Genomic DNA, 56,429 nt, shown 5'->3' on the forward strand with positions numbered 1-56,429 from the left:
GCAAGACGTGTGATGAGCAGTCCAGTTGTTGGCGGATCAGACTTCCCCATGAGGAGGCGGCGAAGTTCGACGCGGCGCTGGCGTCGCATCGTGAGGCGCTGGTGGCCCAGTGGAAGCAGGATCACGGCGATGGGGAGCGCGCCTCAGAGCAGCGCCCGCCGTTGCCGGGCACTGTGGAGGCGTTTTTGCGCTTGGTGGAGGCGGGCTGGGATGCCGAGGTGGCTCGTCGGCCGCACGGGGCTCAGACCACGGTGGTGGTGCATGTCGATGTGGAGCGGCGCGCTGCGGCGTTGCATCTGGGTCCGCTGCTCAGCGAGGCCGCACGCCAATACCTGACGTGTGATGCCACGTGTGAGGTCTGGTTTGAACGCGACGGCGAGGTGATCGGTGCTGGGCGCGCGACGCGGGTGATCAACCGGCGGCTGCGGCGCGCGCTCGAGCATCGCCATCGCACGTGCGCGGTGCCCGGTTGTGGTGCCAGCCGTGGTCTGCACGCCCACCACATCCGGCATTGGGAAGACGGCGGCCCCACGGAGTTGTTCAACCTGGTGTTGGTGTGTCCGTATCACCATCGGTTGCACCACCGGGGCCTCATCACCATCGCCGGATGCGGCGACGATCTGATTGTCACCGACAGCGCCGGTCGACGGCTGGGCGCGGGATCGCTCGCGCGTCCGCCCAACCTTGCCCCGCCGGCTGTTCCCCCGTGGCCCGGGCCCACCGGCGAGCGCGCCGACTGGTGGTGGTATGAACCGTTCCAGCCGCAGCCACCACCGACAAACAACTAGGTCGGTTATCCAGCCAAACGGGTTGAGGCATAGAGAAATTCGTGATATCCCCGCTGACCTACGCACTAATTTGAGCCAGTCGGGCTACACGAGGACTTCTGCAGCACTTGGGGTCTTAGTTTTCAAACGCAGTGCGTCGCAGATCGGTGCTTTCAAACGTGATTGGGGAGGAGGCGCCGGATAAAGTGACCGAACTCCTCTTTCGTGGCTCGTAGAACGCAACGCCGGACTTCTGCAGGGCAGCGGTTGGCGACAGTCGGCCAAGGTCGAATTCGATGGGCAAGGTCTTGGCCCCGCCCAGTCTGACGAACGGCTTCCATGTGGCCACGAGCCGGCAGTGCGCGGGTTCGCCACCCGATGGCGAGGACGCTGAGCGCTTCGGCGATCTTGCGCCTGGCGACGTTGACGCCCGAGCGGTAATGCAAGCCGCCAACGGTCATGGCCGACGCCCCTCGAGGGTGATTTCGACGCGGTCCCGGCGGGCTGCGGCGCTGCGACGATTTTCGTCCGCTACATGGTAGCGCTGCCGGAGCGTCGACGATATCGACTGTGCACCATAAACGTTGCGGCCCGTTCATTTCTGCGCGCGCAGCCGCACCATCCGCGTCGTCGAAGTCTCGTCCAGCTCAACGACATCGGAGCGCGAACGCAGGAAATCGCTGAAAGACCGGAAACCCAAAGACTTCTCGCTGAACGACGGATCCATCCGCTTCATCTGCGCCTTGACCGCGGAGTTGTGCAGCCAGTCGACGTCGTCTTTCTCCAGGCCGATCTGCAGCGCGCGGGTCAGCAGCGCGGTGGCGGCGGCCTGCGGGTCTGGTGTCTCCGGCTCCTCGGGTTCGGCGGCCTTGGTGCGGCCCGTCCGTCGCTTCGGCGGGGCCGACTCCGCGCCGGCCGGCGCCGGTTCGGGCTCGAACACCGGAACACCCGGCAGCGCGTCGTAGATGACGAACTCGTCGCAGGCGGCCGCCAGCGCCCGGCTCGACGCACCGGCCACCCCGATGCCGACCACATACCGGCCCAGCCGCTTGCAGCGCTGCGCCAACGGAATGTAGTCGGAATCGCCCGCCACGATCACCACGTGGGTCAGGTCGGGTAGCCGGAACATGTCCTCGACCGTGTCGACGGCCAGCCGGATGTCGGCGCCGTTCTTGCCATAGGCCGCCGCCGGGAACAGCTGCACCAGATCCACCGCGCGGGCCACCAGCTGGCCACGGTAGCCGGCGTTGACGTCCGCCGACCAGTCCGCATAGGCGCGGGTAAGCACCAGCGTTCCGAAGGACGACGCGAAGTCGAGGACCGCGCCGACGTCGACGATGGCTCGGGCCTGCCGGTCCGGATACTTGTCCAGCCCCTTGGCCTTGTCGCGCTGGAACGAGTTCCGCCCGTTCATCTGGTCGTACCGCGAGATCACGATGTTGTCGAAGTCGAGGTAGACCGCCACGCGCGGCGCAATTGGTTCGGTCATGCGCTCAATCTTCTCTGATGCCAATCCGGATCGTCACCGGGCTCGCATCGCGCGTCGTCCCATCCCAGCGGCGGCGACCACCATGCCGAACGGAATCCTGCGTCCTTACCCGCGAAAACCTTTGCCTTGCAGTAGGGCTGGCGCGGGCGCCGGTTCTGGCTGGCGCCTGAACGACGTTCGAGTAGGATCCATAACATCGGCGGTCTGTCGCGCGCGACCATCTCGAGATTGCGTCATCGTCGACTCGAATGATTTGGCCGGTTCGCGGCCAAAGGACGGGAGCGTCGCATGACGCTACAACGAGGCGCCGGCTGGAAACAAACACCGCCTGAGAACACGCCGCGCCTGCGCCTGAAGCCCAAAGCGCCCGACACCAGCGGGTATGTGGACGGGGCCTGGTGGCCGCACGGCAACGACCTCGTCATGGAGCTCCCGGATCTGCTGGCGGTGCTGTCCGTGCGACTCGGCGCGATTGACCGGGTGATCTACAACCTCAACGAATGGGCGACGGCCCCGAAGAAACTGCGGATCGACCGACACGTGGTGCGACTCGCCGGCTATTACCGGCAGCCGGTCAACACGGTCGAACTCCGCGGCGCGAGCGGCAAACAAGTCGTCCTGCTGGTGATACCACCGGGGACCGAGCCGGACCGCGCGCACGAAGCGCTGATGGCAGCGTCGAAGCGAGACGATGCCACGACGACCGACGGCCTGCTTGCGCCGGAGACGCCCGTCTAGGAGCCCGCAGCGGAGCGGCGGTCGTCGATGAGCGCAAGAATTTCGCAAGGATTTGGCGAAAATCCGGCAAGCGGTTTGCGGCAATCTGCAAACCATGACGCCACACGGAATTGGGTGCGCACCAAGGATACTCATCGTGGTAGCGACGGCCGGGCTGATGGCCGGCGCCCTCCTGACGGCTAGCCCCGCACACGCCGAGGTGACGGCACAGCCGGCGGTGACCCACGTCTACCCGCTGCGGCCGCCGCCCGCCCTGCAGTCCGACCCCAAGTCGGAAGTCCAAGAGCTGCTGCGGCAGATCTCCGAACTGGACGACCAGTGGGACGGGCTCACCCCGGCGCAGCGCAATCAGCGCATTGCCGGGCTGCAGCAGCAGGTCACCATCGTGCAGAACGACGTCAACAATCTGCCACCGGATCAGCGGCCCGAGGTGCAGGGGATGCTGGGGGTGGCGATTATCAGGCTGACTGACATCCTGCGAAAGGAGCGGTGGCCCGCCGGTTAGCTTCAGCTCGCGGCCGGGCTGGGCACCTTCAGGCCGTCGCGCGCGCCAAGGTTGGTGGCCGCGGTGACGATCGCCCGTTCGATCTGGCGCAGCGCGTGCACCGCGGTGAGGAATCGCCGGGTGTCGGGTCGCGGTTCGCCGTCGCGGTCTCGATGTCGCGCCTGGCACTCGGCGGCGTCGAGCTCGTCGGTTGCGGAGTTGATCGTCACCCCGGCGTCACCGTCGATGATGGCGAGCAACGCGTCGATGTTGCGTCGGGTCTGCGCGGCGGCCGCCATGAAGGCGCTGGCCAGCTCTTCCGCCCCCGCCGGGTCCTGGTACTGCTCGCTGCTGCGAGCCAAGCTGCGGCCGTAACGATCGCAGGCGCTGAAGATCCGCAAGCCCCGTCGAATGCTTCGCCGGCTGGCCAGGCCGGCGACCCCCGCCAACAGCGGCTTGGCGCTGACGCGGAACTGCTGCAGCGCCCGGTCCAGTTGCCGCGCCTGCTCGGTCGGGCTGCCGGTCTCGTCACCGCCGAACATGGTGGCGGTCGAGATCTCGATCAGCTCGGACAGGGTGGTCAAGAAGGTGCGGGTGTCGCGCTGGATGGTCGTTCGGGTGTTGGTCGGCAGCACGAGGATGGCCACGGCCACGCCGATGACGGCACCGATCGCGGTCTCTTCGATCCGCAGCATCAGCACCCCGAACGAGAACTGGCCGAGCAGGCCGTACAGCAACGCCAGCGTCGTGGTGATCCAGAAGGTCATCAGGCTGTAGGTGACCGTCATGAAATAGAAGGCGCAGAACAGGCATACGAAGATCGCGACGAGCGAGGCCGTCTTGTTGCCGGTGAACAGGGTCGCCACGAGCACCCCGCACGGCACTCCGAGCAGGGTGCCGAGCAGGCGCTGCCACCCCTTGGTCAAGGTCTCGCCCCACGAGTTGGTGCCGGCGAAGATCACGAATGCCGCGATCACCGCCCAATACCACCGCGCCGGGGACACCAGCTCGCCGGTCACGATGGCCAACGATGCGGCGACCGACACCTGGATGGCTTGCCGGGTCGTCGGCCGCAGGCCTTCGCCCTGTTGCTCGCCCCCGGCGTCCGACCCGTCGGATGCCGCCGGTGGGGTGTCGGCCACCGGCACCGCGACGGGTGTTCCGGCGGCGGCGCCCTCGACGATCGCGCGGACCTCCGCGGTCGCCGCCGCGGCGTCGATGATCGCCAGGGCGAGCCGGCGCACCGCCGTTTGGCCCTCCTCGGTGGTGGCGGTCGACGGCCGGTCGAGAATCCGTTGCGCCTGGCTGGCGGCCAGCCGCAGCCCGCCGGCGTCCGGAAGGCGGATCGCCCGCGCCAGCTGTGTCAGCGCCCCGACGAGTTCGGCGCGCGTGGCGGGCACGATGGCACCCGGTGTTTCCGCGGCGATGGCCGCCGCCCGCCGGCCCGCGGTGGCGACCCATTCGATGGCGAGCTCGGCGTCGAACAGCCATGGGGACAGTTGTCCGCTGGTCACCCCCGGCCAGAGGATGGCGGGGTCGGCCTTGTCTTCGATCTGGCTTTGCACCATCAGCGCGGTCTCGTTGAGCCGGATGGCGCGGGCCCGCATGTGGCGGCGTCGCCGCTCGTCGAGGCGGCCCGTGCGCACGGCGTCGGCGGCGGTGTCGACGACGATGGCCATGCGTGCCCGCAGCGCGCGAACGGTGGCGCCCAGCACGCGTTCGGGATGGTCGGGCAGCACGTAGGCGGACATGACGAACGTGCACACCGTGCCGACCAGCAACGCCGCCAGCATCCACGGCAACTCCGAAACGCTGGCCCGCAGGTACAGGGTGAAGAAATAGGACATGAACGCGACCATGCCCAGCGCCCTTCCGCGCGGCCCGAAGCGGCGGGCGTACACCGCGGCGAACACGATCACCACGAAGATGGCGTCGCTGGCGATCGCGTGCGGTGCCAGCAGCGAGGCGAGGGTGATGGACACCGCGCCGGGCAGGGGCAGCAGCGCCATCGTGGTCCGCTGCCGGCGCGGATCCGGCTCGTTGACCGATCGGGCCGCGACCATGGTGATCACGACGCCCAAAAGCGCCACGGTCAGCGGCTGGTGCGCCAGCCTGGTCACGACGAACATGATCAGCAGGGAACAGCCCAGCGCGGTCGTCGTCCGAGTGGCCATCCGCAGCCGCAGCAGCCCGGGATCCGAGCCGATCCACCAGTTTCGGGCGCGTTCGTACAGCGCCATCATCGACGCCTTGAGCACCTCGGCGGCCGCCACCCGTGACCCCCTCTTCCGCTGGACGATCTTCCCATCGTGCCCTTCTCGCCTAGGCTCGGCGCACCGGCCAAGCTAGTGTTCGACGTCGTGACAGCGCCGACGCGGGCAACGCTGGCCGATGGCCGCGAGATTCTGTTCTTCGCGTTGCCCGGCCAGTGTCCGGCGCCGGTCCCGGACCGCAGGCCGCTGCCCGGGCGTGACCCCGACCAGTCGCAGCTGCGGTATGACCGGTCGACGGGGCAGTGGGTGATCGTTGCGGCGCTGCGCCAGGACCGCACCTACAAGCCGCCCGCCGACCAGTGCCCGCTCTGTCCCGGCCCGACCGGGCTGACCAGCGAGGTGCCCGCCGTCGATTACGACGTGGTGGTCTTCGAGAATCGATTTCCGAGCCTGTACGGCGCGGGTGAACTGCCACCCGTGGGTTCCGGTGCCGACTTTGTGTCCGCCCCGGGCTTCGGCCGCTGCGAGGTGATCTGCTTTTCCAGCGACCACTCCGGGTCGTTCGCGGATTTGAAGCCGGCGCACGCCCGCCTGGTCGTCGAGGCGTGGCGGCATCGCACCGCGGACCTGATGGCCGCGTCCGGTGTCGAGCAGGTGTTCTGCTTCGAAAACCGCGGCGAGGAAATTGGGGTGACGCTGACGCATCCGCACGGCCAGATCTACGGCTACCCTTATCTGACGCCGCGCACGGCAGCGATGCTGGGCCAGGCGCGCGAGCATCGAAGTCGCCACGGCGGCAACCTCTTTGCCGACCTGCTGGCGCGCGAGGTCGCCGACGGCGCCCGCGTGATCGCGCGGACCGAGCTGTTCACGGCCTTCGTGCCGTTCGCGGCGCGGTGGCCGGTGGAGGTGCACATCTACCCGAACAGGTTCGTGCACAATCTGATCGAACTTCGCGACGACGAACTGGACGGGTTCGCGGAGATCTATCTCGACGTGCTTGGACGGTTCGACCGGATGTATTCGGCTCCGTTACCGTACATTTCGGCGCTGCACCAGTTCGCCCCCACCGGCGCCCAGGCCGACGGCTACTTCCACGTCGAGTTGATGTCGATCCGGCGCAGCGCAACCAAGCTCAAGTATTTGGCGGCGTCGGAATCGGCGATGGACGCGTTTATCAGCGACGTCACGCCCGAAAGCGTGGCCCGGCGATTGCGAGAACTCTCATGACCGTCCGGTACTCAGCTCCGGGGCGAATCAACCTGATCGGCGAACACACCGACTACAACCTGGGTTTCGCGCTGCCGATCGCGCTGCCGCAGCGCACCGTGGTCGCCTTTACCCCCGACGGCGGCGACGCGATCACCGTGTACAGCACGCGCGCGCACGACGCGGTGCGGTTTCCGCTCGGCACCGTTCCCGGCCAGGTGACCGGCTGGGCCGCCTATGTGGCCGGGGTGGTGTGGGCGCTGGGCCAAACCGGCCAGCCGGTGCCCGGCGGCACCATGTCGATCACCAGCGACGTGGAGATGGGGTCGGGGCTGTCCTCCTCGGCCGCGCTGGAATGCGCGGTACTGGGCGCGATCGCGGCGGCCTCCGGAATGCGCATCGACGCAAAAGAGCAGGCGCGGCTGGCCCAGCGGGCCGAAAACGAGTATGTCGGCGCCCCAACGGGATTGCTCGACCAGCTGGCAGCGCTGTTCGGGGAACGGTCGACGGCTCTGCTGATCGACTTCCGCGAGCTCAGCGTCGTGCCGGTGGCGTTCGACCCCGAAGCTAGCGGCATCGTGCTGCTGCTGATCGACTCCCGGGCCCGCCATCAGCACGCCGGCGGCGAGTACGCAGCGCGCCGCAAATCGTGTGAGCGCGCGGCCGCCGATTTGCAGGCGTCATCGTTGCGTGACGTCTGGGATCGCGGTCGCGCGGAGATGGACGCGGTCGCCAGCACCATCGATGCCCGCCGCGCCCGCCATGTTCTCACCGAAAACGGCAGGGTACTGGATTTCGTTGCCGCATTGCGCGATTCGGACTTTGTTGAAGCCGGTCACATCTTGACCGCGTCACACGTTTCCATGCGCGACGATTTCGAAATCACCACCGAGCACCTCGACCTGATCGTCGATACCGCGGTGCGTGCCGGCGCCCTGGGCGCACGGATGACAGGCGGCGGCTTCGGCGGCTGTGTGATCGCGTTGGTTCCGGACAGTCGGGCGGACGCCGTCGTGGAAACGGTACGACGCACGGTGCTCGCCGCGGGTCATCCCCGGCCGATCATCACCCCCACCCGCGCGGGCGCGGGCGCGGGACCGGTGGGGTGAACGAGCCCGCCGGCTACGTCGAAGTTCGGGCATACGCCGAACTCAACGACTTCCTGCCGGCCGAGTCACGGGGTGTGACGGTGCGCCGTCCGTTCCGGGGTCACCAGACGGTCAAGGACGTGCTGGAGGCGATGGGCATTCCGCATACCGAGGTCGACCTCATCCTGGTAAACGGGGATTCGCGGGGATTCGGCCACCGCCCGAGCGCCGGCGACCGCATCGCCGCCTACCCGATGTTCGAGGCGCTGGACGTCGGGTCGACGGCCGGGCTGCGGCCGGTTCCTCTCCGCGACCCGCGGTTCGTCGTGGACGTGAACCTGGGCCGGCTCGCCCGGCTACTTCGATTGCTCGGCTTTGACGTGTGGTGGTCAAGTGGCGCGGAGGACGTGACCCTGGCCGGCATCAGCCTGGACCAGCAGCGGATCCTGTTGACCCGCGACCGGGGCCTGTTGAAGCGCCGCGCCATCACCCACGGCCTGTTCGTGCACTCACAAAACCCCGAGGAGCAGACCGTCGAGGTGATCAAACGCCTGGACCTGCGTGAGCGGTTGGCGCCGTTCACGCGGTGCGTGCGGTGCAACGGCGCGTTGGCGGCGGTCGACAAACGGCAGGTGCTGAACCAGCTGGAGCCGTTGACCCGCCAGCACTACGAGGAGTTCAGCCGCTGCACCGAGTGCGGGCGGATCTATTGGGCGGGGTCACACCACGCCAGGCTGGTCGGTCTCGTCGAGAGACTCCGCAATCAACTGTGATCGAATGGGGCACAACCAATTTCGCGCAGCGTCCTACTGCGCCGGGGTCAACCGGACGGCCCCGAGGTGCAACCGGTCGACGGCCTCGGCGAACTCGTCGCGGGTGGGTATCCGCTGGTCGCGGAACTTCAACCCGATCATGCGCTGCGCGCGCTGCGCGCCGTAGGATTCCACGCAGCGGTGGTACAGCTCGGACACGACGGCGCGGTCGCGGATGAGCTCGCCGCGCATAGCGGTGGTCTTGCCGTCGTAGACCACCTGCGCGGGCGCGCCGCCGCGAAAGTTCTGCTTCCAGGGCGCCCCGGTGAGCGCATAAAGCTCATTGTCGACGACGTGCGCGCTCACCGGAATTGTGAACGGTCGCCCCGTCTTTCGCCCGGTGAAGCTCACCACCATCAGCTGCTTGCGCGCCGGGCCGGCGAGCGGGGTGCGCAGCAGGAACCCCAACACCGGGTTGACGATGCGTAGGAGGGCCGAGGGCGGGTGCCCGACGTCGATTGCGTGCGACTGTTCTGCCATCACAACACCGTAAGGCCAAGCGGGCGCCGCGGCCTAGCGTTTTCCCGCCGCGGCGCCCGAAGGACACGGGGAGTTAAGGGGTGATCGTTGTCTGGTCGTCGATGATGTTGGCGGCGTCCATCAGCGGACCCTCGTCGCTCTGCAGCGAGTCGGCGTTGAGCTGGAGCACGAAGACCGCGCCCTGGCTGGGGATCACGACCGTCTTCTGCGCCACGGTCCGCGTGTTGCCGTCCCTCTGGTACGTGCCCTTGATCTGCCAGGCCTGGAATCCGCCGAGCGTGGAAGCGCGGCCGTTACCCGAACCCTGGTAGCCGGGCAGGCCGAGGATCTCGTTGGGGGCGTACTGGATGAGCTTCGCCTGGTCGACGTCACCGGTGAGCTTCGAGTACAGCGCCGAGATGGTCGGCGGATCCGCCGGATTCGAGGGCTGGGAGAAGACGATGCCGCCATACGACGTCTTGGAGTTCTGGTTGAGCTGCCAACCCGCGGGCACCGGCAGATCGACGTTCGGACCGGGATCCCCGTGGCGGATGGGAGTTTCGGTGATGTGGCTGTCGCGGATGTAGTCGGCGATCGTGGGCCCGGCCTGCGCGCCGGGTGTCGCACTGGTGGTCGACACCGTCGTCGAGGTGGACGTCGATGTGGAGGTGGATGTCGAGGTCGAAGGCGATGTCTTGTTGTCGGAGCCGCAACCCGCCAGCGCCAAACCGAGCGCCACGGTAATGGTTGCTGCCGTAAAGTGTTTCATCAATCAAATCTCCCGAAGATGGGGCCGGTGCCAGCGCCAGCGACGCCGGATTGAGACTAGCCCACGCCGATGCCAAATGTTGCTAGCAGAACCCCGGAAGCCGTCGGATCGTCCGAAACGCCGCGCGGAGTTACGGTCATGCAGTAAGAGACAGCTATGCGGTCGCGAAGGGTCCCCATCGCGGTGCCCGCGGAGTACTACCTGGTGTCCTTGACCACCGCTATCGGCGAAAGCGTCCGGCGGTCAGTGGTTTTGGTCGTCGTCGCGCCCCGCCCCACGAGTCCTGACCCGTCAGATCATCTCGTTCTCCGTCAGCCACCGCATCACCGGCCAGCCGGCGAACACGGGCAGCCAGCAGGTCAGCACCCGATACAGCAGGACCGACGGCACCCCGACGGCCGCGGGCACACCGAAGGCCGCCAGACCACCGATCAGCGCGGCCTCGACGGCGCCCACACCACCGGGTGTCGGCGCGGCCGAGGCCAACGTGCCGCCGACCATCGTTACCACCGTGCACGTGACGAAGGTCGCGCCGCCGCCGAAGGCTTCCACGCTGGACCACAGCGCCAAGGCGGCGCCGAGAGTCGTTCCGGCGCAGCCGAGTACGATCAGCCCCAATCGTTTCGGTTCGCGGGCGACCTGCAGGAGGTCGCCGGATACCTCTTTTAGCCTCGGGCGCAGGTCCGTCGCCAGCCAGCGCCGCAGCCTGGGCACGAACAGAAATGCGCCGACGATGCCCAGCGCCACACCCGCGATCAGGTACAGGACGGTGGCATCCGGGACGAAGTGCTTGAGGTCCATCGAGGCGCCCGCGACGGTACTGAACAAGATCAGCAGCACAAGGTGCATGATCACTTGTACGGATTGCTGCAGCGCCACCGCAGTGGTGGCTCGCACCGCGGACAGCCCTCCCCCCTTCTGCAAGTATCGAGTGCTGAGCGCGAGCCCGCCCACCCCGGCCGGCGTGGTCGTAGCGGCAAAAGTGTTGGCGGCCTGGGCGATTGATAGCCTCCAGAAGCTCACCGATTCGTCGGCGCTCGCCCACAACGCCGCCGCCGCGCCCACATATGTGAGCGCCGATATCACTAGGCCCAGCAGTGCCCACCACCAGTTCGCCCTGCTCAATTGAGCAAAGAAGGTAGGCACGGTGCTGATGAACGGATACGCGACGTAGACCAGCGCGACGAGCAGCACCAGTTGGATGAGCTGCCTGCGGGTGAACCGGGTGATCGTTTCCGTCTTGATCTGATCGGCACCGGTTTGCCGCTTCACCTCCGCGCGAGTGCCGGAGATGACGGCACCGGCATCGGTGATGGACTTCCGAACCGATTTGCGCACCGCCGATTTCGTGAGGCGGCGGGAGGCGGTCAGGACGGTGTCTTTGCCGAACGCCTCGATCGCGGCGGTCACCGCGGACTCCGCGTCATACAGCGCCGACGTGGTCACCAGGAGCTGGGCGATGTCGGATTGGAGTTGGGTGTCGGTGGCGCCGTACTCGGCGCTGCCGAAGCCGCCGAACAGCACCCTGCCGTCGTCGACCGTGATGGCGTGGACGCGCAGGTCGCCGTGGGAGATCTGGTGGTCGTTGAGGATTCGCAGCGATTCCCACGCGCAGCCGACCGGCGTCGTCGCCGCGCATTGATCGAGAGGAGTCCCCCGAATAGGCTTGTGCGAGTACAACATCCATCCCCGCTCCAGGGGCGCGACGGCGATCGTCGACGTATTGGCCAGGCCCAGGTCACCGACGGCGATGGCCATCAGCGCGCGATGCTCGACGACGCGGCGCATCGACGCCACCAGGGGCGCGGTCTCCCTGGCCCGCAGCCGAAGCTTCCGCCACACCTGAAGCAATGCGCCGCCGCTGCGCTGATGCGGGCCGTACAACTCGATCAGGGCCTCGTCGGGGGCCGAATCGGAATCCGCGCACGCGGCCGACAGAACGAGCGGCCCGGGCCCGGCGGGCCGGACCACCTGCAACCGGGAAACCAGGCATCCGCGCTTGCCCAGCGCGCGCACCGCGCCATCCAGCGGCACCTCGAGCGCGGGAGTGCCGACGACCAGGACCACGAGCGCGCCGACGAACCAGCCCACCGCGAGGCCGAGCAAGGAGCGCGCCGGGACTATCGCGCTGATGAACAGGTGGATCGGCACGAAGGCCAGCAGCAGCGCCCACCACCAGTGCCGCCAGCGCGCGGGCAGCCATGGGCCCGACACGGTCAGCACCGCCGCGAGCATCGCGATCCACCGCGGGTCGTCCAGGATCTGAGCCAACAGAGTTTGCGGCCGATCCGTCAGGTCGAAATGCCATCGGGGCGCCGCGAAACCGTTGCCGCCGATCGAGAGCGGAAACACCGCCAAGACCCCGGCGGCCGCGTAGGCGCCGAGCAGCTTCCATTGCCGGGCGACGATCAGACCGATGAGGATCGCGAACGGCAGCGCCAGTATCAAGATGCCGTACACCAGGTACACGAGATCGGACTGGGTGGGGGTCAGCACCCCGACGATCTCCGATATCGACCGCTCCAGCGCGACCCACTGGGGGCGGGTGATCAGCGAACCGGCGATCACGATCGCGAAGAACACCACGGACGCGGCGAGCCGCAGGATGTCGTTGGTCCGCCGGGTCAGCGGTTGCAGCAAGTTGCCCGAAACGCTGATTTCGCGCCCGTCGACTCGCATGGCGATCCTTTTTCAGATCCTTCCGATCGGGCCGCGCCGTCGGCGGGCCCGCCGACAACTTAACCGGATACCTCCGGGACAGTGTGGGAGAACCTGTCGGACAGCTAGTTCACATGCGGCGCGCGTAGGGTCGGCGAGATAGTGGTAGGTAGTCGTGCTAGCGAATTGGAGGACATGGGCGTGGCGAGGACGGACAACGACACCTGGGACATCACCGAGAGCGTGGGGGCGACGGCGCTGGGCGTCGCGGCGGCCCGCGCCGCGGAGACCGAGAGCGAAAACCCGCTGATCAGCGATCCGTTCGCGCGGGTCTTCCTCGACGCCGCCGGCGACGGCATGTGGAACTGGTTCGCGGCCCCCGACCTGCCCGCCGAGATCGCCGAGGCCGAACCCGACCTGCAGCCGCGGATGCGCGGAATGGTCGACTACATGGCCGCGCGGACGTCGTTTTTCGACCAGTTCTTTTTGGACGCCACCCGGGCGGGCGTGACCCAGGTGGTCATCCTGGCGGCCGGCTTGGACTCGCGGGCGTGGCGGCTGCCCTGGCCCGACGGCACGACGGTGTACGAGCTCGACCAGCCCCGGGTGCTGGAATTCAAGTCCGCGACGTTGCGCGAAGCCGGCGCCGAGCCCACCTGCAACCTGGTGCACGTCCCGGTCGACCTGCGCCACGACTGGCCGGCCGCCTTGCGGGAGGCGGGTTTTGACGCGTCGGCGCCGAGCGCCTGGTCGGCCGAGGGGCTGTTGCCGTTTCTGCCGGCGGCCGCTCAGGAGCTGCTCTTCGAGCGTGTTCATGCGCTCGGGACGGCCGGCAGCCGAATCGCCGTCGAGGCCCCGGGCCCGGGCTTCATGGACCCGGCCGCCCAGGACAGGCAGCGCCAGACCATGCAGCGGGTGCGCGACCTGATGGCCAGGCTGGAGCCCGAACGCGACATCCCCGACGTCCAGGACCTGTGGTACTTCGAGGAACGCGAGGACGTCGGTGACTGGCTGCGTCGCCACGGCTGGGCGGTGACGGTAACGCCGGCCGAGGAGCTGATGGCCCGCTACGACCGCAGGCCCCCGGAAGGCATCGAGGACGCCGCCCCGCGGTCCTTGTTCGTGGCGGCGGAGCGGACCGAGAGGAACTGAGCCCGGAATGAGCAACGCCAGAACCGATGACGACACCTGGGAGATCACCGAGAGCGTGGGCGCGACCGCGCTGGGCGTGGCGTCGGCTCGCGCCGTGGAAACCGAGAGCGAGAACCCGCTGATCCGCGACCCGTTCGCGCGGGTTTTCCTCGACGCCGCCGGCGACGGCCTGTGGAATTGGTACTCCGCGTCGCAGCTGCCCGCCGAGGTCCTCGACGCCGAACCGAGCCTGCAATTGCAGATGAAGGCGATGGTCGGCTATATGGCTTGCCGCACAGCCTTTTTCGACCAGTTCTTCCTGGATGCGACGGATGCGGGCATCCGCCAGGCGGTGATCCTGGCGTCGGGTCTGGACTCGCGGGCGTGGCGGCTGGCCTGGCCGGATGGCGTCACCGTGTACGAGCTCGACCAGCCACGGGTGTTGGAATTCAAATCGTCGACGTTGGCCGAGCACGGGGCTGAGCCCGCCTGCAACCGGATCGCCGTCCCGATCGACCTGCGTCAGGATTGGCCGACGGCGTTGCGGCAGGCGGGTTTTGACGCAAAAGCGCCCAGCGCCTGGTCGGCGGAGGGCCTGATGCCGTATCTGCCGGCCGCGGCCCAAGACCTGCTGTTCGAACGTATTCACGGGCTGACCGTGTCGGGTAGCCGGGTGGCCGTGGAGGCCCTGGGGCAAAGTTTTGTCGACCCCGAGTTTCGCGCCAAGCGGCGCGAGCGGATGGCGAGGATCCGCGCGGTGGTGGCCAAACTGGACCCGCAACGGGAGATCCCCAATAACGAGGAATTGTTTTACTTCGAGGAGCGCGAAGATGTCGGTGACTGGTTCGGCCGCCACGGCTGGGACGTGTCGGTCACGCCGTCCGACGAGCTGATGGCCGGCTACGGTCGCAAAGCGCCCCAAGAGATCCAGGACCAGGTCCCGGGGAACCTGTTCGTCGCCGCCCAGCGGTCCTAGCTCCGTTCCTCGCCGCGGCCGGCGTGCGCACGCCACTTTCGATATCCACGTCGCGCGCCAAACGCGCCGATGATCGCGCTCACGCACCACACCGCTATCGCCGAGTAGGCCAGCGTCGACGACCGATTCGCGATCGAGGCGCCCAGCGCGGTGTAGGCGAATGCTCGCGGGGCCGAACCGATGAACGAACCGATCGCCATCTGCAACAGCGGAACTCCGAAAGCACCGAACGCATAGGAGGCGAGGGCGTCCGACAGCCCGGGAACGAAACGCTGCCCGACGACCGCCCACAGTCCGCCGCGCTCGATCAGCGCATCGATGCGGTCCGCGCGTTCCGCCCCGAGCAGGGCCCGCGCGCTGTCCCGGCCGGCCCGACGGCCGATGCGGCTCGCGACGATGGCGGTACCCACCGCCGCGCCCAGCGTCACGAAGATGCCGAGTACCGGGCCGAACAGCAGGCCGCTGCCCGCGGCCAGGAGCGAGCCCGGCACGAACAACGCGCCGAGGGCGGCCGACACCACGACGTAGGCCAGCGGCGCCGCCGGACCGGTGGCCGAGATCGCGTGTCGGACCGCCCCGAGATCGATGACCCTCGCGATGGCGACGAGGTAGAACACCACGAGCAGCAGGGCGGCGAACACGACGAGCCGCGCGATGTGGCGTCGTCGCGAAGGCGGTGGCTCCGGTGACGCCGGTGAGGCCGGTGAGGAATTGTCGACCATGCTCACATGAGTCCCGCGTGGGAGCCACCACTCGATCCGCGAAGGCGATAGCGCATGCGATAGCGCAATTGAAAGTCGCCTATCCCGTGCGAGCGGGGACGGTAATCGAGCCCGGCACGAACGGCGATTCCCACCTAGCGCTTCATCATTCGCGCCACGACCGGCAAGGCCAGCGGCGTCGGCACGAACCGGGTCGACCCCAGCGCGAGCCGCACATGCGGTCCCCCCGGCACGACGGACCCGCGGCCATGGTCGGCGGCCTTGAGCGCGTCGGCGACCACCCGTTCGGCGGATACCCGGGCGAACGCCGGTAGCCGGGTCACCATGTAATCGGCGTCGTTGGTGGCCTGGAATTCCGTCGGCACCGGACCCGGGCAAACGGCGGTGACCGTCACACCCGTTCCGGCGACCTCGGCGTTCACCGCCTCCGACAACCACAGCACGTACGCCTTGGCCGCGGCGTAGCCGGCGTTGTACGGCGCCGGCTGGAATCCCGACACCGACGACAAGTTGATGATCGCGCCGCGACCGCGATCGGCCATGCCGGGCAAGTAGCGCAGCATCAGGTCCGCCACCGCCTCGACGTCGACGCGCAGCATCTGCAGTTCCTTGTCGCGACCCTCGGCGCCGAACTTCGTGTAGATGCCCAGCCCCGCGTTGTTCACCAGCAGATCGACGTGCGCGCCCAGCTCCTCGATCCGTGCGGCCAGCCGGTCGCGGTCCTCGGCAATCGCGAGATCGGTGCCGACCGCGACGGCATGCTCGTCCCCGCCCAGTTCGGCGCACAACTCGTGTAGTCGGTCCTCCCGGCGGGCGGTCACGACGATGCGGTAACCGCGGGCGACGAGTTGGCGCGCGAATTGTTCGCCGATGCCCGACGAGGCGCCGGTGACCAGGGCGACCGAACCCGCAGATGGTGGGGGAAGTGTCATGTGTTGAGCCTAGTCGCCCCACGTCCCGGTGCCTGGCGACGATGCCTGCAACCGCAGCCGCAGCCCGCTCGCCCGCGCCGCTCGCCGCCCGATCGCGGCCCGCACCGAGGCCTCGGAACCGACGACCCGGACCTTGCCCTTCGCCCGCGTCACCGCCGTGTAGAACAGCTCCCGGGTCAGCAACCGCGAATCCTGCGGCGGCACAAGCACGGTGACCTCGTCGGCCTGGCTGCCCTGGCTCTTGTGAATCGTCATGGCGTGCATGGTCTCGATGTCGGCCAGGCGGCTGGTCGCGAAGTCAAGCGGTCCGGCGGCGCCGCCGATGAACGCCCGCAAACCCTCGGCGTCGGCGACCGCGACGCCGGTGTCGCCGTTGTAGACGCGCAGGCCGTAGTCGTTGGCCGTCACCAGCAGCGGGCGCCCGGCGTACCACGGTGACCACGCCGGCTGGCCCGTCTCTTCGGCCAGCCACCGCTGCACCTGCTGGTTCCAGTACTGCACCCCGAACGGGCCGCGCCGGTGCGCGCACAGCAGCCGGTGTTCGTCGAGTGTGGCCAGCGCGGTCTCCACGGCGCCGGCGATCGCCGCCTCCCGCAGCCGCAACGCGTGCGGCAGCAGGATCGCGCGCAGCGGCGCCGAGCCGTCGGCACCGTCCCCGAGCTCGACAAACTCGACGTCCTCATCACCCGAGCGGAGCTGCGCCACAACGTGATCCGCGTCGCCGGCCCGGATCGCCTCGGCCAGGGCCCCGATCGTCTGGCCGAACCGGTGCGATGTTCGCAGCGCCGCGACCCGCACATCGTCGCGGGCGGACAGGCCGTCGACGAGATCCGCCAGCACCGCGCCGGCTTCCACCGAAGCCAACTGGTCGGCATCCCCGACCAGGATCAGCCGGGCATCCGGACGCACCGCCTCCAGCAGCCGGGCCATCATCGTCAGCGACACCATGGACGTTTCGTCGACGACGATCACGTCGTGCGGGAGGCGGTTGCCCCGGTGGTGGCGAAACCGCACTGAACTGTCCGGACGGCTGCCGAGCAGCCGGTGCAGCGTAACCGCTTGCAGGCCCGAAAGTCGTTCGCGGTCAACAACTTCGAGCTTGCCTACTTCGGCCGCCACGGCCTCGGTCAACCGGGCCGCGGCCTTGCCGGTGGGCGCGGCCATCGCGATCCGCAGGCGGGTCGCGCCGGAACGGTCCGCGTGTTCGGCGAGTAGTGCCAGCAGCCGTGCCACCGTGGTGGTCTTGCCGGTACCCGGGCCCCCCGTCAGCACGGTGACCGCTTGTGACACCGCGATTTCGGCGGCCGCCCGCTGCTCCTCGTAGTGTGGCGGCGGGAAAAGCCGCGCCAACCCGGACACGTTAGGCAGCGCCGCGGGAACCGACAGGGTGAGTAGGTCGGCGCAGACTTGCTCTTCCTCTCGCCAGTACCGGTCGAGGTACAGCAGCCGGTCGTCGTACAGGTGCAAGACGGGTGGATCGCCCAGTAACCGGCTGGCGCGCAACGCCGCCAGCCAGCCACCCGGGTCGGGCCAGGGCAGCTCCGGGACGCCGGCGTCGTCGGCCACCGTCGTCAGGTCGACACACACCGACCCGCCGCGCAATGCCCTGGCCGCGAGCGCCACCGCCAGCGCGACGCTGTGATCGGTTTCCTCGGCCAGCGCTGTAACGCGTTGCGCGACATGCACGTCGGAGGATTCCAGCACGCCGGCTTCGTTGAAGCGTCGTAAGGCATCACCTGCGCGGTAGGCGATCCGCCAGTCCAGGGGGTCTTCTATGTCGCCGATGCTCATGCCCGGCCCTCGTCCAGCAGGTCGGACACCGCGGTCACCATCGAGACCGGCGGCAGCCAGCTGAACACTCCGCAGGGATGCCCGTCGACCGTCGGGGTTTGCGGCCCGCACATGCCTCGCACGAACAGGTACAACACACCGCCCAGGTGCTGCGAGGGCTGGTAGCCGGGTTGCCGCCACCGCAGGAAACGATGCAGCACAACGGTATACAGCAACGCCTGCAACGGATAGTCGGAGTGCAGCATCGCTTCGGTCAGCCGGTGCAAACCGTAGTCGGCCGCGGTGGCGCCGAGCATGTTGGTCTTGTAGTCGACCACCGCGTAGCGCTGCCGGGGCAGGCGCAGCACCACGTCGACCGAGCCGGACAGGTAACCGCGCAGCGACTGGCCGCCGAGCGAATCCGACATCAACCGGTCGCTGTAGCCGGCCAATGGGTCGTCGACGGACAGGTGCTCACGAACAAGCGCCCCGACATCCGCGAGCCGAAGTTGCGGGACCGAACCCCGGATGTCGCCTCCCGCCAAGGGAATTTCGAAGTCCAACTCCCGCAACCGATCCCGCAGACCGATCCGGCGTAAGGTCAGCCCCTCCGCCAGCGGGCCCAGCGACGTGTCGTGCATGGGCAGCAACGCCGAGGCCACGGTGGTGGGCTCGGCGTCCACGGGCCACCAGGCCGAGTGCCTGCGCACGTGGGCTTCCAGTTCGGCCGCGAGATCGGCGGCGAAGGGATCCGCGGTTTCGAGCACCGCGTGCACGAGCGATCCGAACGTCGCGCCGGCGGGCAAGCCCGACATGGGAGAAACGACGTCGGCGCCCGCGGGGGGCGCGTCCGGTGTGACGGCCACCGCGGCGCCGTCGATCTCGTCGTCGCGGGCCGACATCTCCGGTTCACTGCTGACACCGGAGTCATAGGACTCCTCCGCGCTGCGCACCAACGCCGAATACGATGTTCGCCGCCACGCGGTGTCGATCGACCGGTGGAAGTGCCGCACCGCAAGCTCGGTGGACGGGGCCGGGCGGTGCACCGCCGGGGCGTCCACCACCGACGCTTCTTCGATCGCCGGGCCGCCGGCGGCCTCCCACGCGCGAAGGCAGGCCAATGCGTCCTCGTCCGAGATCGTCCGCGGCACACAGCTATCCGGGACCTCGGCCTGTCCCAGACGCCGGCCCCGCAGCAGCCGGGACAGCCCTCCGTTCGGCTCGTCCTTGGCGGGTGCCCACCACGCCACCACCTGCGACTGCGCCCGGGTCAGGGCGACGTACGTGAGCCGGATGTCGTTGCGCGCCGCCTCGGCGCGGCTGAACGCCTCGATGGTCCTGCGGTCGGCGCCCCCCGGGCCGCCGACGTCCAGGCAGCGAACGCCGTCCTCGTCGTGGTAGAGCGGAATGTCGTCGATGAAGACGTGCCGATTGAAGGCGAACGGCAAGTAGACGATCGGGAACTGTAACCCCTTGGCGCCCCACACCGTCAGGATCTGCACGGCCGCGGCGTCACTGTCGATGCGGCGGCTGCGTTCGGGTGCCCCGGCGCGCTCCTCGCATTGCCGACGCAACCAGTCGCGCAGGGCGGGCAGCGTCAACCGTTCCCGATGGGCCACGGCGTGCAGCAGCTGAGCGATGTGGGCCAGGTCGGTCATGGTGCGTTCACCAGCCTGCTCGGCAAGCACCCGCCTCCCCACGCCGGCCAGTTGCGCGGCCTCGAACACCGCGGCGGGTCCGCGGTTTCGCAACTCATCGGACCACTCCCGCAGCGTGGCAGCGACCTCGTCGGTGAGGTCGTCTCCGCCCGCGGCCAGGTCGCCGGCCGTCTTGCCGAAGAACACCGTGGCGGCGGCGGCGCGCACCAGCCCGGCGCGGTGGGTCTGGTCGAACGCGTCCAGCAGGAACAGCCAATCCTTGGCCGCTTCGGCCGCGAATACGTCGCCGTCGCCGGTGTAGACCGCGGGAATCCCGGCTTGCGTCAACGCGGTTTGACACGCCCGCGCGTCCTTGCCGGATTCGACGATGACCGCGATATCACCGGCGCGCACCCGGTTGCCGTCGAAGGTGGCGTCGCTGGCCAGCAGGGCGCCGACGTCGGCGGCGAGGTCGGCCGGGATGTGGCGACGCAGCTGGTCGATCGAAATGGTCCGGTCCTGCTGGCAACCGAAGGCGGCGCGGCCGACCACCCGGAGCCGAAACGGCTGATTGTGCGGCGCATTGCGCAGCCGGTGGCCCGCCACGTGCGCCTCGATGTCGCGCACCACGATGTCGGGGTCGCCCAGCGCGGCCCCGCGCAACAGCGTTTGCAGGCTGTCGACGAGCACCTTGTCGCTGCGCCAATTCACGCTCAGCGTGCGGCGCTCGCCGGCCGTTTGGGCCGCCCGCAGATAGGTGTAGATGTCGCCGCCGCGAAAACCGTAGATCGCCTGCTTGGGGTCGCCGATCAACACCAGCCTGGAATGGCCGTTGAAGGCGCGATCGATGACCTCCCATTGAATGGGATCGGTGTCCTGGAATTCGTCGATCATCACGATCGACCAGCGGCGGCGCATCCGGTCGGCGGCAGCCGAATCCGCGGAACCCGGACGGCTTTTCAAAGCGCCGGCCAGGCGATTGAGCAGGTCGTTGTAGCTGAAGATGCCGAGCCGGCGCTTGCGCAGCTCGAGTTGGTCCAGCACGTCGGTGGCGAAACGCAGTCGCACCCCGGCAATGGCCTGCGGGTCCGGGTCGCGCAGTCGCAGCTGCGCGCAGGGGTCCTCGACGATCGCACGGGCCAGCGCCAGCGCATCGCGGTGGCTGAGGGCCACCTCGTCGCGCTGCGATCCGAAGTGCGCAAGATACAGGTCGTCGACGATCTGGCCGACCAGATCGTCGAGGCTTTCCACCAGCGTGGCGTCGGTGTCCGTATCACCGGCAACCCCAAGCGATTTGAGCACCAGGTGACAGAACTGGTGCGTGGTGCAGATGGTGGCGGCGTCGAAGTCCGAGAGCGCGTCGCGCAGCCGCGCGCATCGCTCGCCGCGCTCGGCGTCGGTGCCGGCCGTCAGGTGGGTGAGCAGATCGGTAGCCCTGTCGGACAGCGAACCTTCCAGTGCGGCAACGGCTTCCACGATCTGGCAGCGGACCCTTTCCCGCAGTTCCCGGCTGGCCGCCTTGCTGAAGGTGATCAGCAGCATTTCGTCGAGCTTGCCGACGCCGTCGGAGATGAAGCGGGTCACGAGGCCGGCCAGTGCGAACGTCTTGCCGGTGCCCGCGCTGGCCTCCAGCACCGTCGTGGACCCCGGCGCGGGCAACGGGCCGAGCAGGTCGAAGCGCTCCATCAGACCAGCTCCCGGGCCGAGCGTTCGGAGCGCAGCAGCGGCCCCCACAGCCGGGCCGCCAACGCGCCGAGGCGCGTGCCTTCACCGGCAACCTCTTCGCCCGCGCGCGGCGGTCCCAGCAGGACGTCGAGCCGAGCCCTTGTGCCCCAGACCCTTTCGTTTGCCGGCTCGGCATTCTCACCGCGGAAGTTGTTCTGCGAGTTCCACCGATATCCCGCGGCCCTGAGCGGGTCCCTGTCCGAATTGCGGGCGTCCGCCCAGGCGAACGATGTCCGCAGCGGCAGTGGTAGCGGCTCCCGGCGACCGGCGTCGTACAGCCGCACCAGCTCACGCAGCGTCTCGAGGGAGTCCGGTGGCGGACCGAGCAGGCGGCGCTCGATCCGATCGTTTCGCCGGGCGCGCCCGATGCACAATGCGCTCCAGTCACGACGCGAATCGCTTGCCTTCAACGCCAGCAGCGGGATCCACGATTCCAGCAGGTGCTTGCCGCCGAGCTTGGAGTAGGTGACCGACACGGTGCGGGCGCCGAAGACGGGTGTCACCGTGCCGGTGAGCCGCCGCGCGCCGTCCAGCGGCAGGTCGACGTCGTAAGCGGAGGGCGCACCGCGGCGGTGCCGCAGCGCCTCGGCGGCCAGTTCGGCGGCCTGGCCGCGGATTTCCCTGGCTTTGCGCCAGCCCAGCTGCCCCGGGGGCAAGGTCCCTCGGCGCCATTCGGCTTCGGCCGCCTTGCCAGGATCCAAGCCGCGCAACATGTCTCGCAGCATCCGGTCGCCGACCGACCACTCTTCGAGGTTGTCGATCTCGACGGGCATCTCGTCTTTGATCTCGTCGATCTCCCAGGGCAACGTGTAGTCCAGCGCGCGGAAGAACCCCTTGACCGGGTCACGCAGGAAGGCCAGCAAGTCGGCGAGCACGACGTCGTCGGGTGCCGGTCGGGGGAGCGGATCGGTGAAGAAGCGCGGCCGCGGGTGCCGGTCACCGGCGGCGGCCCGGGCCGCGACCAGGGCGGTCGGATCGAAGGTGAACGGCTGGCCCGGCAGCAGCTCGCCCGGCGTGACATTGCGAATGTCGAACGGCTGCAACGGGTGCTCGATCAGCACCCGGTCTCGCACCGGCGCCGGTGTGGTCTGATCGAGCGCGTCGAGCAGTTCGGCCAGCGGCACCGACGGCGGCCGCGGGTGTCCGGTGTGCTCGTCGGCGCCGGTATAGGTGATGACCAACGTCTCGGTGGCCGCGCATACCGCGTCGAGCAGCAATTGCCGGTCCTCGGAACGGATGTCGCGCTCGCCGGTCATCGGCCCGCGGGAAAGGGCGTCGTCGCCGTCCGGCAGCGCGGACCGCGGAAACACGCCGTCGTCGAGCCCGACCAGGCACACCACCCGGTGCGGGACCGAGCGCATCGGCACCATCGTGCACACGGTCAAGGTTCCGGTCCGGAAGTTGGCCCGGGTCGGACGCCCGGCGAGGCGCTCGGCCAGCAATGCCCGTACGTCGGACAGCCGCAGCCGGGCGGCGGCGCGAAATTCGGCCTGCGCCAGTATGGTTGCGAACTCGCGGCGCAATTGTCCCGATTGCCACGCGTCGGCGGCGTCCACCTGGGTCAATGCCGCGACACCGTCGGTGAGCGCATCGATCCACTCGGCCAGCGGGCGGATTCCGTCGAGCGAGTCGACCGCCGACTGCAGCCGGTCGACGTACTCGGCCAGCCGCCCCGCCAGCTCCACCCGGTTGCTGCCGACGTCGTCCAGGGGAAGCGCGGTCGCCAGCCACGCCTGCGAGTCGTCGGACATCGCGACCCCGGTCAGGATCCGGTCCAGGCCGAAACGCCAGGTGTTTCCCACGATGTGGTCGAGTCCGTATGGCTTGCGGTGCCGGGTGTCGAAGCTCCAGCGGATACCGGAGTCGCGCACCCACGCGGCGATCGTGTCGAGGTCGTCGTCGGTGAATTTGAAGCGGGTCCGCACCGGCGCGGCCTGGGCCAGGTTGAGGACCTGGGTTGCGGTCGCGCGGCTGCCGGCGATGCCGAGCAGCTCCCCGGCCACCCCGAGGAGGGGGTTGGTCTGGGTGAGGGCTCGGTCGGCCAGCCGCACTCGCAGCCGGTGCGCGGGGTGGTTGGGGCCGGGGAGTTCGCCCAGGCCGAAGTCGGCGACGATCAGCGGCGCGCAGCTCTCGATGTCGGGGCACATCACCACGATGTCGCGCGGTTCAAGCGTGGGATCGTCCGCCAACAGCCCGAGCAGTACTTCACGCAGCACGTCGATCTGCCGGGCAGTGCCGTGGCAGGCGTGCACCCGAACCGATCGGTCGTCGGCGGCCAGGGCCCGGTCGTCGGGCCGCACCGCGTTGGCGGCGATATCGGATTGCAGCCAGCCCAGTAATGTCTCGGGTTGCGTTTCCGCGCCGAGGTATTCGTCTGTGGCGCGGGCCGAGGGCAACACGGTTTGCAGCTCGCGAAGGTCGCGGCCCAGTGTCTGCAGCAGCGGGTGGCGGACTCGGCGCCGGCTGGTGTCGTCGGTTCGCCGCACCGGGCCGCGCAGATCGGCGAGCCGCCGCCACAGTTCGTCGCTGGGGTGCGGCAGCCACAGGTGCAGGTCGTGGTGCGCGGCCAGCGCGTCGAGCAGCTCGATGTCGGTGGCAGGCAGCCGCGTGTGGCCGAACAGCGACAGCCGCGCCGGCAGGTCGACCGGCCCCTCCCGCAACCGCGCGACGGTCTTCTGGTGGCGGACGTGCGGGGGATCGGCCTCGACCCGCGCAGCCAGCGCGCGCCACAGTTCCGGCTGCCAGGCCAGGTCGGTGTCGAGGCCCTTCGCGTTGCCGTCCAGCCAGTCGATGAGCAGTTGCGGACGCTGCCGGGCGTAAGAGGCGAACAGCCCGGCCAGCCGGCGCGCCACGGCATACCGGCGCCCTTTGCGCAGCTCCGCCTCCTCGCCGGTGTGGAAGTGGCCCAGATGGGTTGCCAGCGTTCGGCACCACGGCTGGTCGAGGCCGGCATCGATCACCTCGAGCAGCGGCCAGGTCATCGCCTCGGGCGACCACGGGTCCTCGTCGACCGTCCCGGTGATCGCAGAAATCTCGGCGATCAACGATCCCGGGCTGCGGAAAGCCACCCCCGCGCAGACCCCGTCGCCCATGCCGGGCCGCGGACCCAGCACGTGCGAAAGCCGCTGACTGAGCCAGCGTTCCACGCCGCGCGCCGGCACCAGCACCAGCTCCTCGACGAACGGGTCGGGCAGCGGGGCGGCCAGCAGGGCGCCGAGACCGTCGGCGAGCAGGTCGGTGCGTTCGGCACGGTGAAGATGAAGCGCCATCGAGCGCCACCCTAGAGCTTGGCACCGACGACGTGGCCGGTTGACGCGGACAAAATGCTCAGCGGCCCGACGCCAGCCGTTGGTGGCGATGTAACGGCTGGTTACCGCTGGGTGCCGGATGCTGTGGGCGTACCGAGAGGGCGGGAGGCGGCCATGACCATCGCGACGATCGCACCCGGTGCCATCACCGAGCGACGCGACACCGGGGCGATCGAGGTGACGTTCTCGGGGCGGTTCGGTCTTGGCATCTACCGGTGGGCTTACCTGCCGTTCGAGGTGCCGCCGGGCGTGCGGCGAATCCGGGTCGCCGCGGTCCACGAGGACTTCGCCGCGGGATTTGCCCGAAACGTGTTGGATCTGGGCGTCTTTGGCCCCGCCGGCCACGACCCGGGCAACGCCGCGGGCTTCCGAGGCTGGTCGGGCGGCGCCCGAGACGGCTTCGTCATCTCCAGCAGCCATGCCACCCCGGGCTATCTGGCGGGCCCCATCGACCCGGGTTCCTGGGCCGTGGCCCTCGGCCCGGTGGTTCTGAGCCCGTGGGGGATGGCCTGGCGGGTGCGCGTCACCCTGGAACGCGGCGAGCCCGACCCCGAACCGGATCTGCCCGCCGCGCAGGCCGGCCCGGTGATCGCGCCGCCGGCCGCACCGATCGGGAGCCCGCGCTGGTTCCGCGGGGATCTGCATCTGCACACCGTGCACTCCGACGGCGAGCGCGATCCCGCCGAGCTGGTGTCGGCCGCGCGGGCCGCGGGGCTGGACTTCATCGTCTCCACCGAGCACAACACCAACTCCGCGAACCGGGTGTGGGCGGCCTGTCGCACCGGATCGCTGTTGGTGATTCCCGGCGAGGAGGTCACCACCCGGCACGGACACTGGCTCGCCGTCGGCCTGCCCCCGCACGCCTGGGTCGACTGGCGATACGGGCCGCGTGACGGGCTGTTCCCGCGCTTCGCCGCCGAGGTCCGCGAAGCCGGTGGCCTGGTGGTCGCCGCCCATCCCGCCGTGCCGCTGCCGGGATCGGCGTGGGAGTTCGGTTTCGCCCACGTCGAGGCGCTCGAGGTGTGGAATGGCCGGTGGAACGTCGACGACGAAGTCTCCCTTCGCATTTGGCAACGCATGCTGCGGCGCGGCAGGCGCATCGTGGCGGTCGGCGGCAGCGACTCGCACGGCGAACATCAGCCGGTCGGCGCGCCGCAGACGGCCGTGCACGCGCGTGAACTGTCCATGCCGGCGATCGTCGACGGGCTGCGCCGCGGTCGCTCCTACATCGTCCGATCACGCGAGGTCGCGTGCGAGCTGACCGCTACCTGCCCGGGCGGAAGCGGCGGTCCCGGGGAGGCATTGCCGGTGCGGCCCGGGGCGCCGGTGACGGTCACCGCCGTGATCGCCGGGGCCGCCGGCACAACCGCCGCCCTGATCACGGCGACGGGCTGCGCCGGGCGGACGGCGGTGAGTGCGGCGCGGGCCCGGTTGCGCTGGGAGCTCGACGCCGCGTCGGCGCGCTTTGTGCGGCTGGAGGTACGCGAGCGGGGAAGGCTCGGCGCGATGGTCGCGTTGACAAATCCCGTATGGCTAGCCTGAACCGGACCGGAGGGGAACGACATGCAAGCTTGGGACGCGATCTGTGCGCGGCGCAACGTCCGGCAATACACGGACGAGCCGGTGTCCGACGACGACCTGAACCGCATCGCCGAGGCGGGCTGGCGGGCCCCGTCGGCCAAGAACCGGCAGCCGTGGGACTTTGTCGTCGTCACCGACCGGACCCAGCTGCAGGAGTTGTCCACCGTCTGGCAGGGGGCGGGTCACATCGCGTCGGCCCCCGCCGCGATCGCGCTGGTTGTGCCGGTGCCACCCGACCAGCGCAGGCTGGTCACCGACACCTACGACATCGGCCAGGCCACGATGGCGATGATGATCGCGGCCGCCGACCGCGGGATCGGAACCGGCCATTCGTCGGTGGGAGACCAGGAGAAGGCACGCGCCATCCTGGGCGTGCCCGACGACCACCAGGTGGCGTTCCTGCTCGGCATCGGCTATCCCGCCGATCGCCCGCTCACCCCGGTCCGCAAGCCCGATCGGCGGCCCTTTCCCGAGGTCGTGCATCACGGGCGTTGGTGATCCACACCGCGAAAACCGTTCGGCGCCTGGCGCAGCCGTAAGCTCGTTGTCGTGCATGATCACCGGGGCGACTACGGCATCGACGGATCCTTCAAGACCGTCTCGGCGCGCGGACAGGCCATAGGCGTCGTCGCCCAAGCCGCCGCCCTGGCCGTGTGGGCGGCGATCAGCTGGGCGCGCGGCAGGCGGATGGCCGCCGCGCTGGGCGGCGCATCGGCCGCCGGGATGATCTCGATGATGACGTGGTACATCTACGCGACGCGCTCGGGCAAGTTCGTCGTGTGGGACCGGGTTCTCGATGACCTCCGCCTGCGGGGCGACGAAACGGTGCTGGATCTCGGGTGCGGACGCGGCGCGGTGTTGACGGCAGTGGCCAAGCGGCTGCCGCGCGGCCGGGCGATCGGCGTCGATCTGTGGCATGCCGACCAGACCGACAACTCGCAGGAGGCCACGCTGGCCAACGCGGCTCTGGAAAACGTCGCCGACCGCATCGAGGTCCGCACCGCCGACATGACCGCCCTGCCGCTGCCCGACGAGAGCGTGGACGTGGTCGTCAGCAGCCTGGCCATCCACAACATTCCGGCCCGCGCCGGCCGCCGCCAGGCCCTCGACGAAGCGGCTCGCGTGCTGCGCCCGGGCGGCCGGCTGGCCATCGCCGATCTCTGGGAGACCCGTCAGCACGCCGAGCGCCTGCGCGAACTCGGTTGGCGAAACGTCAAGCGCCGCAACCTCGGATGGCGCATGTGGTACGGCGGGCCGTGGATCTCCACGCGCCTGGTCACCGCCACGAAACCGGGGTGAGCGGCGCCGACGCTCGTGTATGCAATCTACCGGCTACAGGGCATGCTTGACCCATGAACAGAAACGAACTCACCGAGCAGATCGTGGTGTCGCGCCTGACCAAGAGGCTGACCTGGCAGGAGCTGGCCGACGCGATCGACAGGCCGGTGCTGTGGACCACGTCGGCACTGCTGGGCCAGCACCCGATACCCGCCGAACTAGGCAAGAGCCTGGTCGAAATGCTCGACCTCGACGAGTCAGCGGTGGCCGTGCTGGCAGCACCTCCCATGCGCGGCGGCCTGCCCACCGCCGTGCCGACCGACCCGACCATCTACCGCTTCTACGAAGCCCTGCAGGTGTACGGCGGCGCGATCAAGGAAATGATCCACGAGCAGTTCGGCGACGGCATCATGAGCGCGATCAACTTCAGCGTCGACCTGCACAAGAAACCGCACCCGTCCGGCGACCGCGTGGTGGTCACGTTCGACGGGAAATTCCTTCCCTACCAATGGGTTTCGGCTGACGATTGACCCATGCCGGTACGACCCAACAATCCACTCCGCCACCCCTTCCGGGTAGCCCGGGCCCCGAAGCCGCGATCCGAGGGACGCTTCTACCTGCCCAACGGCCGACGGCTGGGCTTCGCCGAATACGGCGATCCGGCCGGCGAGGTGGTGCTGTGGTTCCACGGCACCCCCGGCGGCCGGCGGCAGTTCCCGCTGCTCGGCCGGCGTGCCGCCGATAACCTCGGCCTGCGCGTCGTCGCGGTGGAGCGGCCCGGGACGCACCTGTCCGACCCGCACCGGTACGAGACGGTGGCGCAGTGGGCCACCGACATGGCCTGGGTGGCCGATGCGCTGGGCGCCGAACGGCTCGCGGTCATCGGCCTCTCGGGCGGCGGCCCTTACGCGCTGGCGTGCGGCGCGATGCCGCCGCTCGCCGGCCGGGTCGCCGCGGTGGGCGTACTGGGTGGGGTCGTCCCGACGGTGGGGCCCGAATCCTGCGCGATCGGCATCATCGACCTGGCCCGGCGCTTCGCCCCGGTGTGGTCGCGCCTGCGCTGGCCGTTGTCGGCGCTGGTGTCTTCTCTGGTACTGCCGATTCTGCCCTTTGGGCACTACGCCTATCTGGCCTACGCCGCTACCACGAAGGAGGGCGATCGGCGAGTCTTCGCCGACCCCGAGATGGAGCCGATGTTCCTCGACGACATCGTCCTCGTTTCCGGGGGGCGCTTTTGGGCCGTCGTCGACGACATCCGGCTGTTCGGGCGCGACTGGGGGTTCCGGTTGGCCGACGTGCAGGTGCCGGTGCGCTGGTGGCACGGCGACGCCGATCCCATCGTGCCCCTGGAAGCCGCCCAGTGCGCGGCGTCGCACCTGGCCAACGCCGAGCTGATCCTGCGGCCCCAAGAAAGCCATCTGGGCGGCTTCGCGGCCGCCGACGAGGTCCTCGGCTACGTCCGCCGGTTTCTCTGAGACGCCACCGCCGGGCGCGCCCGCCAGGGTGGAGTGACTGCACCCCGCGTACATGTCACACTTGCGACGAGGAGGCGAGCAACGCGGTGGCCAGGTCTTTTACCGGCCACCGCGTTCGTCGTTTCAGTTCATCAGCCCGCAGGCGGCCAGGTGACCTCAGAGCCCGAACTCGGCTTCGATCCCGTCGATTCCGGCGCGGATGGCCTTCAGCGCGTCGGCGCGGGCGCGCAGCTTGGTTGCGGCGTGGGCTTGCTGGTGCAGGCCGGCGAATTCGCGCGCGGCCTCCTCGGCGCGGCTGACCACCATCTCGGGCAACACGATCTCGTCGACAAAGCCGGCGGCGAGGGCGGTTTCACCGAAGAACGTCTTGGCCAGGCCGGCGGCTTGCTGGTACGCCGACCGGGTCAGCCGCAGCTTCATGATCTCCAGGGCCGCATACGGGATGGTCATGCCGATCGCGACCTCGTTGGCCTGAATGTTGTACGCGTGGGCCGCCACCCGGTGGTCGCCGGACGACAGCAAAAACGCGCCCATCGCGATGGCATGACCGGTGCAGGCCATCACCACCGGCTTGGGATAGGACAGCAGCCGATACGCCAGCTCGAAGCCGCCCCGGAGCATGTCGATCGCGGGCTGCGCCTCGCCCGAGGTCAGGATCTTCAGGTCGAACCCGCCGCTGAACACCCGCTCGTTGCCGGTGATCACCAGCGCTCCGACGTTGTCGCTGTCGGCCCGGTCGATCGCCTCGGTGAGGGCATGCTGCATCGTCGGGCCCAGCGCGTTGACTTTGCCGTCGTCCATCCGGATGACCGCGATGGAATCGTTGTGGCTGTAGAGGACCGGGCCACTCATGGGTTGCTCCTTCGATCTACGTCAGACGTGCTGGCCGCGGTGCTTGCCGAGATCGGCTTCGGCGTTGCCCCAGCGCACGCTGACGTCGGTGGGCGCGTCGAGCAGCCGGGTGCGCCACCGGTCCTGCGTTTCCTGGACGGCGCCGTTGATCCGTTCGATCTCCCTGCGGAACACGTCGGGGCGTGTTTCCTTGCTGGCGTAGTGGAAGTAGGTGAGCAGGCCGCGCAGTAGTTCCAGCTTCTGCTTTTCCCGCTTGGCCAGGTCGTGGGTGGTCATCAAATCGATGCGCTGGACCGGCGGCAGGGCATCCCAGTCCAGCACCACGTTGGTCTGCAGCTGAGCCCGCTCGCGCTGCCAGAACCGCCAACCGCGCGGCGTCTCGGGGCGGTCGTAGTAGATCAAGGACCCCGTGAAGCGGGACTCGATCCCGGTCCCGATTTCGGCGCGGTCGAGCGCCGAATCCCACACCATGCGCCATTCCTGACCGGGCGCAAGCACAGGCAACTCGCGAGGCAGCTGCAGTTCGACGACGTCGGCGTAGCCGTCGGCGGCATTTTCGTATTCGGCCACCGTCGGCGGATTCGGAAATGCGAACCGGACGTCATAGGCCGCGGTCTGTCCGAAATTCCTGACCACCAGCTCGATCACGTGCCAGTCGGCCGGATGCGGCTCCATGAACATCGCGACGTGGGGCCGTACCCGCTCGCCGGCCGCCCGCCGATTGAGCTTGAGCTGCCGGTTCGCGAGCAGCAGCGCCACGATACCCAGCAAAATCGCCGCCCAGGCCGCCCACGCCAACCAGGTGCTGGGCCCCACATTGGTGACTCCGTGCCAGCCGCTCTGGACCCACCCCATGGAATCCACCCTTCCGCTATATCACAGTGCTCTTTGGCCGGATATTTCGCTGGACCGATAGTAGAGGCGTTCGTCGCGCATTGCCGACCGCGTAATCGAGACGCACAAAATGGTCGCGAGTTGCGCCGGTGTCGCTTAACCGCCCATCAACATTCGCCACTGATCAAGATCGGCGGCCCGATACACGTAGTTGGAGCGCTTGACCTCCGATAGCGAGGCGCTCGGCTCGGCTGAATACCAGTGCCCCGGAAACACTGTCGGGTCCCCAGGAAGCGCGGCGAGCCGCTGCAGACTGCGGTACATCTCATCGGAATCGCCGCCGGGAAAGTCGGTGCGCCCGCAGCCGTCCAGGAACAACGTGTCGCCGGCGACCAGGCGGCCGTCGAGCAGAAAGCACTGGCTGCCCGGGGTGTGGCCCGGGGTGTGCAGCAGCTCGATCTCGATATCCCCGACGCTGACCTTGTCGTGGCTCTCGTGGGCGGTGAGGTCGCCGAGGCCGATCCCGGTGACTCGCGAAACCCAAAGGGCCTCATGGGTATTGACGTGCACCGGTACCGGTGCACGGTCCAGCAGCTCGGCCAGGCCCTTCAGCTCGAAGCCCATCATGGCCCCGCCCACGTGGTCGGGGTGGTGGTGGGTCACCAACACCCCGGACAGGCGCATGCCGTCGGCCTCGAGCGCGTCGAGCAGGTCGCCTGCGGCGTACGCGGGGTCGACCACCAGGCAGTCCCGGGTCTCACGGTCGCCGATCAGGTAGGCGAAGTTGCGCATCTGCGTCGCGATCATGTCGCCGGCGGCGAAATCGCGACCCGAGAGCAGTTGACGGAAGTACAGCCGGTCTTCTGACACGTGACCAGACTATTGACTCGTCAGGGCGACTTCGTATTCGGGCGCGCTTTGCCGGAAATGGGTCGTCATCGATCCGTTGGCGTTATCGGCAGTGGGTATTGTTGGCGCATGAAGAAGAAGGTCGAGATCGAAATCGACGACGAGTTGGTCCAAGAGGCGATACGTCGGTTCCATCTGGCTGACACGCGGGAGGCCGTCCATCTCGCGTTGCGGACCTTGCTCGGCGAGGCAGGCGCGGAGGATGCGCAGGGCGACGAGTACGACGAGTTCAGCGACCTCAGCGCGTGGCAACCCCACCGCGGTGGCGACGGCGAGTGATTGTTCGACCGCCGCAAAATCTTTCAATAGTTCATTCAAGCTCATTCAAGCTCTTGCCAGCTCTAGCCCGCTCGAGTCCCGAGTTGCTGGTTTGGTGACGTTGCGCGCCAGGCTGTACCCTTTTTTAGGCCCGCGGCACGACTGTCGCTTGGGTGAACGGCCCCCTTAGCTCAGTCGGTAGAGCGTTTCCATGGTAAGGAAAAGGTCAACGGTTCGATTCCGTTAGGGGGCTCGGCGGACGCCGAGCAGGCTGGCGGCGCGTAGCAGAGGCGATGTAGCTCAGTCGGTTAGAGCGAACGACTCATAATCGTTAGGTCGCCGGTTCGAGTCCGGCCATCGCTACAACACAACAACGTCTCGCGGCGATGAGACCGCGAGAAAGAACTGAGAGAGAAACGTCATGGCTTCCAGTACGGACGTGCGGCCAAAGATCACCTTGGCGTGCGAGGTGTGCAAGCACCGCAACTACATCACCAAGAAGAACCGGCGCAACGACCCCGACCGGCTGGAGCTGAAGAAGTTCTGCCCGAACTGCGGCAAGCACCAGGCGCACCGCGAGACCCGGTAGGCCGACCCGTCAACGTTGCTGAGATCGACCCAAGACGCGACCAGGTAGGTTCTAGACCCGTGCCGTTGACCAAAGACATCGTCGGGATGCACTATCGCTACCCCGACCATTACGAGGTGGAGCGGGAAAAGATCCGCGAGCACGCGGTGGCCGTGAAGAACGATGACGCCTCGTTCCTCGACGACGATGCGGCGGCCGAACTCGGCTACAAGGGGCTGCCGGCCCCGCTGACCTTCATCTGCGTGTTCGGGTACAAGGCGCAGTCGGCGTTCTTCAAGCACGCCAACATCGCGGTCAGCGACGCACAGATCGTCCAGGTCGACCAGGTGCTGAAATTCGTGAAGCCGATCGTGGCGGGGGACAGGCTCTACTGCGACGTCTGGGTGGACTCGATGCGCGAGGCGCACGGCACCCAGATCATCGTGACCAAGAACATCATTACCAACGAAGCTGGTGAGATTGTGCAGGAGACCTATACGACCCTGGCGGGCCGTGCCGGTGAGGATGGAGAAGAGGGATTTTCTAATGCCACTGCGTGAGTTCAGTTCGGTGAAGGTGGGTGACCAGCTTCCGGAGAAGATCTACCCCCTGACGCGCCAGGATCTGGTGAACTACGCGGGGGTTTCCGGTGACTTGAACCCGATCCACTGGGACGACGAGATCGCCAAGGTTGTCGGGCTGGACACCGCGATCGCCCACGGCATGCTGACCATGGGCATCGGGGGCGGCTACGTCACCTCGTGGGTCGGTGACCCGGGCGCGGTCACCGAGTACAACGTGCGGTTCACCGCCGTGGTGCCGGTGCCCAACGACGGCAAGGGCGCCGAGCTCGTCTTCAACGGCCGGGTGAAGTCGGTGGATCCGGAGAGCAAGTCGGTGACGATCGCGCTCACCGCCACCACCGGTGGCAAGAAGATCTTCGGCCGGGCCACCGCGTCGGCGAAATTGGCATAGTTCTATGGCCCTCAAGACCGATATCCGCGGGATGATCTGGCGGTACCCGGACTACTTCGAAGTGGGCCGTGAGCAGCTGCGTGCGTTCGCGCAGTCCATCAAGTGCGACCACCCGGCCTACTTCGACGAGGACGCTGCCGGCGAACTGGGATATGACGCGATAATCGCGCCGCTCACCTTTGCGAGCATTCTCGCGAAACTGGTCCAAATCGACTTCTTCCAGAATGTCGATGTCGGCATGGAGACCATGCAGATCGTCCAGGTCGACCAGAGGTTCCTGTTCTACAAGCCCGTGTTGGCCGGCGACAAGCTGTGGGCCCGGATGGACATCCACTCGGTGGACGAGCGCTTCGGCGCCGACATCGTCGTCACCAAGAACATTTGCCACAACGACCGCGGCGAGCTGGTGCTCGAGGCCTACACCACGCTGATGGGGCAGAAAGGCGAGGAGTCCGCCAGACTCAAGTGGGACAAGGATTCCGGACAGGTCGTCAGAACCGCGTAATTGGTATCTGGCACCTGCCCCGATGTACACTCGGACCTCGGGGTTTTCCCAGCCATCAGCGCGCTTTCCGTGAGTCGAACAATCGGGAGGCGCGCGTGTCATGTAAGCCCCGGCAGGTAAGCGCAGGTTGGCCTGCCAACCGCGAAGGGGCGTAGCTCAACTGGCAGAGCAGCGGTCTCCAAAACCGCAGGTTGCAGGTTCAAGTCCTGTCGCCCCTGCCGACGCGACGTCCGACGACGATGCAGGCCGGGACGGCCTGAGGAGGAGTCGGACAATCGTTGGACGTCCGACGACGATGCAGGCCGGGACGGCCTGAGGAGGAGTCGGACACTCGTTGTCCGTGCCATGGTGGACACTGGAAGAAAGTGCCCATCACCGTGGGGCGGCTCGCGGGACATTAGCAAACAAAGGAGCATGCGGTGAGCGACGAAGGCCCGGACATCGGTGCCGCCAACGACCCCGCACGCGACGGCGGCGACACCGAGGACGGCCGCGGCAGCGGTCGTACGGCCGTGGTGACCAAGCCTGTGACGCCGCAACGGCCCACCGGCAAGAGGTCGCGGCAACGGGTGGCCGATGCCGACGAGGTCGATGCCGAGTCGACGGACGAGGTTGAGGCCGCCGAGGAAGACAAGGCCAAGAGGCGCGCCTCGAAGGCTGACAAGGCCAAGAAAGCCAAGAAGCCGAAGAAAGCCGGGGACCGGCCGGCCAACCCGTTCGTATTCGTCTACAGCTACCTCAAGCAGGTCGTTGCGGAGATGCGGAAGGTGATCTGGCCGAACCGCAAGCAGATGCTCACCTATACCTCGGTGGTGCTGGCGTTTCTGGCCTTCATGGTGGCGCTGGTGGGCCTGGCGGACTTCGGCCTGACCAAGCTGGTGCTGCTGGTGTTCGGCTGAGCTTGAAAGTGACACCGCTTTTGAGAGTGACAGAGAGGACTCAAAACCGTGACTACCTTCGACGGTGACACGTCCGCGGGTGAAGCGGTCGACCTGAAAGAGGCTGCCGAGCCCACGGAGGCTCCAGAGACCGCAGAGGCCTCAGCGGCCCCAGCAGCCCCAGAGACCGCAGCGGCTCCAGAAACCCCGGAGAGCTCGGAGGGTACGGAGCCGGCCGAGGAGGTCGACCCTGCCGCCGCGCTGAAGGCCGACCTGCGCAGCAAGCCCGGCGACTGGTACGTCATCCACTCCTACGCCGGCTACGAGAACAAGGTCAAAGCCAACCTGGAAACCCGCGTGCAAAACCTTGACGTCGGCGACTACATCTTCCAGGTGGAGGTGCCCACCGAAGAGGTCACCGAGATCAAGAACGGCCAGCGCAAGCAGGTCAACCGCAAGGTGCTGCCCGGCTACATCCTGGTGCGCATGGATCTCACCGACGACTCGTGGGCGGCCGTGCGCAACACGCCCGGGGTGACCGGGTTCGTCGGCGCGACGTCGCGCCCGTCGGCCCTCTCGCTCGACGACGTGGTGAAGTTCCTGCTGCCGCGGGGCGCGACGAAGAAGGCCGCCAAGGGCGCGGCCAGCACCGCCGCGGTCGCCGAGGCGGGCGGGCTGGAACGCCCTGCCGTCGAGGTCGACTACGAGGTCGGCGAATCGGTGACGGTCATGGACGGGCCGTTTGCCACGTTGCCGGCCACCATCAGCGAGGTCAACGGCGAACAGCAGAAGCTCAAGGTGCTGGTGTCGATCTTCGGCCGCGAAACCCCCGTCGAACTCACCTTTAGCCAAGTCTCCAAGATTTAGCTCGGTGACGATGCGGGGCGCCTAGCGCCCCGACGAGGAACCGGCAATCCAACATCGCCCAGGAAGGAACACCGACAACATCATGGCCCCGAAGAAGAAAGTCGTTGGGCTGATCAAGCTGCAGATCCAGGCCGGGCAGGCAAACCCCGCCCCGCCGGTCGGGCCCGCGCTCGGCCAGCACGGCGTCAACATCATGGAGTTCTGCAAGGCGTACAACGCCGCCACGGAAAACCAGCGCGGTCAGGTCATCCCGGTGGAGATCACCGTCTACGAGGACCGCAGCTTCACCTTCGCGCTGAAGACCCCGCCCGCCGCCAAGCTGCTGTTGAAGGCCGCCGGCGTCGGCAAGGGCTCCCCCGAGCCGCACAAGACCAAGGTGGCCAAGGTCAGCTGGGATCAGGTTCGCGAGATCGCCGAGACCAAGAAGTCCGACCTCAACGCCAACGACATCGACGCCGCCGCCAAGATCATCGCCGGCACCGCCCGGTCGATGGGCATCACCGTCGAGTAACAATTCACTCAGCGTGGGAGGGCCAGCTTCGGCCCGACAAATACCGACAACCACGACCCAACACCAGATTGGATAGTCAATGAGCAAGAACAGCAAGGCATACCGCGCCGCCGCCGAGAAGGTGGACCGCAACAGCCTGTACAGCCCGCTGGAGGCGGCCAAGCTCGCCAAGGAAACGTCGTCGGCCAAGCAGGACGCGACCGTCGAGGTGGCGATCCGCCTCGGCGTCGACCCGCGCAAGGCGGACCAGATGGTGCGCGGCACGGTCAACCTGCCGCACGGCACCGGTAAGACGGCGCGGGTCGCGGTGTTCGCGGTCGGCGACAAGGCGGATGCCGCGGTCGCCGCGGGGGCTGATGTTGTCGGCAGCGACGACCTGATCGAGAAGATCCAGGGCGGATTTTTGGACTTCGACGCGGCGATCGCCACCCCCGACCAGATGGCCAAGGTGGGTCGCATCGCCCGCATCCTGGGTCCGCGCGGGCTGATGCCAAACCCCAAGACCGGCACCGTGACCCCCGATGTCGCCAAGGCCGTCGCCGACATCAAGGGCGGCAAGATCAACTTCCGCGTCGACAAGCAGGCCAACCTGCACTTCGTCATCGGCAAGGCGTCGTTCGACGAGAAGAGCCTGGCCGAGAACTACGGCGCCGCTATCGACGAGGTGCTGCGGGTCAAGCCGTCGTCGTCAAAGGGCCGTTACCTGAAGAAGATCACCGTGTCGACGACCACGGGTCCGGGCATTCCGGTGGACCCGGCGATCACCCGCAACTTCGCCGAGGCCTAACCTCCGGCGCGGTCCCGGCACGGTGCTGATGTGGCCGGTGTGACAGTCGCGCAGCGCTACCCGCCGCACTCCGCAATGCGCCGCCGCAAAAAGTCGCGGCCGGGCTCAGAACCGTTGGCCTCCAACGCCTTTCGGTACCAGCTGAGGGCTTCGGCGGGCCGTCCGGCGCGCCGCAGCAGATCGGCGCGGACCGTCTCGACCAAATTGGTGCGACTCAGCCGGGGATCGTGCGCCACGGCGTCCAGGGCGGCCAGGCCGGCGTCCGGCCCGTCGCGGAAACCGACCGCCAGCGCGCGGTTGGCGCGCACCACCGGGGAATCGGTCAGCCGCAGCAACCGGTCGTAGGCCGCGCAGATCGCGGACCAATCCGTCTGCTCCCAGGATGGCGCCGTCGCGTGCAACGCGGCGATCACCGCCTGCGGCAGGTACGGGCCCGGCGACCCCCGCGCCCGCCGCAACCGGTCCAGCCCGCGGGCGATGCGGCCGCGGTCCCACCGCCGGCGGTCCTGCTCCTCGAGCGGCACCAGCCCCCCGGCATCGTCCACCCGGGTCGCGCGCCGCGAATCGTGCAGCAGCATCAGCGCGGCCAGCGCGTGGGCCTCCGGCTCGTCTGGCATCAGCGCGCACAGCTCGCCGGCCAGCCGGACCCCTTCGTCGCACAGCTCGTCGCGAATCGCCGACGGGCCGGCCGTGGACCAATAGCCCTCGGTGAAGACCGAGTAGATGCAGCTGAGCACGTGCGGCGTGCGCTCGGGCAGCAGCTCGGCGGGCGGCACCCGCAGCGGGATGTTGGCGTGCCGAACCTTGTTCTTGGCGCGCGTAATTCGCTGCCCCACGGCCGCCTCGGTCTGCAGCAGCGCGCGGGCGATCTCGCCGACGGTCAACCCGGACACCAGCCGCAGGGTGAGCGCCAGCTGCGACTGCCGGTCGAGCGCCGGGTGCGCGCAGGTGAACATCATCCGCAGCTCGTCGTCGACGACCGGATGCGGGTCGGTGCGATCGGTGCGGGCTCGAATCTCGTCCACCACAGCCGCCAATTCCTTTCCCGGGCGCACCGATTCGCGGCGCAGCCGATCCCGGGCGCGGTTGCGTGCGACGGTCAGCAGCCAACCGCCGGGATGATCGGGCAGCCCGTCGCCGGGCCAGGTGCGAAGCGCCTCGGCGCAGGCCTCCTGGACGGCGTCCTCGGCGACGGTGAGGTCGCCGGACCACCGCGCGAGCGCGGCGACGGCCGGTCCCCACTCCCGCCGGAAGACGCCGTCCAGGTCGGCCATTCGCGGGGCTACAGTCCCGAGAGGCCAGCCAGCTGCCGCAGCTCCACGGCCGACGCGGGGATCATCGACGCGATCTTGACCGCCTCGTCGCGGTCGGCGGCGCCAAGCACGTAGAAGCCGTTGGCCACTTCGGCGCCTTCCGCGTACGGTCCGTCGGTGAGGAGGGCCTCGCCGTCGCGCACCCGCACCGTCGTCGCCGTGGACCGATCGTGCAGTGCGGACCCGCCGACAATGTGATTGCCTGCGGCAGCGGCGAATTCACCGTGCCGAGCCGCCACGGCCTCCCACTCCGGTGTGCCCGGCGTGTGTGCGGACGCGGGTGGTTCCAGCAGCAGCGCCAGCCAGTCGTTGCCGGTGGTCGTGCGGGACGGCTCGAGCGAGTGGACGGTCGGCCACACCTCCACGGCGCCGTGCTGGGCGACCGGGACGCCGCGGGCCAGGGCCAGCGCCTCATCGAGATTCTCGGCCTCGAACACGTAGTAGCCGCAGGCCACCTCGGCGGCCTCGGCGAACGGGCCGTCGGTGACCACCGGCGCGTCGGGGCCACCGGTGATGCGGACGGCCGTCGCCGCGGGCGACAAGGCATCGCCGGCGCGGATCGCCGACCCCGCCTTGGAGTGGAACTCTTCAAAGGCCGCCATGATGGCGCCGTATTCGTCGGGCGTGCGCTCTTGTTCCCTGCTGATCAACAAGGCGAAGTACTGCATTTGTCGTCACCTCCGATAGTGAGCGAAACCCTGTGTTCCACTCTCTACCTACTCGACGAACGACGCAGCGGCTAATCCGACAACGCGCCAAGAAAACTAAGCGGCGGCGCCCGGCTTGAGGTAGGTCACCAGCATGACGTCGAGCATCTCGTCGGTGAAGTAGTGCTCGCAGCCGCGCAGGTACTTCATGTAGCGGTCGTAGACCTCTTCCGAGGTGACCTCGATGGCCTTTTCCCGGTTGGACTCCAGCGCATCGCCCCAGATATGCAGCGTCTTGATGTAGTGCGGGCGCAGCGAAAGGGGTTCTGGCACTACGAAACCGGCCTTCTCGCCGTGCTCGACCATCATCTCGGTGGAGGGCAGCCGGCCACCCGGGAAGATCTCGGTGATGATGAACTTGATGAAGCGCGCGGTTTCGAAGCTCAGCTTCTTGCCGCGGGCGGCCATGTCGAACGGGTGATAGCCCACGCTGCTCTGAATCGTCATCCGGCCGTCGTCGGGCATGATGTCGAAACACCGCTTGAAGAAGTCGTCGTAGTTCTCGTGCCCGAAGTGCTCGAAGGCCTCGATCGACACGATCCGGTCGACGGGCTCGTTGAAGTCCTCCCAGCCGTGCAGCCGCACGTCACGTGAGCGGGTGGTGTCGAGCGCCCCCAGCACCTGCTCGCAACGGGCGTGCTGGTTCTTCGACAAGGTCAGCCCGATAACGTTGACGTCGAACCGCTCGACGGCGCGCCTCATCGTGGTGCCCCAGCCGCAGCCGATGTCCAGCAGCGTCATGCCGGGCTTGAGGCCCAGCGTGTCCAAGTGCAGGTCGATCTTGGCGTACTGCGCCCCTTCGAGCGTCAGATCCGGCGGCTCGAAGTACGCGCAGCTGTAGATTCTGCTCGGGTCCTGGAACAGGGCGAAGAAATCGTCGGAGACGTCGTAGTGCGCCTGAATGTCTTCGAAGCGCGTCCGCGTCTTCGTCGGGCTCGGTTGATCAGCCATTTTCTTCTTGTTCTCCTGGATGAATTCTGGGCGTAAGAACGATACCGAAGCTCACTTTTGCAAGGTGAATTGATTGCAGTCGATGTAACCCATCCGGAACGCCTTGGCCGAGCCGATCAGATACTTCATGTAGCGCTCGTAGACCTCTTCGGACTGGATCGCGACGGCCTCCTCCTTGCGGGCCTCCAGCGCGTCGGCCCAGAAATCCAGGGTCTTGGCGAAGTCCAGCTGCAGTGACTGGCGGCGGGTCACCGTGAAACCGACCTTTTCCGAGTGCTCCTCGACGGTTTCGATCATCGGTAGCCGGCCGCCGGGGAAGATCTCGGTCACGATGAACCGGATGAACTTGGCCATCTCCATCGTCAGGGGGATGCCCCGCTCCATGACCTGCTTGACGTGCAACCCCGTGATCGCGTGGAGCAGCATCACACCGTTGGCCGGCAGGGCTTCGTAGGTGAACTTGAAGAAATCGTCGTAGCGGTGAAAGCCGAAGTGCTCCAACGCCTCGATGACGACGATGCGGTCCACCGGTTCGCTGAACTCCGCCCAGTCGCGCAGCAGCACCCGGCGCGAGCGGTCGCTGTCCACCCCATCGAGGACCTGCTGGCAGTAGGCGTGCTGGTTCTTCGACAGCGTCAGCCCGACGACGTTGACGTCGTATTTCTCGACCGCGCGCTTCATCACCGACCCCCAGCCGCAGCCGACGTCGAGCAGGGTCATCCCCGGCTCCAGTCCCAGCTTGTCCAGGGTGAGGTCGATCTTGGCGACCTGCGCCTCGTGCAGGGTCATCCCGTCGCGCGGAAAGTACGCGCAGCTGTAGGTGCGGGTGGGGTCGACGAACAGGCCAAAGAACTCGTCCGACAGGTCGTAATGCGCCCTGACGTTGTCGGAGTTGGACCGCATACGCGTGGCGCCCACTAGATTTTCAGACATAGGTCCTCCCGACTACACAGACACCTTTAACCAGGTGAGCCGTCCCCGGCACCCTACACGCGGCGGGGCACATCCCTTGCATTTAAGATCGCACGCCCCCGGGTTTTTCCAGGGTGAACTGGTTGACGTCGATGTACCCGATCCGGAAGGCGCCGGCGCAGCCGGTCAGGTACTTCACGTAGCGCTCGTAGACCTCTTCGGACTGGATCGCGATGGCCTCGTCCTTGTGGGCCTGCAGCGCCGCCGCCCACAGGTCCAGGGTCCTGGCGTAATGCGGCTGCAACGACTGGCGACGGGTCAAGGTGAACCCCGCCCTCGCCGAGCGCTCCTGCACCATCTCGATCGACGGCAACCGCCCGCCCGGGAAGATCTCGGTGACGATGAACTTGATGAAGCGGGCCATCTCGAACGTCAGCGGTATGCCCCGCTCGACGCACTGCGGGCCCGTCAGCCCGGTGATCGTGTGCAGCAGCATCACGCCATCAGCGGGCAGGATGTTGTGGGCCATCTTGAAGAAGTCGTCGTAGCGATCGTGGCCGAAGTGCTCGAACGCGCCGATCGACACGATGCGGTCGACGGGCTCGTCGAACTGTTCCCAGCCGGCCAGCAGCACTCGCTTGCGGCGCGGGCCGCCCATCTCGTCGAACGACTTCTGCACGTGGGCGGCCTGGTTCTTCGACAGCGTCAGGCCGACGACGTCGACGTCGTATTTCTCGATGGCCCGCCGCATGGTGGCGCCCCAGCCGCAGCCGACGTCGAGCAGAGTCATACCGGGCTGCAACCCCAGCTTGCCCAGCGCCAGGTCGATCTTGGCGAGCTGCGCCTCTTCCAGCGTCATGTCGTCGCGCTCGAAGTAGGCGCAGCTGTAGGTCTGGGTGGGATCCAGAAACAGCCGGAAGAAGTCGTCGGACAGGTCGTAGTGCGCCTGCACATCGTCGAAATGCGGCGTCAGATTCTTGCCCACGGCGCTCTGTCCCTCCCTCCGGCCGTGCCGGCCCCCCGGTCAGCTCACTTGACGAGGGTGAATTGCGCGACGTTGATCAGGCCGCGCCGGAACCGGTCCGCGCACCCCGTCAGGTAGTGCATGAAGTTGTCATACACCTCTTCGGACTGGATGGCGATGGCGCGATCCCGATTCGCCGCCAAGTTGGCCGCCCAGGTGTCGAGCGTCTTCGCGTAGTGCGGCTGCAGCACCTGGGTGTCCTCGAGGGAGAACCCGGCGGCCTTGGCGTTGTCGACGATATCGGGCTCCGACGGCAGCTCGCCGCCCGGGAATATCGACTCGCGCAGGAACTTCAGGAAGCGCAGGTCGCTCATCGTCAGCGCGATGCCCTGCGCGTGCAGCCACCGTCGGTCGTAGGTGAACAGGCTGTGCAACAGCATCCGGCCGCCGCCGGGAAGCATGTCGTATGAGCGTTCGAAGAACGCGCCGTACCGCTCCTTGTGGAAGGCGTCGAACGCCTCGAAGGAGACGATCCGGTCCACCTTCTCGTCGAATTCTTCCCAGCCCTGCAGCCGCGCCTCGGCGCGCCGCTTCGTCGGGATCGCGGCCAGCCTCGCCTTGCTGCGCTCGCAATGGTTGTGGGACAGGGTGATTCCGATGACGTTGACGTCGTACTTCTCCACCGCGCGGACCAGCGCCCCGCCCCAGCCGCACCCGACGTCGAGCACGGTCATCCCCGGCTCGAGGTTCAGCTTGTCCAGCGCCAGGTCCAATTTGGCGAGTTGCGCCTCTTCGAGGGTCATGTCGTCACGCTCGAAGTAGGCGCAGGTATAGACCCAGGTCGGGTCAAGGAACAGACCGAAAAACTCGTCCGAAATGTCGTACGCCGCTTGCGAGTCTTCGTAGTAAGGTCTCAGCTCGGCCATTATTAGACACCCTCCTAACGCCAACCGTACAACCTTTGGGTTGATTCTTTCGAGCGACCTGGCCCGTACGTCAGCTGGATTCGGCGAAGTTGCTAGTCAGCACCCCGATCACCTGGTCCCAAAGCTGCTGTGGCAGATCATGACCCATTCCGTCGAATAACACCAATCGAGCGCCGTCGATTGCCCGTGCCACCGCGCGACCCCCGGAGGGCCGCATCAGCTTGTCGGCCCGGCCGTGCACAACCACGGTCGGGGCGACGATCTTTCGGTCATAGCGCACCAGGCTGCCGCTGGCCATCACGGCGCTGAAGTGCCGGGCGACGCCCCAGGGGTAATGGCTGCGTTGGTAGCTCTCGACGGCCTCGGCGCGGACCTGCTCCTCGGGCGCGCGGTACCGCGGGCTGCCGATGATCTTGGTGACGCGAACGACGTTGTCGACGATCACTTCGAGGGGCGAACCGGGCGGCGGGCCCTTGAGGACGGCCAGCAGGGCGCGCGGCGCGGGCGGCGGCAGGAACCTGCGGTTGTTGCTGGAGAAGATGACCGCCAGCGACTTCGTCCGCTCACCGAAGCGTGCGGCGAAGATCTGGGCGATCATGCCGCCCATCGATGCCCCGACGATGTGGGCACGCTCGATGCCCAGGTGATCCAGCACGGCGGCGGCGTCGTCGGCCATGTCTTCCAGCGCATAGGGGGCCTCGGCGGGCAGCCCGAACCAGAACCGAAGCAGCCGCGGAATCAGCGCCTGGCTGGACTTTGGTGGTTCGGTCTTGCTGGAGAGCCCGACGTCGCGGTTGTCGTAGCGGATGACGCGCAGGCCCCGGCCGACCAGCTTCTCGCAGAAACCGGTGCGCCACACCAGCAGCTGCGCGCCCAGCCCCATGATCAGCAGGACGGGCGGGTCGTCGACGTCACCCATGTCTTCGTAGTAGAGCTTCAGGTCGCCCGAAATTGCAGCGCCGGTGCGGATCTCCATCAGACTTCTACGTCGGTCTGGTGCTCCCGGCTGACCTCGACCATGAAGTTGGCGAAGTACCCCGTCAGCTGCGGGTCGGACATCATCTGCCACTTCGGTGCCAGCAGCTTCATGTACCGCTCGACGTAGAGGAACTGCTTGCCGATCAGCACCAGTTCGCGGGGCAGCTTGACGTCGTAGGCGTCGGCCAGCGCCGACAGCTGCCGCCCGATGTCGGCATAGGACATGTCGCCCAGCGACTTCATGGTCAGCGGGGTGGCGAAGCTTTCCAGGTCCTTGGCGGCCTGGGCCTCCGGCTTCATGGTGCCGACGGCGCCCATCAGCACGACGATCTTGCCGGCCGCGGCGTGGTCCTTCTTGACCAGCAGCGCGTACACCAGCTCGCGCAGCAGCCAGCGGGTGCGGGGATCGATGCGGCCCATGATGCCGAAGTCGAAGAACACGATGCGGCCCTCGTCGTCGACGTAGAGGTTGCCGGCGTGCAGGTCGCCGTGGAACAGCCCGTGCCGCAGCCCGCCCTCGAAGACACTGAACAGCAGCGCCTTGACCAGCTCGGTGCCGTCGAACCCGGCTTTGCGGATGGCGGCCACGTCGTCGATGCGGACGCCGTGCACCCGCTCCATCGTCAGAACCCGCTCTCCGGTGAAGTCCCAATGCACGTGCGGCACCCGGATGTTCTTGCCCAGCGGTGAGGAGTGCAGGTGGGCTACCCACGCCTCCATCGACTGCGCCTCCAGGCGAAAGTCCAACTCCTCGGCCAGGTTGTCGGAGAAGTCGGCAACCACATCCTGCGCCGAAAGCCGGCGGCCCAGCTTGGCCAGTTCGACGGCCTGGGCGAAGCGCTTGAGGATCTGCAGGTCGGCGGCGACCCGCCGCCGGATGCCCGGCCGCTGGATCTTGACGACGACCTCCTCGCCGCTGTGCAGGGTCGCGTAGTGCACCTGCGCGATGGACGCCGACGCGAACGGCGTCTCGTCCCACTTGGCGAACAGCTCGGACGGGTCGCCGCCGAGCTCCTCGACGAACAGCTCGTGGATCTCGGTCGCGTCGGCGGGGGGCACCCGGTCGAGCAGGCCGCGGAATTCGCGCGACAGCGACTCGCCGAACGCGCCGGGGCTGGACGCGATGATCTGGCCGAACTTCACGTACGTCGGCCCCAGGTCGGCGAAGGTCTGCGGGAGCTGCTTGATCACCTTCTGCTGCAACGGCCCCTTGGCCGGCAGCTTGGCGAGAACGCGAGCGGCGGTGCGCGTGACTTGCCAACCGGTGGCCGCCATCCGGGCCGCTTCGACCGGTAGCGGCACCCGGTCGAGCTTGGCCACCTCGCGGTGCTTGGTAGAAGTCATGACAGCAGTCTGCCAAATCGGCGGTGTCAAGTCCCAATTGCTGTGAGGGCGCTCACCGGGATCCCGCGACCGCGAAGTTCTCGGTGAGGGCCTCGAGCACCGGCCGCCAGACCGGTTCCGGAAGGTCGTGGCCCATCCCGTCGACCACGATGTATCGCGCGCCGGGGATGGCCGCGGCGACCGCCCGCCCGTTGCGCGGCCGCACCATCGGGTCGGCCGAACCGTGCAGCACCACGGTCGGCGCCGCGATCGCCCTGCTGTAACGGAGCAGGCTGCCGGTGCCCAGCACGGCGTCGAACTGGCGCAACATGCCCTGCGGGTAGCTGCAGCGCTCCGCGAGTCGCCGCACCCGCTCGCGCAGCTCGGCGTCGGACGGCAGGAAGTTCGGACCGTTGAATACCGCGACGTTGCGCACCTCGGAGGCCAGCTTCTCCTCGGCCGCGGCGTCTTGGGCCGGCGCATCGAGCGCGAGCTTGATGACGCGCCACGCCGGCAACGCGGAAAACGGCTTGCCGGTGGTGGACATGATGATGCCCACCGAGGCCACCCGCTGCGGCTCGATCGCCGCCAGGATCTGCGCGATCATGCCGCCCAGCGACGCGCCCACCACATGGGCCCGGTCGATGCGCAGGTGGTCGAGCAACGCCACCGCGTCGGCGGTCATGTCGATCAGGGTGTAGGGCACCGCGCTGGGCCTGCCCAACCAGTAGCGGCCGATCCGCCGATAGACGGGGCCGCGGGCGCGCAGGCCGTGCATCTTGCCCGACAGCCCGGTGTCGCGGTGGTCGAAGCGGATGACGCGGTAGCCGGCGTCGACGAGGCGCGCGCAGAAGCCGTCGGGCCACATCGGCAGCTGGGCGCCCAGGCCCATGATGAGCAGCGCGGGCGGGGCCGCCGGGTCGCCCAGGTCCTCGTAGTAGAGCTCGACGGCACCCTGCGCCGTCTCGTGGCGGGCGACGCCGTTACGCGTCAGCACGCTTCTGCTGAGGCTGCTGAGGTGCCCAGGGCGTCACCCACCCTTCGATCGTCCAGCCCTCCCGGGCGGCGATCAACTCGTACATGGTGGCGCCGTCGATCGTTTCCCGGACGATGTCGGCGTGACCGGCGTGGCGGGCCAGCTCGTTGATCACATGCAGGATCACCCAGCGCACCGACCAGGCCTCCTGGTTCTTGGGAAACCAAGGGATGTCCTGCGGGACGGGCACCGCGGCGTCGAGGTCGGCGGTTTCGGTCAGCCTCAGCGATTCGGCGTTCTGGGCTTCGAACGCCCGCAGCAGCCCATCGAGCGTCTCGTCGGTCCGCATCACGTGTTGTTCGCCGAACTGCTTGGCGATCTCCTCGAACGGCCGCGGGTCCTTCGGCGGCGCATCCGGCGCGGCGGCGACGCGCGCCATCCAGGTGCGTTGCATGGCGGTGGCGTGCTTGATCAACCCGCCGACCGACAGCGCGCTCGCCGACGGGGTGGCGCGAGCCTGTTCGTCGGTGAGGCCGTACGAGACGGCGAAATAGGCGCTTTGGTGGTAGGCCAGGTACTCGCGCAGCGCGCTGCGTTCGTCGGTCACGGGTGGGGCGAGCGCGGGCATTTCTCAATCCTCCTGGGTGAGGGTTGGGCGGTGGAGCCGGTGATGGAGGTACAGGTCTCGCAGGCAGGCGATTTCGGCACCATGGTGGATCGCTTCGCGATTGATGTGCAAGACCAGCTCGATCAGCGGGTGCTCGGCGTACTGCCCCTCGGCCGGGCCGCAGCGGCGTGTCAGGTCGGTGTCCGACAGCGACCGCACACCGCTGATCCACGCGGAGTAGGCCTCGTCGAGTTGCCGCACGGCGGTGGCGGCGTCGGTGGCGTAGGGCCAACTCTGGTAGCTGGCGGGCGGTCCGCCGAAATGGTGGTGGCTGCGCACGGCGAACACGCCGACGATGACGTGGGCCATGCGCCAGGCGATGGTGGTGAACGGCGTCGGGACGGGTGCTGGGAACGCGAAGTCCACCGACCCGTCCGGATGCACGGTCCAGCAGTTGGGCACCGGCTGCCAGAAGTATTCGTCGTCGGACAGGCCCTCCAAGCGGGGGCGCAGGTGCGCGCGCCAGTGCCAGTCGAGCTGGTCGGCCAGCTGCATGGTTAGGTTCGGCATGGCGCCGAGCTTGCCACCAAGCACTGACAGGCGTCCCTACGCGACGGCTTTGTCGCGGCCGGAGGCCGCCGTAAAGTTCGGGAATGCAAGTGCTTTCGGCGGAGTCGACCGAGCTGTTCGTCGGGCCCCCCGAAGCGCCGCTGCAGCTGGCGCGCGTCACGGTCACCGGGTGCGCCGCGCCGACCCCGATCCGCGTCGACGGCGACGGGCTGGGCGGGGAGGTCGTTGAGGTCCCGGTCGCGGCGGGCCCACAGGTCGTCGAGGTCCCGGTCGCGGTGGACCGTCCGGTGGTCGGTGAGCGGCGGGCGGCGCGGGTGCGTGCCGGTCGCGCCGACACGGCGTTCGAGTTCGCCTTCGAATTCACCGTCGCCGAGCCGGGCTGGACGATGTTCATGGTCAGTCACTTTCACTACGACCCGGTCTGGTGGAACACGCAGGGTGCCTACACCAGCGAATGGGCCGAAGACCCGCCGGGGCGGCAGGCCAACGGCTTCGCGCTGGTGCACGCGCATCTGGAAATGGCACGCCGCGAGCCCGAGTACAAGTTCGTGCTGGCCGAGGTGGACTACCTCAAGCCGTACTGGGACACGCACCCCGAGGACCGCGCCGACCTGCGCCGGTTTGTCGCCGAGGGCCGGCTGGAGGTGATGGGCGGCACCTACAACGAACCCAACACCAACCTCACCAGCCCGGAAACTACCATTCGAAACCTGGTGCACGGCATGGGATTTCAGCGTGAGGTGCTGGGAGCCGAGCCGGCCACCGCGTGGCAGCTCGACGTGTTCGGCCACGACCCGCAGTTCCCCGGGATGGCCGCCGACGCCGGCCTGACGTCGAGTTCGTGGGCCCGCGGGCCGTTTCACCAGTGGGGTCCGGCCCATAGCGAAGGGGTCGACCGCATGCAGTTCCGCAGCGAGTTCGAGTGGATCGCGCCCTCGGGCCGCGGCCTGCTGACCCACTACATGCCTGCGCACTACGGTGCGGGCTGGGGGATGGACGAGTCAGCCTCGCTCGGGGAGGCCGAGCAGGCGACCTACCGGCTGTTCCGTCAGCTCAAGAGCGTCGCCCTGACCCGTAACGTGTTGCTGCCCGTCGGCACCGATTACACGCCGCCCAACAAGTGGGTCACCGCGATCCACCGCGACTGGGCCGCGCGCTACGCATGGCCGCGATTCGTGTGCGGGCTGCCGCGGGAGTTCTTCGCCGCGGTGCGCGCCGAGCTGGCGCAACGCGGGTGCGACCCGTCGCCGCAGACCCGCGACATGAACCCGATCTACACCGGCAAGGACGTCTCCTACATCGACACCAAACAGGCCAACCGGGCCGCTGAGAACACCGTGCTCACCGCCGAGCGCTTCGCCGTGTTCGCCGCGCTGCTCACCGGCGCCGGCTATCCGCACGCCGCGCTCGCCAAGGCCTGGGTGCAGCTGGCCTATGGCGCGCACCACGACGCCATCACCGGCTCGGAGTCCGACCAGGTCTACCTCGACCTGCTCACCGGGTGGCGCGACGCGTGGGAGATGGGCCGCGCGGCCCGCGACAACTCCCTGGAATCGCTGTCCCGCGCGATCGACGGTGACGTGATCGTCTGGAACCCGCTGGCGCAGCGGCGCACCGACGTGGTCACCGCCCGCCTCGACCCGCCGCTGGGGTCGGGGGTCCGGGTGCTCGATCCCGACGGCGCTGAGCACCCCGCACACGTCGAGCACGGCGGGCGGTCGGTCACCTGGCTGGCACGCGACGTGCCGTCGCTGGGCTGGCGGGCCTACCGGCTGGTCCCCGACGCCGAAGCGCGCGGCTGGGAACCCGTGCCCGGGACGGCGATCGGCAACGAGCACTACCGGCTGGCCGTCGACCCGGACCGCGGCGGAGCGGTGGCGTCGCTGGAACACGGCGGCCGGCAGCTGATCGCGCGGGGCCGGGTGGGCAACGAGCTCGCCGTCTACGAGGAACACCCGGCGCACCCGACGCAGGGGGAGGGCCCGTGGCACCTGCTGCCCAAGGGGCCGGTGGTGTGCTCGTCGGAATTGCCGGCGCGGGTTCGGGCGTATCGCGGCCCGCTCGGTCAGCGCCTGGTCGTGCAGGGCCGGATCGGCCGGGTATTGCGCTACACCCAGACCCTGACCCTGTGGCGCGGCGTGGCGCGGGTGGACTGCCGCACCGCCATCGACGAGTTCACCGGGGAGGACCGCCTGGTGCGGCTGCGGTGGCCATGCCCGGTACCGGGCGCCATGCCGGTCAGCGAGGTGGGCGACGCCGTCGTCGGGCGCGGATTCGCGTTGCTGCACCCCACCCCCGGTGGCGACCGTTCGGTGGACACCGCGCGGCACCCGTGGACGCTGGACAACCCGGCCTATGGCTGGTTCGGTCTGTCCTCGGCGGTGCGGGTGCGCATCGGCAACCCCCCGGCCACCGGCGTGCGGGCGGTGTCGGTGGCCGAGGTGGTGTCGCCGGCCGAGGCGTTGTCCGGGCCGCTGGCGCGCGGGCTGATGGTCGGGCTGGTCCGCGCGGGTGTCACAGCCACCTGCAGCGGCGCCGACGGGCCGCGCTACGGCCACCTCGCCGTCGACTCCAACCTGCCCGATGTGCGCATCGCGCTTGGCGGGCCGTCGCGCAATTCGTTCACCAAAGACGTGTTGGCGCAAGCCGATTCGGAATACGCCGACGAGCTCGAGCGGCAGCTGGGCGAAACCGGCCGGGCCCGGGTCTGGGTGCCGGCCGCGACACCGTTGGCGGCCGCCTGGGTGCCCGGGGCCGACCTGCGCGCGCCGCTGGCGCTGCCGGTCCTGGTGATCGACGGCCGCGACGAGGACGGCCTGGCCGCGGAGATCGCGTCGGTGGTCGACGAGCTGGCGGCCGCCGAGATCGGCGTCACCCAGCGGGCGCCGTCGGGCGTCGGCCCCTTCGAAGGCCGCACCGTCGCGCTGCTCAACCGCGGGGTGCCCAGCTTCGCCGTCGAAACCGACGGCACCCTGCACACGGCCCTGATGCGGTCCTGCACCGGCTGGCCGTCGGGCATCTGGATCGACGACCCGCGCCGCACCGCGCCCGACGGCTCCAACTTCGGGCTTCAGCACTGGACGCACCCGTTCGACTACGCGCTGGTGTGCGCCGACGGCGATTGGCGGCACGCCGAGATCCCCTCCCGCAGCGCGCAATTCGCCCAGCCGCTGCTCGCCGTGCGCCCCGGGGAGCGGCGCGGCCAGCTGCCCGGGGTTGGATCGCTGCTGCGCGTCGAGCCCGCCGGCGCGGTACAGCTGGCGGCCCTCAAGGCCGCCGGCAATCCGCTGGCCGCGGGCAGCGCCCGGCCGGTCGACCCCCACGCGGTGGCCCTGCGGTTGGTGGAGACGAGCGGCGCGGGCGCCCGCGTGTCCGTCGGGTCCGAGCACGCCGACGTCGGCGGACTGCAGCTCGCCGACCTGCTGGAAAACGCGCTGGCCAAACCCATGGGCGCGACTCGATCGGTCGACCTGCACGGCTATCAGGTGGCCACCGTGCTGGCCCGCCTCGAAACACCCGGTGCGCCTATGGGTTTGGTCGATCTGGCGCCGAACGCAGAGGCCGCGCAACCGCTCTACGCCCGCTACTGGCTGCACAACCGTGGACCCGCACCGCTCGGGGGGCTGCCGGCCGTCGCCCACCTGCACCCCCAGCGGGCGACCGGCGAGCCGGGCGGCCGGGCGGTGTTGCGACTCACCGCGGCCAGCGACTGCAGCGACGCCACCCTGAGCGGCGAGGTGACCGTGGTGTGTCCCGCGGCGTGGTCCGCCACGCCGGGGAAGCTGCCCTTCACGCTGCGCAGCGGCGAGCACCGCGAGGCCGACGTGGTCGTGACGATCCCGGCTCGCACGCCGCCCGGGCTGTACCCCGTCCGCGCGCAGCTCTGTGTCACCGGCAATGACGTCCCGGCGGCCTGGCGCCAGGTGGTCGAGGACGTGTGCGTCGTCGAGGTCGGGGCCGCCGGCGGGGCGGAGCTGGTCCGCCTTGTCGACGGTCCCGGCGCCGTCGAGGTTGCCGCGGGCGAGGCGGCCCGGCTGACGCTCACGGTCGGCAGCGACGCCCACGCCGACCTGTCGCTCGAGGCGCATCTCATCAGCCCGTGGGGCACCTGGGAGTGGATCGGCCCGGCCGCACAGGGCGCCGTCCTGCCCGCCCGCGGCACGGCCGAACTCGGCTTCGACGTGACCCCGCGGGCGTGGCAGGACCCCGGCCAGTGGTGGGCCCTGGTCCGGGTCGGGTGCGCCGGCCGGTTGCTCTACTCGCCCGCGGTGAGGGTGACGGTGACATGAGCGTCGAGTTGGTGGCAACCGTCGCCGGCGAACCGGTTTGGCTCGGTGAGGTCGACGCGGCCGAGGCGCGGCTGCGCGCCGGCCCGGGCGCGGGCGGGCTGCCGGCGGCCGGCACCCGCGAGGGCCGGCAACTGCGGCGCTGGCTCACCCAACTGATCGTGACGCAGCGGGTGGTCACCGCGGAGGCGGCCGCGCGCGGCCTGACCGGACGCGACGCGCCGGGCGAGGCCGAGCTGCTGCCCGACGCGACTGCGCGGCTGGAGATCGGCAGCGTCGCCGCCGCCGCGCTGGCGGACCCGCGGTCGCGGGCGCTGTTCGTCGACGTCACCGCGACGGTTCAGCCCAGCGACGACGACGTGGCCGGCTACCACGCCCGCAACCCGCTGCGGTTCGCCGCGCCGCGCCGCGGCCGCGACGGCTGGCGCGTGCCCGCGCACGCCGGCCCGCCGCTGGAAGAGGTGCGCCCCGCGATCGCCGGCCACCTGCGCGGCGCCGCCCGCCGGCGTGCCTTCCGGGTGTGGCTGGACGCGCGCCGGGCCGCGCTCGTCGAACTCGCACCCGGCTACGAGCATCCCGGCGACCCGCGCCAGCCCGACAACACCCACCGGCACTGATCCCCATGCTCACCCTTGCCCTGGACATCGGCGGCACGAAGATCGCCGCCGCCCTGGCCGATCCCGCCGGCGCGCTGGTGCACACCGCCATCCGGCCCACCCCGCCCGGGGCCGCGGCCGAGGAGGTATGGGCCGCCGTCGCCGCGACGATCGCCGGCTGCTTGCGCGCGGCCGGCGGGCCGGTCGCCGCGGTCGGCGTCGCGTCGGCCGGCCCCATCGACCTGCCCGCCGGACGCGTCAGCCCGATCAACATCAAAGGCTGGCAACGCTTCCCGCTGCGCGACCGGATCGCGGCCATGATTCCAGGGGTGCCCGGCGCGCCGGTGCGGCTGGCCGGCGACGGCGTGTGCATGGCGCTCGGTGAGCACTGGCTCGGCGCGGGCCGCGGGGCGCGCTTCATGCTCGGCATGGTCGTGTCCACCGGCGTGGGCGGCGGGCTGGTGCTCGACGGCGCCCCGTACACCGGGCGGACCGGCAACGCCGGTCACGTCGGTCACGTGGTGGTCGAACAGGACGGGCAGCCGTGCACCTGTGGCGGCCACGGCTGCGTCGAAACGGTCGCGGCCGGCCCGTGGCTGGTTCGCTGGGCGCGCGCCAACGGCTGGGCCGCGCCGCCCGGGGCCGGCGCGCGGGACCTGGCCGCCGCGGCGGCGGCCGGCGACCCGGCGGCACAGCGCGCCTTCGGCAGGGGCGCCCGTGCGCTCGCGGCCATGATCGCCTCGGTGGCGGCGGTGTGCGACATCGACCTCGTCGTCCTCGGCGGTGGCGTCGCCAACTCCGGGCCGCTGCTCTTCGGCCCGCTGCGTGAGGCGCTGGGCGAGTACGCGGGACTGGACTTCCTGGCCGGCCTGCGGGTGGCGCCGGCCGAGCTGGGTGGCCGGGCCGGCCTGGTCGGCGCGGCCCGGCTGGCGGGGCTGGCCGGACCGGCCCAGCCGCCTCGTTTTGGCTGATCCCGGCGGACCACGCTATTCTGGGTCGCGATCCACCGAAGACCGTCGGTCACCGAGAAATCGGTTGAAGGTCCGGGAGCATCCCGGCGGCCCACGCAGGAGGACGAGGCATTACGCCGGCTCGCGCCGGCGCATCTTGACGCCCCGGCCGCTTCCTGCGCCGGGGCGTTCGTCGTTCCTCCGGTGGTCGCAGACGAGACGTCGCACGACTTTCACAACAGGAGGTATGCATGGCCCGGGCTGACAAGGCCACCGCCGTTGCAGACATCACCGAGCAGTTCAAGGAGTCGACGGCCACCCTGATCACCGAGTACCGCGGTTTGACGGTGGCCCACCTGGCCGAGCTGCGCCGGTCGCTGGCGGGGTCGGCGACCTACACGGTGGCCAAGAACACGCTGATCAAGCGCGCCGCCTCGGACGCCGGGATCGAGGGGCTCGACGAGCTGTTCGCCGGCCCGACGGCGATCGCGTTCGTCCAGGGTGAGCCGGTCGACGCCGCCAAGGCCATCAAGACCTTCGCCAAGGAGAACAAGGCGCTGGTCATCAAGGGCGGCTACATGGACGGCCACCCGTTGACGGTGGCCGAGGTGGAACGCATCGCGGACCTCGAGTCGCGCGAGGTGCTGCTGGCCAAGCTGGCCGGTGCCATGAAGGGCAACCTCGCCAAGGCGGCCGGCCTGTTCAACGCGCCCGCCTCGCAGGTCGCCCGGCTGGCGGCCGCGCTGCAGGAAAAGAAGGCCGCTCAAGCAGGCTCCGAAGCCCCGGCCCCGGCCCCGGCCGAAGAAGCTGCCGCACCAGCCGAGGCGGCACCCGCCGAGACCCCGGCCGAAGCCGAATAAACCCCACACCCAAACCAGGAAGGACCCACACCATGGCAAAGATGTCTACCGACGACCTGCTCGACGCGTTCAAGGAAATGACGCTGCTGGAGCTCTCGGACTTCGTCAAGAAGTTCGAGGAGACCTTCGAGGTCACCGCGGCCGCCCCGGTCGCGGTCGCCGCCGCCGGCCCGGCCGCCGGTGGCGCCCCCGCCGAGGCCGCCGAGGAGCAGTCGGAGTTCGACGTCATCCTCGAGGCCGCCGGCGACAAGAAGATCGGCGTGATCAAGGTGGTCCGCGAGATCGTCTCCGGCCTGGGCCTCAAGGAGGCCAAGGACCTGGTCGACAGCGCGCCCAAGCCGCTGCTGGAAAAGGTCGCCAAGGAGGCCGCCGACGAGGCCAAGACCAAGCTCGAGGCCGCCGGCGCCACCGTCACCGTCAAGTAAGTCAACTCACGCCAAACCCCCGGGACCCAAGGTCCCGGGGGGTTTGGCATGCTCAGGGCGCGCGGAATGCCGAGCGTTGCGACTGCGCCACCCGCTCGGGTGAGTCTCCCAGCGCCACAAGGAAGTTCAAGGTCATCGAGGCAAGCACCGGCGCGACGGCGGCTCCGTCGTCGCCGTAGAAGCCGGCCAGCTCGAGCATCACGAACCCGTGTATCAGCGCCCAGAACTGGGCCGCCGTCGCCACGGTCGCCCGGTCGTCCGGCGATTGCGCGCCGATCCGCCCCGCCAGCATGGACCGCTGCACGGCGCGCACCACATGCGCGAAGCTGGGAATGCGCTGCTCGATCTCGGTGACCGTCAGGGTCAAGACATTGCCCGCGGGTGCGTTGATGCCGTGGGCGCTGGTGCTGCCGAACATCAGCCGATACATGTGCGGACGCTCGATGGCGTAGCGCCGGTAGGCCGCACCGATGGCGAACAGGTCGGCGACCGGGTCGTCGGTCTCGGGCACCGTCAGCGCGGCGTCGAACTGCCGCAGGCCCTCCTCGGCGACCTCCGCGATGAGTCCCCGCATGCCGCCGAAATGGGTGTACAGCGCCATCGTGGAGGTGCCGGCCGCGCCGGCCACCCGGCGGGTCTGCAGCGCGTCGGGGCCATGCTCGTCGAGCAGGCCGACGGCGGCGTGCAGCATCTCGTCGCGGACACTGCGCACGCCGGGCCGGGTCTCCGAAGTCATCCTTGCCATCTTCCCATCACGGGCGTACCGTTCTCATAACGGTGAAATAACAATGTTATAGGAGCTCAGCAATGACGTCCACGCAGACCGTCCAATCCCGCAATCCGTACCTCGAGGGGTTTTTGGCGCCGGTCGGGGCCGAGGTGACAGCGACCGATCTCGAGGTCACCGGGCACATCCCCGAGCACCTCGACGGGCGCTACCTGCGCAACGGGCCCAACCCGGCCGAAGAGGTCGACCCGGCCACCTATCACTGGTTCAGCGGCGACGGGATGGTGCACGGGGTCGCGCTGCGCGACGGCAACGCCCGCTGGTACCGCAACCGCTGGGTGCGCAGCCTGTCGGTGTGCAACACCCTCGGCGACGCGGCGCCACGCCGGCGCGACCCGCGGGCCGGCATGCTGTCGCTGGGCGCCAACACCAACGCGCTGACCCACGCCGGGCGCACCCTGGCTCTGGTCGAGGGCGGCGTGGCCAGCTACGAGCTGACCGAGGAGCTCGACACCGTCGGAACGTGCGACTTCGACGGCACGCTGGCCGGCGGCTACACCGCCCATCCGCACCGTGACCCGCGCACCGGCGAGTTGCACGCGGTGTCCTACTCGTTCGCGCGCGGGCGGACCGTGCAGTACTCGGTGATCGACACCCAGGGCCGGGCCCGTCGGACGGTCGACATCGAGGTGTCCGGGTCGCCGATGATGCACGACTTCTCGCTGACCGACAAATATGTGGTGATCTACGACCTGCCCGTGACGTTCGACCCGGTGCAGGTCGTGCCGGCGAGCGTGCCCGGCTGGCTGGGCGCCCCGGCCCGGCTGGCGCTGCGGTCGCTGATCGGGCGCGTCCGGGTGCCCGGCCCGATCAGCGCGATGATGAACCGCAACCCGAGGCACACGGACCGGATGCCGTATGCGTGGAATCCCGACTACCCGGCGCGCATCGGCGTCATGCCGCGCGAAGGCCGCGGGAGCAACGCGGGCAAGGATGACGTCCGCTGGTTCGACATCGAACCCTGCTACGTCTACCACCCGCTCAACGCCTACTCGGAGATGCGAGGCGGGGCAGAGGTTTTGGTGCTCGACGTGATCCGGTATTCGCGGATGTTCGACCGCGACCGGCGCGGGCCCGGCGACACCCCACCCACGCTGGACCGCTGGACCGTCAACCTGGCCACCGGCGCCGTG

Annotated in this window: 53 protein-coding genes and 3 tRNA genes (1 of these 56 running past the window's edge); 31 read left to right on the forward strand and 25 right to left on the reverse strand. The window is 68.8% G+C overall.

The annotated features are described in order from the left end of the window. The coding region (locus A5764_RS04930; RefSeq protein WP_156664505.1) for an HNH endonuclease signature motif containing protein at positions 1-788 on the forward strand (788 nt) is incomplete at its 5' end. A gap of 574 nt (positions 789-1,362) precedes the next feature. Here A5764_RS04930 and A5764_RS04935 read toward each other — a convergent pair. Next, complete coding sequence (locus A5764_RS04935) at positions 1,363-2,256, reverse strand: NYN domain-containing protein (RefSeq protein WP_067109479.1); 894 nt, start codon at positions 2,254-2,256, stop codon at positions 1,363-1,365. A 288-nt stretch (positions 2,257-2,544) separates the two neighbouring features. Here A5764_RS04935 and A5764_RS04940 point away from each other — a divergent pair, with 288 nt between their 5' ends. Further along, positions 2,545-2,994 (forward strand): DUF5994 family protein, encoded by a 450-nt coding sequence (locus A5764_RS04940; RefSeq protein WP_067109482.1) that lies wholly within the window; start codon positions 2,545-2,547, stop codon positions 2,992-2,994. A 136-nt stretch (positions 2,995-3,130) separates the two neighbouring features. Beyond that, positions 3,131-3,499 carry a hypothetical protein gene (locus A5764_RS04945; protein ID WP_156664506.1) on the forward strand — a complete coding sequence of 123 codons (369 nt, stop codon included), beginning with the start codon at positions 3,131-3,133 and terminating at the stop codon, positions 3,497-3,499. Positions 3,500-3,501: 2 nt separating this feature from the next. Here A5764_RS04945 and A5764_RS04950 read toward each other — a convergent pair whose 3' ends face one another. Next, complete coding sequence (locus A5764_RS04950) at positions 3,502-5,721, reverse strand: FUSC family protein (RefSeq protein WP_067109671.1); 2,220 nt, start codon at positions 5,719-5,721, stop codon at positions 3,502-3,504. A 117-nt stretch (positions 5,722-5,838) separates the two neighbouring features. On the opposite strand from A5764_RS04950, the gene galT reads away from it, so the two are divergent. The 3 genes from galT to A5764_RS04965 are packed head-to-tail and all read left to right on the forward strand — an operon-like array spanning position 5,839 to position 8,761. Further along, positions 5,839-6,921 carry a galactose-1-phosphate uridylyltransferase gene (galT, locus tag A5764_RS04955; protein ID WP_369807275.1) on the forward strand — a complete coding sequence of 361 codons (1,083 nt, stop codon included), beginning with the start codon at positions 5,839-5,841 and terminating at the stop codon, positions 6,919-6,921. Further along, complete coding sequence (locus tag A5764_RS04960; RefSeq protein WP_067109490.1) at positions 6,918-8,009, forward strand: galactokinase; 1,092 nt, start codon at positions 6,918-6,920, stop codon at positions 8,007-8,009. The genes galT and A5764_RS04960 overlap by 4 nt, the downstream gene beginning before the upstream one ends. Next, complete coding sequence (locus tag A5764_RS04965; RefSeq protein ID WP_067109493.1) at positions 8,006-8,761, forward strand: Mut7-C RNAse domain-containing protein; 756 nt, start codon at positions 8,006-8,008, stop codon at positions 8,759-8,761. Before A5764_RS04960 ends, A5764_RS04965 begins: the two co-directional genes overlap by 4 nt. A gap of 33 nt (positions 8,762-8,794) precedes the next feature. Here A5764_RS04965 and A5764_RS04970 read toward each other — a convergent pair whose 3' ends face one another. The 3 genes from A5764_RS04970 to A5764_RS04980 form a co-directional block, all read right to left on the reverse strand. After that, positions 8,795-9,280, reverse strand: coding sequence for a hypothetical protein (locus A5764_RS04970; protein ID WP_067109496.1), 486 nt, complete (start codon positions 9,278-9,280; stop codon positions 8,795-8,797). Between the two features lie 73 nt (positions 9,281-9,353). Further along, positions 9,354-10,028 (reverse strand): LpqN/LpqT family lipoprotein, encoded by a 675-nt coding sequence (locus tag A5764_RS04975; RefSeq protein ID WP_067109499.1) that lies wholly within the window; start codon positions 10,026-10,028, stop codon positions 9,354-9,356. A 291-nt stretch (positions 10,029-10,319) separates the two neighbouring features. Then, the gene (locus tag A5764_RS04980) at positions 10,320-12,707 is read right to left on the reverse strand and encodes a lysylphosphatidylglycerol synthase transmembrane domain-containing protein (protein ID WP_067109502.1); all 2,388 of its coding nucleotides are present in this window, start codon (positions 12,705-12,707) and stop codon (positions 10,320-10,322) included. 180 nt (positions 12,708-12,887) lie between these two features. On the opposite strand from A5764_RS04980, the gene A5764_RS04985 reads away from it, so the two are divergent. Continuing rightward, positions 12,888-13,838: a class I SAM-dependent methyltransferase gene (locus tag A5764_RS04985; RefSeq protein WP_067109674.1), complete on the forward strand. Its 951-nt coding sequence runs from the start codon at positions 12,888-12,890 to the stop codon at positions 13,836-13,838. Between the two features lie 7 nt (positions 13,839-13,845). After that, positions 13,846-14,793 carry a class I SAM-dependent methyltransferase gene (locus tag A5764_RS04990; RefSeq protein ID WP_067109505.1) on the forward strand — a complete coding sequence of 316 codons (948 nt, stop codon included), beginning with the start codon at positions 13,846-13,848 and terminating at the stop codon, positions 14,791-14,793. Here the strand turns inward: A5764_RS04990 and A5764_RS04995 are convergent. The 5 genes from A5764_RS04995 to recC form a co-directional block, all read right to left on the reverse strand. Continuing rightward, positions 14,790-15,515: a TVP38/TMEM64 family protein gene (locus tag A5764_RS04995; protein WP_067109508.1), complete on the reverse strand. Its 726-nt coding sequence runs from the start codon at positions 15,513-15,515 to the stop codon at positions 14,790-14,792. The two genes, A5764_RS04990 and A5764_RS04995, sit on opposite strands and share 4 nt — an antisense overlap. 134 nt (positions 15,516-15,649) lie before the next feature. Beyond that, on the reverse strand, positions 15,650-16,447 hold the full coding sequence (locus tag A5764_RS05000; protein WP_067109511.1) for an SDR family oxidoreductase: 798 nt from the start codon (positions 16,445-16,447) through the stop codon (positions 15,650-15,652). Positions 16,448-16,456: 9 nt separating this feature from the next. Continuing rightward, complete coding sequence (gene recD / locus A5764_RS05005) at positions 16,457-18,238, reverse strand: exodeoxyribonuclease V subunit alpha (RefSeq protein WP_067109514.1); 1,782 nt, start codon at positions 18,236-18,238, stop codon at positions 16,457-16,459. After that, positions 18,235-21,540, reverse strand: coding sequence for an exodeoxyribonuclease V subunit beta (gene recB / locus A5764_RS05010; RefSeq protein ID WP_067109517.1), 3,306 nt, complete (start codon positions 21,538-21,540; stop codon positions 18,235-18,237). The genes recD and recB overlap by 4 nt, the downstream gene beginning before the upstream one ends. Then, positions 21,540-24,848 (reverse strand): exodeoxyribonuclease V subunit gamma, encoded by a 3,309-nt coding sequence (recC, locus tag A5764_RS05015; RefSeq protein ID WP_067109520.1) that lies wholly within the window; start codon positions 24,846-24,848, stop codon positions 21,540-21,542. Before recC ends, recB begins: the two co-directional genes overlap by 1 nt. Before the next feature lie 153 nt (positions 24,849-25,001). Here recC and A5764_RS05020 point away from each other — a divergent pair, with 153 nt between their 5' ends. From A5764_RS05020 to A5764_RS05040, 5 genes are read left to right on the forward strand one after another with little or no spacing between them, the layout of a single operon-like run. Next, positions 25,002-26,429 (forward strand): CehA/McbA family metallohydrolase, encoded by a 1,428-nt coding sequence (locus tag A5764_RS05020; protein ID WP_067109523.1) that lies wholly within the window; start codon positions 25,002-25,004, stop codon positions 26,427-26,429. 21 nt (positions 26,430-26,450) lie between these two features. Continuing rightward, complete coding sequence (locus A5764_RS05025; RefSeq protein ID WP_067109526.1) at positions 26,451-26,966, forward strand: nitroreductase family protein; 516 nt, start codon at positions 26,451-26,453, stop codon at positions 26,964-26,966. Positions 26,967-27,017: 51 nt separating this feature from the next. Then, positions 27,018-27,767 carry a class I SAM-dependent methyltransferase gene (locus A5764_RS05030; protein WP_067109528.1) on the forward strand — a complete coding sequence of 250 codons (750 nt, stop codon included), beginning with the start codon at positions 27,018-27,020 and terminating at the stop codon, positions 27,765-27,767. 53 nt (positions 27,768-27,820) lie between these two features. Next, positions 27,821-28,276 carry a cyanase gene (gene cynS / locus A5764_RS05035; protein ID WP_067109533.1) on the forward strand — a complete coding sequence of 152 codons (456 nt, stop codon included), beginning with the start codon at positions 27,821-27,823 and terminating at the stop codon, positions 28,274-28,276. A gap of 3 nt (positions 28,277-28,279) precedes the next feature. Next, positions 28,280-29,221 carry an alpha/beta fold hydrolase gene (locus A5764_RS05040; protein ID WP_067109536.1) on the forward strand — a complete coding sequence of 314 codons (942 nt, stop codon included), beginning with the start codon at positions 28,280-28,282 and terminating at the stop codon, positions 29,219-29,221. A gap of 156 nt (positions 29,222-29,377) precedes the next feature. Here the strand turns inward: A5764_RS05040 and A5764_RS05045 are convergent, their stop codons facing one another. The 3 genes from A5764_RS05045 to A5764_RS05055 all read right to left on the reverse strand — a co-directional run bounded on the left by A5764_RS05045 (position 29,378) and on the right by A5764_RS05055 (position 31,777). Then, positions 29,378-30,073, reverse strand: coding sequence for a crotonase/enoyl-CoA hydratase family protein (locus tag A5764_RS05045; protein ID WP_067109539.1), 696 nt, complete (start codon positions 30,071-30,073; stop codon positions 29,378-29,380). Between the two features lie 21 nt (positions 30,074-30,094). Further along, positions 30,095-30,928 carry a hypothetical protein gene (locus tag A5764_RS05050; RefSeq protein ID WP_067109542.1) on the reverse strand — a complete coding sequence of 278 codons (834 nt, stop codon included), beginning with the start codon at positions 30,926-30,928 and terminating at the stop codon, positions 30,095-30,097. Between the two features lie 135 nt (positions 30,929-31,063). Beyond that, a complete protein-coding gene (locus A5764_RS05055) occupies positions 31,064-31,777 on the reverse strand; it encodes an MBL fold metallo-hydrolase (RefSeq protein ID WP_067109545.1) in 714 nt (237 codons plus the stop codon). Between the two features lie 108 nt (positions 31,778-31,885). Here A5764_RS05055 and A5764_RS05060 point away from each other — a divergent pair, with 108 nt between their 5' ends. From A5764_RS05060 to rplA, 12 genes are all read left to right on the forward strand, one after another. Next, positions 31,886-32,095: a type II toxin-antitoxin system VapB family antitoxin gene (locus tag A5764_RS05060; RefSeq protein ID WP_067109547.1), complete on the forward strand. Its 210-nt coding sequence runs from the start codon at positions 31,886-31,888 to the stop codon at positions 32,093-32,095. A gap of 159 nt (positions 32,096-32,254) precedes the next feature. Then, positions 32,255-32,327: transfer RNA gene (locus A5764_RS05065), tRNA-Thr, on the forward strand. A 36-nt stretch (positions 32,328-32,363) separates the two neighbouring features. Continuing rightward, positions 32,364-32,437 (forward strand) — tRNA-Met (locus tag A5764_RS05070). 58 nt (positions 32,438-32,495) lie between these two features. Further along, entirely contained in the window at positions 32,496-32,663 is a 168-nt protein-coding gene (gene rpmG, locus A5764_RS05075) for a 50S ribosomal protein L33 (RefSeq protein ID WP_003898538.1), read from the forward strand. Between the two features lie 59 nt (positions 32,664-32,722). Continuing rightward, positions 32,723-33,202, forward strand: coding sequence for a (3R)-hydroxyacyl-ACP dehydratase subunit HadA (hadA, locus tag A5764_RS05080; RefSeq protein ID WP_067109549.1), 480 nt, complete (start codon positions 32,723-32,725; stop codon positions 33,200-33,202). After that, positions 33,189-33,617 carry a (3R)-hydroxyacyl-ACP dehydratase subunit HadB gene (hadB, locus tag A5764_RS05085; RefSeq protein WP_067109551.1) on the forward strand — a complete coding sequence of 143 codons (429 nt, stop codon included), beginning with the start codon at positions 33,189-33,191 and terminating at the stop codon, positions 33,615-33,617. Before hadA ends, hadB begins: the two co-directional genes overlap by 14 nt. A 4-nt stretch (positions 33,618-33,621) precedes the next feature. Then, on the forward strand, positions 33,622-34,122 hold the full coding sequence (gene hadC / locus A5764_RS05090; RefSeq protein WP_067109554.1) for a (3R)-hydroxyacyl-ACP dehydratase subunit HadC: 501 nt from the start codon (positions 33,622-33,624) through the stop codon (positions 34,120-34,122). 145 nt (positions 34,123-34,267) lie between these two features. After that, positions 34,268-34,340: transfer RNA gene (locus tag A5764_RS05095), tRNA-Trp, on the forward strand. Between the two features lie 201 nt (positions 34,341-34,541). After that, positions 34,542-35,021 (forward strand): preprotein translocase subunit SecE, encoded by a 480-nt coding sequence (gene secE, locus A5764_RS05100; RefSeq protein ID WP_067109556.1) that lies wholly within the window; start codon positions 34,542-34,544, stop codon positions 35,019-35,021. Between the two features lie 48 nt (positions 35,022-35,069). Continuing rightward, entirely contained in the window at positions 35,070-35,867 is a 798-nt protein-coding gene (gene nusG, locus A5764_RS05105) for a transcription termination/antitermination protein NusG (protein WP_067109557.1), read from the forward strand. 82 nt (positions 35,868-35,949) lie between these two features. Then, positions 35,950-36,378, forward strand: coding sequence for a 50S ribosomal protein L11 (gene rplK, locus A5764_RS05110; protein WP_067109559.1), 429 nt, complete (start codon positions 35,950-35,952; stop codon positions 36,376-36,378). A gap of 79 nt (positions 36,379-36,457) precedes the next feature. Then, on the forward strand, positions 36,458-37,165 hold the full coding sequence (gene rplA / locus A5764_RS05115) for a 50S ribosomal protein L1 (protein WP_067109562.1): 708 nt from the start codon (positions 36,458-36,460) through the stop codon (positions 37,163-37,165). 56 nt (positions 37,166-37,221) lie between these two features. On the opposite strand, the gene A5764_RS05120 is transcribed toward rplA, so the two are convergent. The 11 genes from A5764_RS05120 to A5764_RS05170 form a co-directional block, all read right to left on the reverse strand. After that, positions 37,222-38,439: an RNA polymerase sigma factor gene (locus A5764_RS05120; RefSeq protein WP_067109565.1), complete on the reverse strand. Its 1,218-nt coding sequence runs from the start codon at positions 38,437-38,439 to the stop codon at positions 37,222-37,224. Positions 38,440-38,447: 8 nt separating this feature from the next. Beyond that, positions 38,448-39,146: a YciI family protein gene (locus A5764_RS05125; protein WP_067109567.1), complete on the reverse strand. Its 699-nt coding sequence runs from the start codon at positions 39,144-39,146 to the stop codon at positions 38,448-38,450. Between the two features lie 96 nt (positions 39,147-39,242). Then, positions 39,243-40,136, reverse strand: coding sequence for a hydroxymycolate synthase MmaA4 (mmaA4, locus tag A5764_RS05130; RefSeq protein ID WP_067109569.1), 894 nt, complete (start codon positions 40,134-40,136; stop codon positions 39,243-39,245). A gap of 51 nt (positions 40,137-40,187) precedes the next feature. Then, positions 40,188-41,069: a methoxy mycolic acid synthase MmaA3 gene (mmaA3, locus tag A5764_RS05135; RefSeq protein WP_067109571.1), complete on the reverse strand. Its 882-nt coding sequence runs from the start codon at positions 41,067-41,069 to the stop codon at positions 40,188-40,190. 82 nt (positions 41,070-41,151) lie between these two features. After that, positions 41,152-42,033 carry a cyclopropane mycolic acid synthase MmaA2 gene (mmaA2, locus tag A5764_RS05140; RefSeq protein WP_067109573.1) on the reverse strand — a complete coding sequence of 294 codons (882 nt, stop codon included), beginning with the start codon at positions 42,031-42,033 and terminating at the stop codon, positions 41,152-41,154. A 44-nt stretch (positions 42,034-42,077) separates the two neighbouring features. Next, positions 42,078-42,938, reverse strand: coding sequence for a mycolic acid methyltransferase MmaA1 (gene mmaA1 / locus A5764_RS05145; RefSeq protein WP_067109575.1), 861 nt, complete (start codon positions 42,936-42,938; stop codon positions 42,078-42,080). Between the two features lie 70 nt (positions 42,939-43,008). Then, positions 43,009-43,914, reverse strand: coding sequence for an alpha/beta fold hydrolase (locus tag A5764_RS05150; protein WP_067109577.1), 906 nt, complete (start codon positions 43,912-43,914; stop codon positions 43,009-43,011). Next, positions 43,914-45,260: an AarF/ABC1/UbiB kinase family protein gene (locus tag A5764_RS05155; protein WP_067109580.1), complete on the reverse strand. Its 1,347-nt coding sequence runs from the start codon at positions 45,258-45,260 to the stop codon at positions 43,914-43,916. The genes A5764_RS05150 and A5764_RS05155 overlap by 1 nt, the downstream gene beginning before the upstream one ends. 52 nt (positions 45,261-45,312) lie before the next feature. After that, on the reverse strand, positions 45,313-46,236 hold the full coding sequence (locus A5764_RS05160; protein WP_067109592.1) for an alpha/beta fold hydrolase: 924 nt from the start codon (positions 46,234-46,236) through the stop codon (positions 45,313-45,315). After that, a complete protein-coding gene (locus A5764_RS05165) occupies positions 46,223-46,822 on the reverse strand; it encodes a DinB family protein (protein ID WP_067109677.1) in 600 nt (199 codons plus the stop codon). The genes A5764_RS05160 and A5764_RS05165 overlap by 14 nt, the downstream gene beginning before the upstream one ends. 24 nt (positions 46,823-46,846) lie before the next feature. Then, the gene (locus tag A5764_RS05170) at positions 46,847-47,392 is read right to left on the reverse strand and encodes a DinB family protein (protein ID WP_067109680.1); all 546 of its coding nucleotides are present in this window, start codon (positions 47,390-47,392) and stop codon (positions 46,847-46,849) included. A gap of 83 nt (positions 47,393-47,475) precedes the next feature. Between A5764_RS05170 and A5764_RS05175 the strand changes: the two genes are divergently transcribed. The 5 genes from A5764_RS05175 to rplL all read left to right on the forward strand — a co-directional run bounded on the left by A5764_RS05175 (position 47,476) and on the right by rplL (position 54,509). After that, positions 47,476-51,681 carry an NEW3 domain-containing protein gene (locus tag A5764_RS05175; protein WP_067109595.1) on the forward strand — a complete coding sequence of 1,402 codons (4,206 nt, stop codon included), beginning with the start codon at positions 47,476-47,478 and terminating at the stop codon, positions 51,679-51,681. Next, the gene (locus tag A5764_RS05180; protein WP_067109598.1) at positions 51,678-52,295 is read left to right on the forward strand and encodes a malonyl CoA-ACP transacylase; all 618 of its coding nucleotides are present in this window, start codon (positions 51,678-51,680) and stop codon (positions 52,293-52,295) included. Before A5764_RS05175 ends, A5764_RS05180 begins: the two co-directional genes overlap by 4 nt. Before the next feature lie 5 nt (positions 52,296-52,300). Continuing rightward, on the forward strand, positions 52,301-53,245 hold the full coding sequence (locus A5764_RS05185; RefSeq protein WP_067109601.1) for an ROK family protein: 945 nt from the start codon (positions 52,301-52,303) through the stop codon (positions 53,243-53,245). A gap of 230 nt (positions 53,246-53,475) precedes the next feature. Then, complete coding sequence (gene rplJ / locus A5764_RS05190) at positions 53,476-54,084, forward strand: 50S ribosomal protein L10 (RefSeq protein WP_067109604.1); 609 nt, start codon at positions 53,476-53,478, stop codon at positions 54,082-54,084. A 32-nt stretch (positions 54,085-54,116) separates the two neighbouring features. Beyond that, positions 54,117-54,509 (forward strand): 50S ribosomal protein L7/L12, encoded by a 393-nt coding sequence (gene rplL, locus A5764_RS05195; protein ID WP_067109612.1) that lies wholly within the window; start codon positions 54,117-54,119, stop codon positions 54,507-54,509. 52 nt (positions 54,510-54,561) lie between these two features. On the opposite strand, the gene A5764_RS05200 is transcribed toward rplL, so the two are convergent. After that, entirely contained in the window at positions 54,562-55,245 is a 684-nt protein-coding gene (locus A5764_RS05200; RefSeq protein WP_067109615.1) for a TetR/AcrR family transcriptional regulator, read from the reverse strand. A gap of 71 nt (positions 55,246-55,316) precedes the next feature. Between A5764_RS05200 and A5764_RS05205 the strand changes: the two genes are divergently transcribed. Next, on the forward strand, positions 55,317-56,429 hold the 5' portion of the coding sequence (locus A5764_RS05205; RefSeq protein ID WP_067109618.1) for a carotenoid oxygenase family protein. 411 nt of this gene lie beyond the right edge of the window; 1,113 of the gene's 1,524 nt are visible here — the first part of the coding sequence; the start codon lies at positions 55,317-55,319; its stop codon lies beyond the right edge, outside the window.

Origin of the sequence: Mycobacterium sp. 852002-51057_SCH5723018 (assembly GCF_001667035.1) — a bacterium.
Classification (GTDB): domain Bacteria; phylum Actinomycetota; class Actinomycetes; order Mycobacteriales; family Mycobacteriaceae; genus Mycobacterium.

Excerpts from the sequence above, each read along its gene's own strand:
- mmaA3 (WP_067109571.1), bottom strand. The coding sequence starts at position 41,069 with ATGTCTGAAAATCTAGTGGGCGCCACGCGTATGCGGTCCAACTCCGAC.
- recD (WP_067109514.1), bottom strand. The coding sequence starts at position 18,238 with ATGAGCATCGGCGACATAGAAGACCCCCTGGACTGGCGGATCGCCTAC.
- A5764_RS04980 (WP_067109502.1), bottom strand. The coding sequence starts at position 12,707 with ATGCGAGTCGACGGGCGCGAAATCAGCGTTTCGGGCAACTTGCTGCAA.
- A5764_RS05045 (WP_067109539.1), bottom strand. The coding sequence starts at position 30,073 with ATGAGTGGCCCGGTCCTCTACAGCCACAACGATTCCATCGCGGTCATC.
- A5764_RS05060 (WP_067109547.1), top strand. The coding sequence starts at position 31,886 with ATGAAGAAGAAGGTCGAGATCGAAATCGACGACGAGTTGGTCCAAGAG.
- A5764_RS05150 (WP_067109577.1), bottom strand. The coding sequence starts at position 43,914 with ATGGAGATCCGCACCGGCGCTGCAATTTCGGGCGACCTGAAGCTCTAC.
- mmaA1 (WP_067109575.1), bottom strand. The coding sequence starts at position 42,938 with ATGGCCGAGCTGAGACCTTACTACGAAGACTCGCAAGCGGCGTACGAC.
- A5764_RS05200 (WP_067109615.1), bottom strand. The coding sequence starts at position 55,245 with ATGACTTCGGAGACCCGGCCCGGCGTGCGCAGTGTCCGCGACGAGATG.
- A5764_RS04975 (WP_067109499.1), bottom strand. The coding sequence starts at position 10,028 with ATGAAACACTTTACGGCAGCAACCATTACCGTGGCGCTCGGTTTGGCG.
- mmaA4 (WP_067109569.1), bottom strand. The coding sequence starts at position 40,136 with ATGGCTGATCAACCGAGCCCGACGAAGACGCGGACGCGCTTCGAAGAC.
- A5764_RS04935 (WP_067109479.1), bottom strand. The coding sequence starts at position 2,256 with ATGACCGAACCAATTGCGCCGCGCGTGGCGGTCTACCTCGACTTCGAC.
- A5764_RS04995 (WP_067109508.1), bottom strand. The coding sequence starts at position 15,515 with ATGGTCGACAATTCCTCACCGGCCTCACCGGCGTCACCGGAGCCACCG.
- A5764_RS04940 (WP_067109482.1), top strand. The coding sequence starts at position 2,545 with ATGACGCTACAACGAGGCGCCGGCTGGAAACAAACACCGCCTGAGAAC.
- rpmG (WP_003898538.1), top strand. The coding sequence starts at position 32,496 with ATGGCTTCCAGTACGGACGTGCGGCCAAAGATCACCTTGGCGTGCGAG.
- A5764_RS04950 (WP_067109671.1), bottom strand. The coding sequence starts at position 5,721 with ATGATGGCGCTGTACGAACGCGCCCGAAACTGGTGGATCGGCTCGGAT.
- A5764_RS05155 (WP_067109580.1), bottom strand. The coding sequence starts at position 45,260 with ATGACTTCTACCAAGCACCGCGAGGTGGCCAAGCTCGACCGGGTGCCG.
- rplK (WP_067109559.1), top strand. The coding sequence starts at position 35,950 with ATGGCCCCGAAGAAGAAAGTCGTTGGGCTGATCAAGCTGCAGATCCAG.
- A5764_RS05120 (WP_067109565.1), bottom strand. The coding sequence starts at position 38,439 with ATGGCCGACCTGGACGGCGTCTTCCGGCGGGAGTGGGGACCGGCCGTC.
- A5764_RS05175 (WP_067109595.1), top strand. The coding sequence starts at position 47,476 with ATGCAAGTGCTTTCGGCGGAGTCGACCGAGCTGTTCGTCGGGCCCCCC.
- cynS (WP_067109533.1), top strand. The coding sequence starts at position 27,821 with ATGAACAGAAACGAACTCACCGAGCAGATCGTGGTGTCGCGCCTGACC.
- A5764_RS05170 (WP_067109680.1), bottom strand. The coding sequence starts at position 47,392 with ATGCCGAACCTAACCATGCAGCTGGCCGACCAGCTCGACTGGCACTGG.
- A5764_RS05180 (WP_067109598.1), top strand. The coding sequence starts at position 51,678 with ATGAGCGTCGAGTTGGTGGCAACCGTCGCCGGCGAACCGGTTTGGCTC.
- rplA (WP_067109562.1), top strand. The coding sequence starts at position 36,458 with ATGAGCAAGAACAGCAAGGCATACCGCGCCGCCGCCGAGAAGGTGGAC.
- A5764_RS04960 (WP_067109490.1), top strand. The coding sequence starts at position 6,918 with ATGACCGTCCGGTACTCAGCTCCGGGGCGAATCAACCTGATCGGCGAA.
- A5764_RS05125 (WP_067109567.1), bottom strand. The coding sequence starts at position 39,146 with ATGCAGTACTTCGCCTTGTTGATCAGCAGGGAACAAGAGCGCACGCCC.
- A5764_RS05000 (WP_067109511.1), bottom strand. The coding sequence starts at position 16,447 with ATGACACTTCCCCCACCATCTGCGGGTTCGGTCGCCCTGGTCACCGGC.
- rplJ (WP_067109604.1), top strand. The coding sequence starts at position 53,476 with ATGGCCCGGGCTGACAAGGCCACCGCCGTTGCAGACATCACCGAGCAG.
- A5764_RS05025 (WP_067109526.1), top strand. The coding sequence starts at position 26,451 with ATGCAAGCTTGGGACGCGATCTGTGCGCGGCGCAACGTCCGGCAATAC.
- A5764_RS05050 (WP_067109542.1), bottom strand. The coding sequence starts at position 30,928 with ATGGGGTGGGTCCAGAGCGGCTGGCACGGAGTCACCAATGTGGGGCCC.
- rplL (WP_067109612.1), top strand. The coding sequence starts at position 54,117 with ATGGCAAAGATGTCTACCGACGACCTGCTCGACGCGTTCAAGGAAATG.
- A5764_RS05185 (WP_067109601.1), top strand. The coding sequence starts at position 52,301 with ATGCTCACCCTTGCCCTGGACATCGGCGGCACGAAGATCGCCGCCGCC.
- hadB (WP_067109551.1), top strand. The coding sequence starts at position 33,189 with ATGCCACTGCGTGAGTTCAGTTCGGTGAAGGTGGGTGACCAGCTTCCG.
- A5764_RS05020 (WP_067109523.1), top strand. The coding sequence starts at position 25,002 with ATGACCATCGCGACGATCGCACCCGGTGCCATCACCGAGCGACGCGAC.
- A5764_RS04970 (WP_067109496.1), bottom strand. The coding sequence starts at position 9,280 with ATGGCAGAACAGTCGCACGCAATCGACGTCGGGCACCCGCCCTCGGCC.
- hadC (WP_067109554.1), top strand. The coding sequence starts at position 33,622 with ATGGCCCTCAAGACCGATATCCGCGGGATGATCTGGCGGTACCCGGAC.
- recC (WP_067109520.1), bottom strand. The coding sequence starts at position 24,848 with ATGGCGCTTCATCTTCACCGTGCCGAACGCACCGACCTGCTCGCCGAC.
- A5764_RS04990 (WP_067109505.1), top strand. The coding sequence starts at position 13,846 with ATGAGCAACGCCAGAACCGATGACGACACCTGGGAGATCACCGAGAGC.
- A5764_RS05040 (WP_067109536.1), top strand. The coding sequence starts at position 28,280 with ATGCCGGTACGACCCAACAATCCACTCCGCCACCCCTTCCGGGTAGCC.
- recB (WP_067109517.1), bottom strand. The coding sequence starts at position 21,540 with ATGGAGCGCTTCGACCTGCTCGGCCCGTTGCCCGCGCCGGGGTCCACG.